Source organism: Vogesella oryzagri (genome assembly GCF_040148885.1).
GTDB lineage: Bacteria > Pseudomonadota > Gammaproteobacteria > Burkholderiales > Chromobacteriaceae > Vogesella > Vogesella oryzagri.
On record NZ_JBEFLD010000009.1, the window covers coordinates 112,713 to 168,601 of the forward strand.

Below are 55,889 nucleotides of genomic sequence, written 5' to 3' on the forward strand. Positions count from 1 at the left end.
ACTGGATAAATAGCTTGGAAATGTATGTGTTTCCCATTGTCGGTGACGTCTTTGTTAACGACTTGAAGCCCAGTCATTTTGCTGACGTTCTGCGCCCAATTTGGTTGGAGAAAAAGGAAACCGCCTCGCGTGTTAAACAGCGCTGCCACGCTGTGATGGGATGGACGTGGGCACATGACTTTGTTTCTGGCAATCCATTGGACGTCGTTACCAAGTTACTTCCAATTCAAAAACAAGCTGTGCAACACCATCCTGCCATGTCCTGGAAGATGGCACCTGGCTTCTGGGGGGCGAGCCTTGCGACTTACCCACGAGGAGAAACTACAAGACCTCTCCTGATGTTCTTGATCCTGACGGCAACACGATCTGGTGAAGCCCGTGCGGCCACATGGCGAGAGATAGACCTCTCTCTTAAGGTTTGGACCATCCCGGCAGAAAGGATGAAGGCCGGTGTCCAGCACCGGGTTCCATTAAGCGCACAAGCTATTGCTATTTTGGAGGGGCAGGTTGGGTTACATGATGAAATCGTGTTCCCCAGTCCGACGGGAAAGATCCCATCTGACATGATCCTGACTGCTTTCTTGCGCCGTGAAAATGCCCCAAGTGATGTAGAGGGGCGCCCGGCCACTGCACATGGTTTTCGTTCTAGCTTCCGTGACTGGGCCAGCGAGAATGGCTACCGCAAGGACCTAGCGGAAAGGGCGCTTGCCCATACCATTGAGAATCAGGTCGAAGCTGCCTATCACCGGACCGATTTGCTGGATGAACGTCGATCAATGATGCAGGCTTGGGCTGACTTTCTTTGCCCTCCTGCCAATGAATGTGAGTAGCAAAAACAGCTACCGAATCGAGGGAATCTCATCCAAATTGGTTGTCCAGCGCGGTGACCGTTGCTCCTGTCTCATCGCCCAGCGCCGGGAAATGAGCCGGCACAAAGAGTTGACGGCGCGCACCAGTATCTGCGTCTACTTTGCTGACCTGCATAGCTCGTGGCTGCGGGATAGCAACGAGAACGCCAACGGTCTGATCCGGGAGTATTTGCCTAAAGGGACAGACCTGTCCGTGCACAGTCAGGAGGAGCTGGATGCTATCGCGCATCGGCTGAATACACTTTCATGTGCAGTGTTGAAATTCAAGATGCTGATTGAGGTGTTTGCTGAACATCTGGATACCATGATTGACTCGCGGCAAGCCGGGAGGCATTAACCCGTTTGCACTTGGGTATTGTGGCCATCGTTAAAGATCCCCCAAATCTACAGATGGATTGTTTATCCAATAATATTCTATTATTTCGCAAAACGCTTCAGGCTGATTTTTGTTAAGTTTTTTCTTTATTAGTTCGAATTTTTCATGTTGCTCTGTTGGAATCTTTATGTTCACTCCTATCAATTTTACTCCCTGATCTAGCAAGGCTTGCTGATTTTTCAGTTTTGAACGCTGTATTGAGTATGCTTTTTTTATATTATTGATTAGCGTTATTCTGTCTCTGTAGTCTTTGGCGATTAAATCAAATTCGTTGCGAATGGCGATAAAATTATTGCATTCCGGTAAGTTGTTTTCAGTTTTTATATCACGCTTTATTTTGTTGATTGTGAATTTCTTTTTTAATGGAAAATCTTCTTTGTACCAATTGAAGAGCTCGTCCGGGGTGGTGTTTTTGTTCCAGTCTGTTTCTATGGATTCTAGTAAAGCTAGTTTGTTTTCGTGATGTATTGGGAGTGAATCAAAAATGGCAAATAAAATATCTTGTTGCCGTGCATCTGGTGGTGTCTGTGTTTCTTTGTTGTCATGGTGTTTAGTTAATTTCTTTCGAATAAATTGATATTTCCTGTTGTCTGGCCGATGAAAAATGTGCATTGCATTGGAATCTATCATGTTATTGATTAAATTCTCTAGCATGACATCGCTTAGCATAATTGCTTTAGTTCTTATGGATTGTTTGTCAAAGAAACGATAATCGATTTCTTCTAATAAATTCTTTTTATTCAATATCATCCATAATAAATACAAAAATCTTATATCTGTGAGGTGATGATTAAGTTTTGCATTAAAGCTATTTAAATTTCGCATGTTGTGCTCGATATATTTATGACAATGGGAAAATATATAGCATATAAAATGATGTGTGGATTTCCTTAGGAAATGTTTCCTTAGGAAATTTCTAAGCTTTGACTTAGTTGATAAGTTACCAGTTTACGTGTACAGCGGGTAGTGGCCACTTAAGTAAAATGCTATCGCCTTCTCATTCTTTGATGTGGTGGCTGCTGCCTGGCTAAGCAGCAATGAAATTCATGGTAAGTGTTCACGGATGCAGGAACGCTGACTACGAGTAGTAATTTCGGAAATTTTTACTGTGTAGCCCCATGCTTTGGACTAACTGCAGCATGGTGCAATCATGAAAATCATTCGACTCAAGAACGTAATGGAAACCACAGGCTTGGCACGCTCAACGATCTACAAATACATTTCGCTGGATTTGTTTCCAAAGCCTGTTTCTCTAGGCGGTCGTAGCGTGGGTTGGCTGGATGCAGAAGTGCAGGCTTGGATAGTCAGTAAAGTGTGTGAACGTGATGGTGTGAGTGAATAATTCAGAGAAGCCATGGCCAGTGATGGTCATGGCTTTTTATCAGAGTACTGAGTAGTCGTGTTTATTGGGGGTGTGTGCTATTTTTTGCCGTGTGTAGGGCGAAAATTTACTGACTACTGTTTCGGTATATAGTAATATTAATGTTTTATTGGTTATGGTAATTTATTAGCTAACAGATATGAATTAATTATCAAGAAAAATACTAGGAGATGCAGATAGAGAGAAGAGAGATAAGCACAGCACCGTAAGAGTGCTGGGCATATTGTCACTAGTAGATAAGAGAGGGCCGCTGAGCCCTCTCAGTATTTTACGGTAGGGTAAACATGGCAGGGGTTTATCCCCATGCCAATGTTCAAGAAACGACAGTAAAAAATTACATCACTGGTTGACTTTATGTGTCTCACTAAGGGGTCAATCATGAAACGCCATCCGCTTAACTCAAGCCTGCATCTCCACGAGGGGCAAACCTACAATGGTAGGCCTATCATGAAAGATAAAGGCCCGTTTGTTAAAGAATATCTGAATTCTCTCCATGGGGTAACCGACGCCACTGTTAGTGAGAATCCACGTGCCTTTGGTTTGCGCTTTGATCTTCATTTTCCAGATGTGTCTGACCTAGATAGCAAAATCTATACGAGTAAAGCTATTACGCGGTTTATCGAGTCGCTGAAAGCTAAGATTGCGCACAATCGGCAGCAAGCGAAAAGTCAGCGTGCTACCGCTCATGACACTGTGGTGCGCTACGTCTGGGCCTCTGAGCAGAACGACTCAGTAAATCCACACTGGCATGTAGCGATCCTGCTCAATAGGGATGCCTATAGGTCATTGGGGCGCTTTGAGCTTGGGCGCGACAACATGTACAACCGCCTGGTGTCTGCATGGGCAAGTGCATTGAAGATGACGGAGCGTGAGGCGGCAGGGTTGGTACACATACCGGACAACCCTGTATACGAGCTGCATCGTGATGATCAGGCTTCTATCGATGCCTTCTTCCTGCGCGCTAGCTACCTATGCAAGGCGGATACGAAGCAGTACGGCAATGGTCGACATGGCTTTGGGTGTAGCCGTCGCTAGTAAGGGAAGCGGTGGGTGGCCACGGGTACGCCCGTGGCTTTTTTTACGTCGTTGCACCATCCCATGAGACATGACCACACATTAGGGAAGACATCATGGACGTAGGCGCAACCGCCTTTACTGGGCAGGCATTCTGGAGTTCATCGGAAGAAGCGGCAATCCGCTATATCCAGGTGCTAAATCATCATACCCCCCGACTGACGCTGATCGACATGGATCTGATATTGCCGGCGGGGGTGACAGCCGAGGCTGCTCATGGCTACCTCACGTGTTTGCGCTCGCATATTCGGCAGGGTGATGGCGTCTTTGCTTGCTGCTTGGGGGCGATCTGGACGAATGCATGGGATGAGGATGGAGCCCAGTACCTGAAGGTGCTGTTCGTGTTTGATGGCACGGCATTGCGATACGGAGGTGGGCGAGGCGAGTGGATCAGCATGTACTGGCGCGTGGTGATCACTGAGGGGAAGGGCACTTGCCACGATTTTGACTGTTGGTATCAGCTGGCCGAGGGGGTAGATGAGGAGGTGGCACGGGGTTTGGCGAACCGATCGGGTAGCGAGGTGTATTACCGATTGATCAAGCGGATGGGGGAGGTTGGCGAGGTGCTGCAAGTCATTGGGGTGCCGAAAGCAGGGGCTTAGTCGGTTTCCTGAGCGCCATGGGTGGGCTGACTCCGGTGGGGGCGGCTCACCAGCCGTTTGTATGGGTGCACTCTCTGGATGATGACTGCTGCCGTCGTGCGTCGGCGATTATGGCAGTAACCTGATCTGGCGTGACGCACGGCACCATGTTGATGCCGCTGCATCGCTACCGCCGTCTTGTCGGCCGTTGGTCGAGCAGATGAGGCTACATGGTTTGACTATTGGGCAGGAAGGCATCGAGGTCTGAGGGCTCAATTTGTGCTGTTCAACTAGTTCGCCTTGGCTAAAGGATATCTGAGGGGAAGTACTGGTCGTCGGCCAAAGCAGACCTCCACATTATCCGACCCGAGCATCCGCTCAGAGTCACATACCTGCCATCTAGCTGCCTCCGGGATCGAATTTCAATAGACGAAAACTGGGCTGCACGGAGATCCAGACCCGCTCACCCGTCGCGTGAGTGATGCAGGCTGTCAGGCGGGCAGGGGCGGAAGGCGTAACAGCGCAGGTTAGTTGCATTGCGACTGTTGAAGCGCCGTAGCCAGTAGCTGACCCGGCGCCAACAGCGGCACTCGTGTCGCCAGTAGCGCCGCAAGCATTGCAGCCAGTGGCCCGGTTGCAAAGGGTGATGATGGCGGAAATTCGCCGAGCCGAGGGTGTCCATGTCGTGCTCCTTGTCTATTCCTGCTTGCAGTCTAGGGAGCCGGGCATCAACGCCGACTAAAAAAACGGCAGCACGGTATTAACAAGACATCAAAATTGGCCAAGATCGCGGCCGCTCTCATTTTTATATTTTCTTAACATCCCTCCCGGAACAATTAGCAACTTTTTATCGCCCTGTCTCATAAAGTCCAAGTGCCAATTTCGTATCGGAGGATTGTCATGCAAGACCTTATCTGGCTGGCGGGGGCGGGGCTGCTGTATCTGGCAGCACACGGCCTGACCGTCGCCTACGACGCTTTGTTGCACAGGGGGGCGCCATGAGCCTGATGATGTGGTTGTCCGGCGCCATGGCGCTGGGCCTGGGCGCGTGGCTGGTGTACGCGCTCTTGAATGCGGAGGACATCTGAGATGACTTCTTTTTCCTTGTTGCTGGCGCTGTTCATGCTGCTGCTTACCCTGAGCGCGCGGCCGATGGGCGCCTGGATGGCACCGCTGGCCGCCGGCAGTATGCCATCGCGCTGGCAGGCGCTGGATGCACGCCTGCTCAAGCTGTTCGGCATTGATGGGCGTGGCATGAGCTGGCGCGAGTATGCGCTGGCAGTACTGGTGTTCAGCCTGCTGGGCGTGGTGACGCTGTATGCGCTGCAGCGCTTGCAGGGCGTGCTGCCGTTCAACCCGCAGCAGATGGGGGCGGTGGAGGCCGGTTCGGCATTCAATACCGCGGTGAGTTTCATCACCAACACCAACTGGCAGGGCTATGCCGGCGAAAGCACCATGAGCTTCCTCACCCAGATGCTGGGTCTGGCGGTGCACAACTTCCTGTCCGCTGCTACCGGCATCGCGGTGGCATTCGTGCTGATGCGCGGCTTTGCGCGCCGTGAAAGCAGTGAGCTGGGCAATTTCTGGGCCGATGTGCTGCGCGTGTCGGTCTACCTGCTGCTGCCGCTGTCCTTCGTGCTGGCGCTGCTGCTGATCAGCCAGGGTGTGCTGCAGAACCTGTCCGGTTATCTCAGCTTCACCGGCCTGTCCGGCCAGGCGCAGACACTGGCCATGGGACCGGTGGCGTCGCAGGAAGCCATCAAGATGCTGGGCACCAATGGTGGCGGCTTCTTCAATGCCAACTCGGCGCATCCGTTCGAGAACCCGAGCGATCTGTCCAACCTGCTGCAGATGCTGGCCATCTTCCTGATCCCGGCCGGTCTGACCCATGTGTTCGGCCGCCTGGTGGGCGACCGCCGCCAGGGCTGGGCCATCTACCTGGCGATGAGCGTGCTGTTTGTGGCTGCGGCTTATGCCGTGGCGCACTTCGAACTGCAGGGCAACCCGCTGCTGTCCTCGCTGGGGGTGGATAACGCCGCCGGCAGCCTGGAAGGCAAGGAAGTGCGCTTTGGTGTCTCCGGCAGCGCGCTGTTCGCCGCCATCACCACCGCAGCCAGCTGTGGCGCGGTGAATGCCATGCACGATTCCTTTACCGCACTGGGCGGCATGGTGCCGATGTGGCTGATGCAGCTGGGCGAGGTGGTGTTTGGCGGCGTGGGCTCCGGCCTGTACGGCATGCTGATCTTCGCCGTGCTGGCAGTGTTCATTGCCGGCCTGATGGTTGGCCGCACGCCGGAATACCTGGGCAAGAAGATCGAAGCCTTCGACATGAAGATGGTGGCGCTGGCGATACTGGTCACACCGCTGCTGGTGCTGCTGGGCACCGCGGTGGCGGTGGTGGTGGCGCCGGGTGTGGCCGGCATGGCCAACCCAGGCGCGCACGGCTTCTCCGAAGTGCTGTACGCGTTCTCGTCTGCGGCCAACAACAACGGCAGCGCCTTTGCCGGCCTGTCCGCCAACACACCGTTCTACAACGCCATGCTGGCGGTGGCGATGTGGTTCGGACGCTTCGCCATCATCGTGCCGGTGCTGGCGCTGGCAGGTTCGCTGGCTGCCAAGAAAACCCTGCCGCAAACCGCCGGCAGCATGCCCACCCACGGTGCGCTGTTCGTTGGCCTGCTGGTGGGCAGCGTGTTGCTGGTGGGCGCGCTGACCTATCTGCCATCGCTGGCGCTGGGGCCGGTGGTCGAGCATCTGACCATCTGGTCCCATTAGGAGAGTCAACATGCGTCACAAGAAAATGGCCCTGCCGCTGCTCGACCCGCAACTGCTGCGGCCGGCGCTGTGGGACAGCGTGCGCAAACTGGGCGTGCGCGAGCAACTGAAAAACCCGGTGATGTTCGTGGTGTACCTGGGCAGCCTGCTGTGCAGCGTGCTGTGGGTGATCGCCCTGCTGGGCAAGGGCGATGCCCCGGCCTGGCTTACCGGCAGCATCGCGGTGTGGCTGTGGTTCACCGTGCTGTTCGCCAACTTTGCCGAGGCACTGGCCGAAGGCCGCAGCAAGGCGCAGGCAGCCAGCCTGAAAGGGCTGCGCCAGTCCACCTGGGCCAAGAAGCTGGCCGCACCGCAGCGCCATGGCGCCAAGTTCGCGCTGGTGGAATCCACCGACCTGCGCAAGGACGATGTGGTGCTGGTGCAGCAGGGCGACGTGGTGCCCTGCGATGGCGAGGTGATCGAAGGCATCGCCTCGGTGGATGAGTCGGCCATTACCGGCGAATCCGCTCCGGTGATCCGCGAATCCGGCGGCGACTTCAGCTCGGTAACCGGCGGCACCCGCGTGCTGTCGGACTGGATCGTGGTGCGCGCCACCGTCAACCCCGGCGAAACCTTCATCGACCGCATGATCGCCATGGTGGAAGGCGCCAGGCGCCGCAAGACACCCAACGAGATCGCGCTCACCATCCTGCTGCTGGCGCTGACGCTGATCTTCCTGCTGGTAACCGTCACCCTGCTGCCGTTTTCGGCATACAGCGTGAACAGCGCCGGCAGCGGCCAGATCACCTCGTTGCCGGTGCTGCTGGCGCTGCTGGTGTGCCTGATCCCCACCACCATCGGCGGCCTGCTGTCCGCCATCGGCGTAGCCGGCATGAGCCGGCTGATGGCGGCCAACGTCATTGCCACCTCCGGCCGTGCCGTGGAAGCCGCCGGCGACGTGGATGTGCTGCTGCTGGACAAGACCGGCACCATCACCTTCGGTAACCGTCAGGCATCGACCCTACTGCCGGCGCCCGGCATTAGCCAGACCCAACTGGCGGAAGCCGCGTGGCTGTCCTCGCTGGCCGACGAGACGCCGGAAGGCAAGAGCATTGTGCTGCTGGCAAAGCAGCAAACCGCAGACAAGAGCGGACACACCCAGGGCGACCAGATGTTGGCCTGGCTGCATCAGGGGCTACCCCCGGTGGATGCCAGCTTCGTGCCGTTCACCGCGCAGTCGCGCATGTCCGGTGTCAACATGGCGGGGCGACAGATCCGCAAGGGCGCGGTGGATGCCATCCGCCGCCACGTGGAAGCGTTGGGCGGCAAGGTGGAGGACGCGGTGATTGCCGCATCTGACAAGGTGGCCAGCCGTGGCAGCACGCCGCTGGTGGTGGCCGAGGGCGCGCGGGTGCTGGGCGTGGTGGAACTGAAGGACGTGGTGAAGCCGGGCATCCGCGAGCGCTTCGCCCAGCTGCGGCAGATGGGCATCAAGACGGTGATGATCACCGGTGACAACCGCCTCACCGCCGCCGCCATCGCCGCCGAAGCCGGGGTGGACGACTTCCTGGCCGAGGCCACGCCGGAGAACAAGCTGGCGATGATCCGCGACTACCAGGCGCGCGGCCAGCTGGTGGCCATGACCGGCGACGGCACCAATGATGCCCCGGCGCTGGCGCAGGCCGACGTGGCGGTGGCGATGAACAGCGGCACCCAGGCGGCACGCGAGGCGGCCAATATGGTGGACCTGGATTCCAGCCCCACCAAGCTGATCGAGGTGGTGGAAATCGGCAAGCAGATGCTGATGACACGCGGCGCGCTGACCACCTTCAGCCTGGCTAACGACGTGGCCAAGTACTTCGCCATCATCCCGGCCGCGTTTGCCGCCACCTATCCGCAACTGGGGCTGCTCAACGTGATGCAGCTGGCCAGCCCGGCCTCGGCACTGCTGTCGGCGGTGATCTTCAATGCGCTGATCATTGTGGCGCTGATCCCGCTGGCGCTGAAGGGCGTGCGCTACCGCGCGCTGGGCGCCGACGTGCTGCTCAAGCGCAACCTGCTGATCTACGGCCTGGGCGGCCTGCTGCTGCCGTTTGCCGGTATCAAGCTGATCGACCTGCTGCTGGTGGCGCTGGGCCTGGTGTAAACCATACGGTGGGCCGCCGATGGCGGCCCGCCACTTGAAGGAGCAAGATCATGCATATCGCAATCGAACAAGCCAAAGGCCGCGACAAGGCCGGGCTGTGGGGGCCGGCGGCACGGTTGCTGCTGGGGCTGAGCCTGCTGCTGGGCATCGCCTACCCGCTGGCGGTGACCGGCGTGGCGCAGGTGTTGATGCCGCATGCGGCCAACGGTTCGCTGATCGTCAGGGATGGCAAAGTGCTGGGCTCGGCGCTGATCGGCCAGGATTTCCACAAGGCCGGTGAATTCTGGGGCCGACCGTCCGCCACCGGCGGCAGCGCCTACAACGGCGCCGGCTCCGGCGGCAGCAACCTGGGGCCATCCAACCCGGCGCTGCGCAAAGTGGTGGCAGAGCGCATCGCTGTGCTGAAAGCCGCCGGCCCGGTTCCGGCAGGTGCTATCCCGCAGGATCTGGTCACCGCTTCCGGCAGCGGGCTGGATCCACATATCAGTCTGGCGGCGGCGCTGTACCAGCTGCCGCGCGTGGCACAGCAGCGCAAACTGAGTGAGGCCAAGCTGCGGGCACTGATCGATGCCCATACCGAGCACGGCTGGTTTGGCGATAATGCCCGTGTCAATGTGCTGCGACTGAACATGGATCTGCCGCGCTGAATTAGTTCGACACAATGACCGGCCCGCGGCCCGCCTTTGACGCGGCTCGCGGGCTGTTGCCGCAGCTGCGGCCAACCCGTAAACGACAAGCACACCATGACCGACGACGATCTCCGCCCCGACCCCGACGCGCTGCTGGCCTCGCTGCCACCGGCGCGTGGCCGGCTCAAGCTGTTCTTCGGCGCCGCCCCCGGCGTGGGCAAGACCTACGCCATGCTGGCCGAGGCGCAGGAGAAACGTGCCGCCGGGCTGGACGTGGTGGTGGGCTGGGTGGATACCCACGGCCGCGCCGAGACCATGGCGATGCTGGCCGGTTTAGAGCAGCTGCCACGACTGAAGCGTGAGCATCGTGACCGCGAGCTGGATGCCTTCGATCTGGACGCGGCCCTGGCACGGCGGCCGGCGGTGCTGGTGGTGGACGAGCTACCGCACAGCAATGCCCCTGGCTGCCGCCACCCCAAGCGCTGGCAGGACGTGGAAGAGCTGCTGTCCGCCGGCATCGACGTGTACAGCGCGATGAACGTGCAGCACCTGGACAGCCTCAACGACGTGGTCAGCCGTGTCGCCGGCGTGGCGGTGAGCGAGACGGTGCCGGATCACGTGTTCGACCATGCCGACGAGGTGCGACTGGTGGATCTGCCGCCGGACGACCTGCTGCAAAGGTTGGCCGCAGGCAAGGTCTACCTGCCGGAGGTGGCGCAGCGCGCCGCGGCCAACTTCTTCCGCAAGGGCAATCTGATCGCGCTGCGCGAGCTGGCGCTGCGGCGCCTGGCGGACCGGGTGGACAGCCAGATGCGCGCGCAGCGGGCGATCCAGGGCCGCATGCCGGTGTCCGGCAGCAATTTCGGCCTGCTGCTGTTGCTGGACGATAGCGGCAGTGAAGATGCCATCCGCCAGTGCGCGCGGCTGGCGCGGGCGCTGGAAGCGCCGTGGCATGCGGTGTGGCTGGATGATGGCCGCCAGCATGACGCGGCACACGCCCGCGTGCAGGCCGCGCTGAAGCTGGCCGCCGAGCAGGGCGCCGTCACCCTGGTACAGTCAGGCCGCGACAATGCGCGCTTACTGGCCGACTACGCGCGGCGCCACAACCTGTCGCTGCTGGCGCTGCGCAGTCAAACCCATTCATCGCGGCGGCTGACTGCGCTGGCGCAGCAAGCGCCGGAGTTGCACGTGTTGTTGCTGGCCGCGACACCACAACAGGACCGGGGCGCGCGTGGCAGTGGCTTTGAGTTGGGCGCCAATGGCTGGTGGCAGACCGTGCTGCTGTGTGCTGGCGTTACCGCAGTAGCGCTGCCGTTGCGCGGCCTCTTGGAGCCCACCAACCAGGTGATGCTCTACCTGCTGGCGGTGCTGTGGAGCGCGGTGCGTTACGGCCGTGCACCGGCTGCGCTGGCGGCAGTGCTGGCGGTGGGGCTGTTCGATTTCTTCCTGGTGCCACCGTACCTTACCTTCGCGGTATCCGACGTGCAGTACCTGATCACCTTCGCGGTGATGCTGATCGTCGGCCTGGTGGCCGGCCAGCTGGTGGCGCGCCAGCGCCAGAGCGCCGACATGGCACAGCAGCGCGAAGCACACACCCGCACCCTGTTCGAGCTGGCGCGCGAACTGGGCCAGGTACTGATCGAGGAGCAGGTGGGCGAGGTGACCGCGCGCTATCTGCACAGTGGCTTGGGTGCGCGCATCAGTCTGTGGCGGCCGCTGGGCGAGGATGACAACCTGCAACCGCAGCAGCAGGGACTGCCGGAGGTGGACAGCGCCATCGTGCGCTGGTGCTTCGACCACGGCGAGGCCGCCGGGCAGGGTACCGCCACCCTGCCCACCTCGCCGCTGCTGTACCTGCCGCTGAAGGCGCCGATGCGTACCCGCGGCGTGCTGGTGCTGTCGCTACCGCAGCCGGAGCAGCTAGCCGACTTCGCCACCCGCCGGCTATGCGAGGCGGTGGCGGCGCTGGCGGCGCAGACGCTGGAGCGGCTGCACTACATCGACGTAGCACAGCAGACGCTGCTGAGCATGGAGGCCGAGCGTATGCGCCATTCACTGTTGGCCGCACTGTCGCACGACCTGCGCACGCCGCTCACCGGCCTCACCGGTAATGCCGAGACGCTGGCGCGCAAGCTGCAGCGTGCCGGTTCGCCGTTCACCGCCGACGTGTTGCTGCTGCAGCAGCAGGGACAGCGCATCGCGCGACTGGTGACCAATCTGCTGGAAATGGCGCAGCTGCAGGCCGGTAGCATTACGCTGAAGAAAGACTGGTTGCCGGTGGAGGAGCTGGTGGGAGGCGCTATCGCCGCGCTGAGCGGTGCACTGGACGAACATGTACTGCACACCGACATCGACCCGGCCTGCCCGCTGATCTATGGCGACCCGGTGCTGCTGGAGCGGTTGTTGGCCAACCTGCTGGAAAACGCCGCCAAGTACAGCCGCGGCGGCAGCGAGATACACATCAGCGGTGCAGAGGAGCACGGCAGCATCGTGCTACGAGTAGCCGACCAGGGCGTGGGGTTGCCACCGGGCGATACCGCTTGGCTGTTCCGCGCCTTCAGCCGTGGCGACAGCGAGTCCAATGTCAGTGGGGTGGGGCTTGGATTAGCGATATGCCGTACCATTGCCGACGCGCACGAGGCGCGACTGAGTGCCGAGAACCTGCCGCGCGGCGGTGCCTGCTTCACGCTGGCGCTGCCGGTGGTGGCGCAGCCGTCACTGGATTTGTCTGCGGAGAACTGAATTGGGCCACACCGCCACTGTATTGATCGTTGAGGACGATGCCGCCATTCGCCGCTTCGTGCGCGCCGCGCTGGAGGAGGAGGGCCTAGAGGTGGCAGAGGCGGAGACCATGGCGCGCGGGCTGATCAAAGCCGGTACCCGTCAGCCGGACTTGTTGATCCTCGATCTGGGCCTGCCGGACGGCAATGGCATCAACCTGCTGAAGGATCTGCGCGGCTGGGCCGGTGTGCCGGTGATCGTGCTGTCGGCGCGGGTAGGGGATGCCGACAAGATCCAGGCGCTGGATGCCGGCGCCGACGACTACCTGACCAAACCCTTCAGCATCGGCGAACTGCAGGCCAGGGTGCGCGCGCAGCTGCGTCGCCATGCCGGGCGCGAACATGCCGGTGACAGCAAGGTGCGCCTCGGCGTGGTGGAAGTGGATTTGGCCAACCGCAGTGTCAGCCGCAACGGCGAACCACTGCACCTGACCAAGCTGGAGTATCGGCTGCTGGCCACGCTGATCGCCCACCGCGGCAAGGTGCTTACCCATCGCCAGCTGTTGAACGAAGTGTGGGGGCCGGCTTATGTCGAGCACACCCATTACCTGCGCATCTACATGACCCACCTGCGGCAGAAGGTGGAAGACAATGCCTCGCAGCCGCGCTGGCTGTTGACTGAAACCGGGGTGGGCTACCGGTTGGCTGCCGAATAGTGCTCGGTACCCATGTTAGCTGAGAGCGAGTTAAGGCTGCTTACCGACACTTTGCTGTCGTGACTATCGTGAGTAACTTGCGGCCGCTTAGGCCGACGTCCTGCCGGAGCACTCAAGTGATTGGCAAGTGGTCGGCCAAAGCGGCCTGCCGCACCATCTGCCCCGAGCGACCCCTCAGAGCCACCTATCTGCCATTACCTTTGCTTCGAAGCCGAAGATCTGCTTTCCGTCCCTTAGACCGCGAACCATGTCGCCTGCATGATAAGTATCTGTATTGGCCAGCACAAAAACTCTCAAGGTCGCTATGTATTCGAGGCACAGCCCTCTGGCAAGTACAGCCAAATCAATACTTGTCCTTGATGCCGTGTGCGGCGTCGTGATGGTGTTGCACGGTGTGGATTCAGCGCCAAGCCTGCAGTGCCATTTCCCCGCTGAGGGCAAGCAGGGTTCCCCCCATCAGCAAACGCTGCACGAGTAGCCAACCTGGGCGACAAGACAGAAACTGCGCGATTCTGCCGGAAAATAACGCCACACTGCCATTGACCAAGGCAAACACCACAATCAGCAAGGAACCCAACAACAGGGATTGCTGCAGGACATGGCCACGCTGGTGGTCGATGAATTGCGGTAGTAGGGTCAGGAAAATCATCGCCAATTTGGGATTGAGCAGGCTGGTGCTGGCGCCCATTACAAACAGCTTGCTTGGACGCTCCTGCGGTAACTGTCCGCGAATCTGTAAGGGCGACTGACCACCCGGTCGGATGACATGCCAGCCAAGGTAGGCCAGATATGCCGCACCCCCTGCACTCAGGGCGCGGGCAGCATCGGGCAGCGTTTGGAAGAAAGCGGTGATACCAAATGCCGCGCCAAACATATAGAACAGATAGCCAACGAGCACGCCACTAAGCGAAATCAGCCCAGCCCTCCGTCCTTGCGCAATGGAGCGAGAAATCACATAGAGCATATTGGGGCCTGGTGTGATGGCCATCATGGTGCCAACCGTCAGAAATCCATAAAGCGCAGCAGCTTCTTGCATCTTGATCGCTCCCATCCGTTTTTCGCGAATATCCGTAAAAGTTCTGGCACCCATCCGTCGCAAGGCCAGCCGTAGCGCATCGAACTTGCTCAATGGCAATCAGTATTCGATGCTAACGCGATTCAGTAAAACAAATTAAACTTAACTGATTGCTCAGATTTACTGATTAAATGAAAAAACTCGATTTGGACGTACTCGCCATGCTGGTAGCCGTGGCAGATAGTGGCAGCTTCATTGCCGGTGCCGAGCAGGTACACCGCTCGCCATCCGCACTCAGTATGCAGATCAAGGCGCTGGAAGCCGCACTGGGGAAGCCCTTGTTCATTCGAAACACCCGCAATCTGGTGCTAACGCCAGATGGCCATACCCTGCTGGGATATGCCCGCCAGATGCTGGCATTGCGCGATGAAGCATGGGCCGAGATGGTCCGTCCGGAAATCAGGGGCCGCGTGCGCATAGGCATGCCGGACGACTATGCCTCCTCCCTGCTGCCACCGGTATTGAGGAAGTTCTCGGTCACTTACCCCAGAGTCGAGATTCAGGTAGTCGGCCGGCCCAGCCATGAGTTGGCGCTGCAAATCAAAGACAACACTCTCGACCTAGCGTGCATCACCAGAACCAAAGGCTGCCCAGGGGAGTTCATACGTTTGGAACCCATGGTATGGGCTGGGTCGGCAGCAAGCCGACTAATATGGAAGGAGCGCCCTCTGCCCATTGCTGTGTTTGCTGAAGGCAGCGTTGCCCGCGCCAACGCCATCAAGGCGCTGCAGAGGGCCAGCATCCCCTATCGCATGTCGTACGAAAGCCCCAGCATTCAAGGTCTGGTGAGTATGGTCGATGCCGGTCTGGCTATTGCTCCGCTGGCACGTTGCGGTGTTCCTGCCCATTTGATTCAGCTGGGCGTAGCTGAGGGCTTGCCCCGCCTGGCTGAGCTGGAAATGGTCCTGGCGCGCAGTGCACAGTCCACAAGACCACCTTGCGATTTTCTTGCCGAATTGATTTTCCAGGAATTGAGGTATTGAATGCCCGCGATCATGCCGATGCGCATAATCTTCATGGTGGACTCCTCGTTTCTGTTGACTGGTTTGTTGACACTTCCAGTCTGGCACGTTGATGCCGTATCAGGAGGGAGGAGTCCATACCATTGATTCAGTGCTATGCATTTAGCCTTTCACAAAGGCAGGTCTTGAAGAGTTAGTGCGATGCTCAGCGGCGTAACAACAGCCACAGTCCGCCTGAACAGAGCAACAGACCGCCAAGTCGCTCCACTGTAGGTTGCTCTCGGTACAGCAGATAGCCAAGTGGTAGGAGCATCAAGGTGGTCAGCACATTAGTGCTCAAGGCGGTGTAACCCATGCTCCAGCCAGCGCGGTAGGCGAGTAGGAAGCCCACCTCAATGCCAATGATGCCAAGGGACGCGCCGAGGACGCTCCAGTTGAGCTGACTCAGACTACGGCTACCGGTTGGATAGAGCACCATGCCCGCCAGGCTAATCAACAAAGCGAAGGCATAAATGACCACAAGTGAAAAGAACGGGTTGAGCGTGGCGGGCAGGTGCTTGAGTGACAGGTGATAAGTTACCGAGCCAGCCACCGCTACTAGAATTGTTATGAAATACATGATGACGTCCTAGAGTAAGGGGTGGTCGATTGTGGCTCAATGGACAGGTTATAGGTAGACTGTATTACATTAGACTAGTTATAAGATTTTATTATGGCCACTGATCTCGATACGGGGTTGCTACGTGCTTTTGTGACAGTGCTACGTGCTGGCAGCATTAACCGGGCCGCCAGTGGACTCGCACGTACACAGCCGGCGCTGAGCCAGCAGATCCGCAAATTGGAAGAGCATGTCGGTCAGACGCTGCTGCTGCGTTCGCCACGTGGCATAGTGCCAACCATGGCCGGGGCAGCGTTGTTGCCATACGCCGAACGTATCCTGGCACTGACCGACGAATTGGTCCCCGGTTGCGGGGCGGGTGAGCAGGATGAGGATAGGTGCTATCACATCGGCTTGATCGAAGATGTCGTTGGGGCGCGACTGGTGACAGTGCTGAGCGATTTCATTGCAGCTCATCCTCGTTGGCAGCTGAGCATCACGGTGGCGTCAACCACCCGGCTAGGTGAATTACTCGCTGTCGGCGAGCTCGATCTGATCATCGCGGACCCTGCCTGGCCGCTGGGATTGACGCCACGGTGGCAGGTCTCCTGCCCTTTGCTGTGGGCTGGCCTGACAACTCTCGATCTGACGACCTCTACGTTACCGCTGGTGCTATTTGCGGCACCGTGTCTGTGGCGTGATATTTCACTTGCCAGTTTGCAGCAGGCCGGGGTGGCATGGCGTTGCGTATTCGAGAGCGCTAATCTGCAGGCGGTGCAGGTGGCATTGCAGGCAGGGCTTGGCATCAGTGCCCTACTTGCGGGCACGTTACCAGCAGGGGTACAGGTTCTGCGCCATGAGCACTTGCCGGACTTGCCGCCGGTACAGTTGGCACTGTATACGCGTGATGGCGCCGAGTCTGGGGTGGAGCAATTAAGCCGGTTGTTCTACAGGGAGATTAGTGGGTTGTCGCTTCGGGTAGAGCCGGTTGGTGCAAGTTACCCCTAGCGTGCAGATATTACGCAAATGCTGCTGGACTATCTGGCAGGAATGTCTACAGAAGCCGGTACAGTCCACTTTGGACTGTCCATTCAGCTCGTGCAGTATCTACACGAGGGCGCCCAGAGGACTCCAGAAGCAAGGGCTGCAAAGCTTGCTGCCCACATCGAGTGAGCAGTAATTGCTTTTGAGGGCTAACTAGGTGAGAAGAACAACGAGACGACCTGGAACTCCCAAGCGGGGGAAGGGGTGCTCCCTCATCGCGAGCTTCGGGAGACCGTCACAGAAACTGTCTCATTCTTTGCCTTTGCTTCTCCGAGTGCTTCCAATCAAAGCGTTACGATCAGTCCACCTATTAGAGGCCGAGTGAATCGCTCCACTTTCCTAGATACTTCTTGGCTGCTTCAAAAGCAGAAGCGGACATAGTCACCCATGCTTGTGATCGTCCGCTTTGGCCGAAGATCTGCCTGGGCGCCGCCAGGAGGCCGCAGGCGGCTAGGAGTAACCACTCGACAGCTTCACCATAAAGCAGGCACTGAAGCATACTGCTATGTACCGGCACGGTTTGGGCCTTGTCGCGCTACAGTTCTGCTGCGAAGGTCTTGGCTTTCTTCGGCGTGACACCGTACCGTTGCTTGTAGACCTTGATGAAGTGGGAGGTATTTTCATATCCCACCTCCGCAGCCGCGTCGGTGACAGAATAATTTTTAGCCGTTAACAGCTGATGTGCGATGTCGACTTTTTTTTCGATGATCCAGCGGTTCGGGGTGGTGTTGTAGCTGCGCTTGAAGTCGCGGATAAAGGTCGACACACTGCGTCCCGTCAGCAGGGCATAATCTTCAATCTTCAGCTTGTGCGAATAGTACTGCTCCATGAAGTCGGTGATGGGCCGGCGTTTGCGGCTGCCGCCGCAGGACAGCTCGCGCAGGAAACCGAAGGACTTGTCCTGGATGGCGATCAGGTGCAGTAGTTCGAGCAGTTTCAATTCCAGCAGCGCGTCGGAGCCCTCCGCGCCCTTGTAGACATAACTCAGCGAATCAATATAGCGCTGAATCTGCTCATTGGCGTGCAGGGTATAAGTGCCGTGCACGTTTTTCTGCAGGCCGTCCGTATGCGAATTGCCTGTGCCGGCCGCGCGCGACAGGTATTTGGCGATCAGCTTGTCGTCGAAAAACAGCAGCACCGCCTCGAAGATATCGCTGCCAGTGACGTAGTCCGATACCGTGTAAACGCCTTTGGACAGGAAAATCAAATGATTCTCGTCGACGACATTGGCCATGGCGTCATAGTCGCGAATAATCTGCGTGCCCTGCTTGATGTAGACGATCAACGGCGTGGCGATATAGATCGCCTTGTTTTCCAGGCTCGTTTCAAGCGTTTTATGGAGGATGGACGAGCTGCCATCAGCGAGGATAGGCTTTACGTTGCGCATCGAATAAAGCGCCGCCGGTACTACTTCGAGTGTCATTGCTATGGTTTCTCAACAAATTGGCCGACCCATTTGGACAGGTCGGTATCCAGCAGCGCAACATGCTGCTGCCCAAGCGTGTAGGACTCTCGGGACGGAAGAGGATATCCAGAAAATAGCAGAAAATACATAGCAGCAAATAGCGCGTGTATGCGCCGAGATGGCACCGGAGGCGCGGCTGGACCCACCGCACGCGCCCTGCCGCGACGTTAGTTACGGCATCAAACTTCGCTGAAGTAGCCGCTGACCGGCGCACTGCTCAGATGCTCGACGATGACGCCCCACTGTCCGCTCGAGATCATCTTGTCGACGTGGATGCCGTGCATTTCACGAGAATCCCAGGTTTCCACTAGCGTGAACGCGAGTGGATTCTCCAAGTGGTTGAGGATCCTGATCGCTTGGCAACCGTCCAACTTCGGCAGATTGATCTTCACGTCGTTCATGATGTCCTTGAACGATTGCAGCTTTTCTTCTTTTACATTAAAGCTGATGACGAGATTGACGGACATATTACTTCTCCAGTTGGATTTGACTACAAAACACATCGCTGATTGCAGGAGCCGTAGATTGACGAGACGGCGAAAACAAAATGCGCAGAATACGATAAGAATTTGCAGGCTTTCATTTGCTGTTCCGTTTCCGTATCTAACATGGTCAAGCCGACCAGCGAAACCACTAAGTCCTTGATCCATTGTTTGACCTGGAATGCGTCAATAAAATATTTTCCTTTCACATGACGCGCAGCGCTAAGCCAAACCCCTCTTTCGTTAGAGGTCATTATGCAAATTCCTTTTTGGTGTAGATTCGATATGGCGCAAAGAATTCGCTATGGAAGTAACTACTATATATGTAGTTAAAAGATGAAAATGATTAAAAATAATTAAAAATGTACGATTCCAGTCACTCTTGCATTTTTCTTGTGCGACGGCTGATGGCATGCGCCGCCTGCGGGAACGGAGTGTTAGGCGTGGTTCAAAAACGGCCTATCTTGGGTGGCCGCCTGATGTTTTGCTTGGAACATCTCTAATTCGAAGATGTTGCTTTGACATTGATCGTGGAGCAGTACTGAATCGCCCCTCGTTTACTAGATACTTTTATGGATGCATCCTAAATGAAAACAGCCATCTTTTATCTGGCATGCGAAGGATCGCTAGGGACGAACTTGGGTACCCGGCTGCGTCGCGAGGCAATGGCCGCCCCACGCACCGCTTGGAAACGTTGAACTAACCATTGCAGAGGGGCGCCGTTGGCTGATGGATTCTGGGAGTGGTTAATACACTGAGCAATCGTAGTCAGGATTTTGTGAGTCGTATCACGCATAGTGCCTCCCATGGACAGAGGAAGACAGATGAACGAACTTCGGACAACGGCGTACGCGGCACGATTAGGCAAGGTACTCGACTACATTGAGGCACACCTGAGTGAAACGCTGACCGTGGAACGACTTAGCCAAGTCGCCAACTTCTCCAAGTTCCATTTCCACCGGCAATTCGCCAACTATATTGGCACCAGCGTAGCTCGATACGTCTTGCTTCTGCGACTGCGACGAGCTTCACAGCAGCTCGTCTTCGACCGCGGCGCCAAGATCATCGACATCGCTCTGGAGGCCGGCTTCGAGAACCCGGAATCGTTTACCCGTGCCTTCAGGAATACTTTCGGTCAGTCACCCTCCCAATTCAGGAAGCAACCGAACTGGGAGTCCTGGCACGAGCGCTACCGGTTCCGATTACCAGAAAGGAATCAATCCATGCAGATTGAGATCGTCAATTTTGAAACTACCTTTATCGCCGTGCTAGAACATCGCGGACCTACCCAGAGAGTCAACGACTCGGTTGCTCAATTCATTGCCTGGCGTAAGGAAAGCAGCCTTTCTCCCAGACAGAGCAGCCGCACCTTCGGTATCGCCTACGACAACCCGGACACCACCGAGCCCGCACAATTCCGTTTTGACATCTGCGGCGAAGTGACAGCTGAGATTCCGTCCAACCCTCAGGGCGTGATATTGAAGACTATTCCCGGGGGCCGTTGCGCCCGGGTACAGCATCACGGTTCCCACACCCGGATTGCTGAGAGTATCTACCCTTTGTATCGGAACTGGCTGCCCGAAAGTGGCGAAGAATTACGCGACTTTCCTCTCTATTTCCATTACTTGAACTTGATGCCGGAAACACCGGAGAATGAGCTGGTGACGGATATCTACTTGCCATTGAAATAAGGGATAACGCATTTCCCAAAGGCGTGGTAGATCTGGGCAACAGGTCTGCCTTAGCTAGCTAAGATGCTCTGTCGAAAGGCCCGGAGCGACCTGTATGAATACTTTCAGCAAGGTCGCTCGGTCCGACTTACAGGCCACGGGCCGCTGAGCGACACATTACTGACTGAAATGCCCCACTGACCGAATGTCGGTAAAGGCCGAAGCCCAGCCTGATCAGGCTGGAATGCCGTTATTACGCCCGGAAATGAATGCCTAGTGCCTTAGCAGATATGGCAACATGATGCATTCTGATCACCTAGCAGAAGTGTTCATGTCTCGTACGGAAAGATTGTTTACCCTACTTCAAGCCTTGCGGCACCACCGCTTCCCTGTCCCCGGGGCCAGCCTAGCCGATGAGTTCGGGGTCAGTCTGCGAACACTTTACCGGGATATCGCCACTTTGCAGGCACAAGGTGCCAATATTGAGGGCGAGCCTGGGTTGGGATATGTCTTGCGCCCTGGATTCATGTTGCCACCCTTGATGTTCACAGCAGAGGAAATTGAAGCACTGGTGCTTGGATCGAGATGGGTAGCTAAGCGAACTGACACCCACCTGGGCAGTGCGGCAAAAAATGCGCTAGCCAAAATTTCCTCAGTCCTTCCGCAAGAGCTGCGCCACTCCCTGGACAGCAGTTCACTGATAGTGGGAACTCCCTCATTGGCGGAAGCTGATGTGGTTGACTTATCGATAATCCGTCAGGCCATTCGGGGTGAGAGCAAGTTGCGTATCGACTACTGTGATTTGCACGGCAATGCCACGCAGCGAACGATCTGGCCACTGGCGTTGGGCTATTTCGATCATGTGCGCATGCTGGCAGGTTGGTGTGAAGCGCGCCAGGATTTCCGACACTTCAGGACAGACCGTATTTCAGCACTTTCCCTGACAAAAGATCGCTATCCACGCAGAAAGCAAGAATTACTAAAAGAGTGGCGGACATGTGATGCCTACCAGCAGGCCAGCAACAACAAAACTGGCAAAAAATCACTAGTCTCTGATTAACAGAATCATGACTACTGACAGAAACTGTCAGCACCTGCGAATACGATGGCATCACTTAAGGTCAAACACTGGAGTGTGAGCCATGCGTCTTTACTACCATCCTCTTTCTTCTTGTAGCCGCCGGGTGCTTCTGGTAGCACGACATCTTGGCATACGGCTTGAGCTGATATCAGTTGATTTGTTTCGTGGCGAGCAAAACACGCCACCATTCTTGAAGCTGAACCCGAATCATCAGGTTCCCGTTCTTGAAGATGAAGGCTATGTGCTATGGGAGTCTTACGCCATCATGCAGTACTTGTCCGAGTTGGCGCAGGATAAGTCACTGCATCCTGAAACAGCACGAGCACGTGCAGATGCGAGTCGCTGGATGTACTGGTGCGGCCAGCACTTGATGCCAGCGATCAGCACCCTTAACTGGGAAAATTCAATCAAGGAAATGGCAGGGTTAGGGCCTGCCATCCAAACTGAAGTCGACCGGGCTGAAGCTCTGTTTGTCGAGGCTTGTCAGGTTCTCGATACACACCTTGCCGAGCGGAAGTGGATTTGTGGCAACCGGCTATCACTTGCTGATCTTGCCATTGCTGCACCGCTTGGCGATTGGCATCGTGCCAAGCTCCCGCTCAGTCAATTTGGTCAAGTTAGACGATGGTTCCAGCAGATTCAGGCACTAGATTGCTGGAAGGCAACGGAGCAAGGCCCGAACTGACAGGCCGACTGATTCAGACAAAGTGCTGTCGGATTCACAATGTCAACCTGGCTCCGTAAAGCAGCTACTAGCATAGCGGTGCGAGTGTCTGCTCAGGCTGGCCCACTAAGGATGCGTCAGCCTGGTCAGCGGCAGATCGGCCTAAGTGGTCGTCTATCCCATCTAGAGTGATCGACGGCTCGCATTTATTAACCGGAGTGTACTTTGCTAGGCTTGTGCATATCCTCTCGAGTGGCTCTTTGTTGGATCCACATGACCTCGTCTGCCAACGTTTCTGCCATGGGTCTAAAGCCTAGGCCGAACCGCCTCCGGACTTTGTCCGCCGAGAATTTTCTTCCGTAGTCGTTTGCCATATTGTTTACCGTAGCCAAGCTGAGTAATACCGGCCTTCCAGTCAGCCGCGCATAAACCTCCTGCAAAAAAGCGATGGCATACAACATTGTGCGCGGCAGTTTACGACGCGGGGCGGGTACGCCGCTGACAAACTCCATCGCCTGCAAAAGACTGGCCATGCTGACTGGGTGGCCGGCGGCCAAATAGCGCTCACCCCGTTCCCCCGTTTTACTGGCAGCCAAAGCGACTTGCGCCACATCGCGGGCATCCACCACGGAGAAAGCCGCATCGACCACTCCCGGAATTTTTTGTTGCAGGTAATCCGCTACGAACTGCCCAGCCGAAGTGGGGCCAAGATCGCCCGGGCCATGCATCCAGCCGGGCAAGACAAGGGAAATGTGCATGTCCGGGTGACGGTCGAGAAAAGTGAATATCACCTCGTCGGTTTCAATCTTGCTGCGGTAATAATCATCCGGTGCCTCCGCTATTGGCAGCACCATGCTCTCGTCGGTCAATCCTGAGCCATTGCGACCCAATACTGCGATGGAGCTGATATGGACCATGTGTCGAATGCCAGCAGCGTATGCCCCGTTAAGCAGGTTTTGCGTGCCCTCGACGTTGGTCTTGTGCAGGGCGGCCAGATGGCGGCCACCTTTGTAGCTTTCACGGAAGTAAGCTGCGGTATGAAACATAACATCGCAGCCCTGCAATGCTGCTGCAAACCCCTCGACACGCGTGAGATCGCCCGGCACCACCTCCAGGCGGTTGCCTATCAGCTCCCCGAACTGCTCCCTGGCTTTCTGTTCGGACCTGGCTAAAGCCTTGACCCGATAGCCTTGCGCCAGCAGCAAACGAACAAGATTGTTACCCAGCAATCCGGTAGCACCGGTGACAAATGCGATTTTTCCTTGCGTCATGTTTTTACCTGATTGTCAGCCCATTAGGGGCACTTCGGAAGCCAGCCAATGCTGTTGGAATGGGTACTGTAAACATTGGTGTATAGTCCAGGGTCAAGACTAAATTTAGCGGGAGAGTTCGATCGTGCGGATCGGAGAGTTGGCCGAACAGACAGGGATGACACGTGATGCCATTCGTTTCTACGAACGAATAGGCCTTATCAGGCCCGAACGCGGACCAGAAGGTCGCCACGGCTACCGCCGTTACGATGCGTCGACTATTCGACGCCTGGGCCTGATCCGGCAGGCCAAGGCTTTGGGGTTTTCTCTGGGCGAAATTCAGGAGCTGCTGGACGCATGGGCCAATCACAGCTTCAGCCCGGAACAGAAGCGTGCCATTCTTGCTGACAAGATTGGTGTGGTCGATCGAAAAATCTTGGAACTGCAGGAGCTTTCAAGCGAACTCAAATTGGCTCTGGCTGGTATTCGTGACGAGTGTCAACAAACAGGCTGAGTGGTCGTTAAAGATATGACAGCCACCGCTCCCGTAGCAGGACAGTTGCGCACTTGGTTTCGTAGCCCGACAAGGAGCGTGTCCGAAATTCTGCGTAAACCGGCCGTTGCCTAGCAAGCAGCGGAAGGACCGCTTTAGCCGAACTTCTGCCGGTTTGTTGGAGGGATTCTATAAATTTTCAGCCACATATCACTACCTTGAAGCGCGCCGAAGTCTGTCATGACGCTCGGCAATCTCGATCTGCCCCGGCACTGTCTGGGGCATTTTTCATGGAGAAGGTGAGATGGCACATCTGGTAGAAACCATGGCCTTTGTCGGGGCCACGCCCTGGCATGGGTTGGGCAATCAACTGACGGAACAACAACCGCTGGACGTGTGGCAACACGAGGCGGGAATGAACTGGACCATTGAGCAAAGTGATGTGCTGTTCAATGTATCCCTGGATGGCATGCACATCCGGCTACACAGTGATGCCAAGGTGCTGTACCGCTCGGACACGTTGGCACCGCTGTCGGTGGTGTCACCACGGTACAAGGTGGTGCAGCCACACGAGGTACTGCACTTCTATAACGACCTGGTGCATGCCGGCGGCTTCGAGCTGGAAACGGCTGGGGTATTGAAGGGCGGGCGCAAACTGTGGGCACTGGCACGGACTGGCCAGGAAACGCTGCTCAAGGGTGGAGACCGGGTCAAAGCCTATCTGCTGTTGGCCACCAGCTGCGACGGCACGCTGTGTACCACCGCGCAGTTCACCTCCATCCGTGTGGTGTGCAACAACACGCTGCAGCTGGCGGTAGGCGAAAGCCGTGGTGCAGTGAAGGTACCGCATTCGACGGTATTCGATCCGCAGGCGGTGAAGGAGTCGCTGGGCATTGGCCTGTCGGCCTGGGATCGTTTCATCGGCGACATCAAGGGGCTCAGCCGCCGGTCGGTGTCACCAGAAGAGGCCCGCCGCTACTTTGCCGAGGTGCTGGAGGAACCGGAGCAAGAAGAGGGCGACGATACGGTCACCTCCCGCGCCATGCAGCAGTTGTCGGTGCTGTATGCCGGTGGCGGCATGGGGGCGCTGTTGTCCAGCAGCCGTAACACCGCCTGGGGGCTGGTCAATGCCGTTACCGAATACGTCGATCATCGCCGCCGCGCGCGCAGCCAGGACTACCGGCTGGATTCCGCCTGGTTCGGTCAGGGGGCACAGCTGAAAGACAAGGCGCTGCAGCGTGCGCTGGTTTTGCTGGGCTGAACCATGGCCAGCGAATCCGCCGTTTGCCTGGCCGCTGCCGGGCTGGTGATGGGGCTGCGCGACTTCTGTTCGTGGAGCGAGGCCCGTCTGCCCTATGACGGGCAGGACGAAGTGGTGACGTTGCTGTCGGTATGGGGCCAAGGCGCGCGCGAACTGCATGCCGAGTTGGCACAGTACGCGCCGCTGGTGGTGCAACTGGAAGCCGAACTGTGGGCGGTACTCGACGACGGCTTTCCTGGTGTCTGGCACTACGAGGTGGTGGAGGCGCTGGGCTGGGCCATCACCGACTGGATCGTCACGCATGACGGCACACCCCCTGACCGGGCATGGGTAACCACCTCCCTGGTGACGTTGGCAGGCCGGTTCTTCCGCCGTGCGCCGCAGCCGACTTGGCCCGCGTTACGCGCGGTGCTGCTGCGCTACTCCCCAAATCTACCTGCCGACCTGCTGGTTGCCTGATCCCTGTTGGCCGCACACGTGGTCGGCGGCAGATCATTGCTCTCTATCTCTCAGTTGTTCCCTGTGTTGGCTCGTTGCCATCTTTCCCGGCTGACCGCATGGCAGTCACCGGGCTGTCCGCTTTCCCTTTTCGTTACTGATCCGCCCGGCCGGGGTTTCCCGCTGGGCGTTATGCCGTCTGGAGGTATGTGATGCGAGAACGTTACGGCCAGGCCCTGCGCCTGGCATCTACTTTGGAATTGTCCCGTCAGCAATGGCTGGCGATTCGCGGCCTGGGCATTGGTTCGTCCGATGCCGCATCGGCGGTGGGGCTCTCCCCGTACAAGAGCGCGCTGACGCTATGGCTGGAGAAAACCGGCCGCCGCGAACCGGAAGACCTGTCCGGCAAACAGGCAGTGCTGTGGGGCACAGTGCTGGAACCGATACTGGCCAATGTCTACGCCGAACAAACCGGGCGGCGGGTGCGACGCGTCAACGCGGTACTGCAGCATGCTGAACAGCGTCACATGCTGGCCAACCTGGATCGCGAGGTGCGTTGTCCCGAACTGGGGCAGGGCATTCTGGAGATCAAGACCGCCAGTTACCACAGTGCGCCGCAGTGGGAAGACGGCATTCCTGTCGCTTACCAGTGCCAGGTGTTGCACCAGCTGGCGGTCACCGGCCTGGCCTGGGCTGACGTGGCGGTGCTGATCGGTGGCCAGGATTTCCGTATCTACCGGGTGGAGCGCGACGACGACAAGATCGCCGACCTGATCGCCCGCGAACGCGACTTCTGGGCCTTGGTGCGTTTCGACCAACCGCCGCCGCCGGACGGTTCCGAGGATGCCGGCCAGGCACTGAACTGGCTGTTCCCGCGCGACAACGGCACCACCCTTGACCTGTCCGATTCCACCGAAGCCAATGGCCTGTTCCACACCTTGTTGGCACTACGGCAACAACGCGAAGCGTTGGAGCAACAGGAAGCATGCACCCGGCAACAGCTGCAGACGGTGTTGGGCGATGCCACCGGGGCGGTGTTTGCCGACGGCCGCATCAGCTGGAAGAAACCCAAGGACCGCGAGCAGCCGGACCTGGAGCGGCTCACGGCCGACTATCCCGGCTTGCTGCAGCAATACCGCAAACCCGTCAGCAGCAGTCGTCGCTTTGTCATTCACACTGAAAGGAATTCCGCATGATCAAGGGACTCGCCATCACCCCGCCCGTGATCGGGCGTATCAGCATTGGCAAGCTGATCCAGAAGGACAACAAGTGGCTGCCGGAGAAGGACGACAGCTTCACCCTCACCACCCAGGTACAGAACCGCGACGGCTGGTTGCTGCACCCCTTGCATCAGCCGCTGGCAGAGCAGGCCGCTAACGGCAAGGTCCGTGCCATTCCGGTACGGCTGCTGTTCAATAGCAGCGAACTCAACCTGCGCGCCGAATACAGCGCCTTTGACCGCCAGAGTGGTCGGCCGCTATGCGTCGGCAATGGCGACACCGCCCGACGAGCTGGCAAGGAAGGATTGGAAGAGGTGGTATGCCCCGGTCCCGACCGTTGTCCCTTTGGCCAGAGTACTGGCTGCAAGCTGTATGGTCGCCTCAATGTGCAGGTGGATGGCCAGCAGGATGCATTGGGCACCTTCATCTTCCGCACCACCGGCTACAACTCGGTGCGCACGCTGGCCGCCCGCTTGAAATATTTCGAAGCCGTCAGCGGCGGCCTGACACACTACCTGCCGTTGCTGCTGCGACTGCGCGCCAAGACCACCACCCAGTCTTACCGGACCCCGGTGTACTTCGTCGATCTGACGCTGCGTGACGGTGACGACCTGAGCAAGGTGGTGGCACAGGCAAGGGCAGAAGCGGAACAGGCGCTGGAAGCGGGGATTGATACCGCACAACTGGAGGCAGCAGCCAAAGCGCTACTCGGCAACGGCCAGTTTGAGGATACGGTAGAGGAGGTGCCGCAGCTGCTGGAAGAGTTCTATCCAGAGGGGGAAGCCGAAGGCGACGTCACGAAACCATCAACGCCGACTAGAACGACCCGGCTGACACGGCAACTGGGCAAGGCCAGTCAGATACCGGGGGAGGGGTGAACGGTGTGTTCAGTACAAAGGGCTGGCCGTCGCCCATACCTGTTCACTACGCTGAAGACATGTACGGTTTCTCCTCGATCTCCGGACGGTACATGCTCTATTTGGCCCTCGCGGTTTCCCGACCGTGGGGGCATTTTCTTGCTGGCGTTAGTCTGGCTTGCCCAGGCGCTGTACCAGTCTTTCCACCACGTCGATCACCAGCACCCGATCGGCATCACCCAGTGTGGCCAGCAAGCGACTCAGGTGCTGTGCCTGATCCTGTAGCCGCGGGCTGACTTCATTCAGCAGTTCCGTCACTTCGCAGTCGAAGATGGCCGCCAGTTGCACCAGCCGGGCCACCGTTGGCATCACCGTGCCGCGCTCCATGCGCGATACCGCCTCGTTGCCGATGCCCAGTTGCTCGGCCACCTGTTCCTGTGTCAGTTCCCGCGCCAGGCGCAGGCGAGCAATCGCCTTGCCGATCACCTTGGCCAGGGCTTTCTCATCGATCTGTGGCATCACATCCTCCATGTCAACTTAAATGGTGGATGCTCAACCGATTGACATGAAGTGCTTTAAAAGTTGAAACTCATCGAAATTAGTTGTTATTGATTGGATGAGGACCACGATGGCCACCGGGTTTGGTCGTCAATTTTGTGATGAGGGTTTTGCGGCACGCTGCCGTACGACCCGTTGAGATAAGGGAGAGCAGTATGAAAAAAGTCGTGATCAAGACCGTCTTGGGCCTGGTGCTGGCAGCGACGGCGCAGGCCGCCCCCGGGGTCGGCGCGTGTCTGGCACCGAAGAGCAAGGTGGGCAGCGATGGCCGCTTGCAGTTTCCGAAACCGGTCTACCTGTATGCCACACCGGATCGGCAGGCGAACAAGCAACTGCTGAAGGTGTTCTCGCCGGTCACCGTTACCGCGGTGGCCAAGGGGGGCTGGGTGCAGCTGGCGACGGTACCCGATTACAGCCAGGCTGACCCGAATGCCGGCGCCGGCAAGGTCATTGGCTGGGCGCTGACGAGCGACTTCTCCGCCCAGTCGCCACGCAACTGCGCCTGATGCGCCCGCCGCGTGCGATGACGGTCTCTCCGCCGATTCATATCCTGCTGCCAGGCATGCGTCGCGAGCCCGTAGTCCTTTCGCGCGACCAGTAACAACCGGCGGGGCCTGATCGCTCCGCCTTTCATTGTCAGAGGTCTTCACATGCAAGCACGCACTCTTAAGCAGCTGCTGATTTGCTTCACCATCTTCCTGCTGCTCACCGTGATGGCGGTGTTCTCGTCATCGATCTATCTCGGCTTCTTTGGCTATGTCGCCATGCTGATCGTCGGTACCACGACCACCACCATCGGCGTAGTGGTTGGCGATGCCATTCGCCGGCTTGCTATGCCGGACCTGGTGTTTGCTGCCGGTGGGGTGGATCTGCTGCGCAAGAAAGTGTTCTGGCTGGTCGGCCCACAGGCCATCGGCTGGTTCGTTGGCTATATCGCCTTCAAAGGTGTGATGGGCAAGCTGGGCTTTTATCTCTAATCCGCTGGCTGACGTACATCCAGCAGGGAGCAATACCATGAACAAGACCCTACTGTGCGGGCTGCTGGCGGTGCTGCTGGCCGCCTGCTCGGGTGGCAACGAGTACGGTAATGACACCAAGAACGGCTTTCTGCGCAGTTGCTCTGCCCGGAACTCCCCCGTGTTCTGTCAGTGCGGTCTGGCGCAGCTGCAGAAGGAATATACCGAGCAGGAATTCCTGGCACTGGATGTCGAAATGTCGACCACGCAACGACTCCCCGAGCGCTTGCAGCAGAGCTTCACGCGCATCCGGCAGCAGTGCCCGCAAACCTGAACTGACTACTCACCAACACCACGCCACCTGAATCCAGGTGGCGTTTTTTATGCCGGATCGCCGGCGAAAGGAACCCTATGCCATCCACTCGACAACCAGACGTACCGGCAGGGTTGCCGGAAGAAATCATCTCCCTGCTGGCCAGTGCTGGCATCCGCCTGACCCTAGACGAGCTGCAACAGCTGCGTGACCGGCTGCATGCGGTGGTCAACTACCATGCCACCATCGGCGTGATGGGCAAGACCGGCGCCGGCAAGTCCAGCCTGTGTAATGCACTGTTTGGCCGCGAGGTAGCCGAAGTCAGCGCAGTGGAAGCCTGCACCCGCAGTCCGCAGGAAATCGACTGGTCCATTCAGCACGGCAAAGGCCTGTCACTGATCGACATGCCCGGCGTCGGCGAAAGCGGCAGCCGCCACGAGGAATACACCGCGCTGTATCGCCGGCTGTTGCCGGAGCTGGATCTGGTGCTGTGGGTGATCAAGGGCGATGACCGCGCATTGAGCATCGACGAACAGTTCTACCAACAGGTGCTGTTGCCAGAACTGTGGGACCGCGCCATCCCGGTGGTACTGGTGGTCAGCCAGGTCGACAAGATCGAACCGTGCCGCGAATGGGACTGGGTGAAGAACCATCCCGGTCCCTGGCAACGGCAGAACATCGAGGCCAAGGTGGCGCAGGTATGCCGGGTATTCAAGCTACCGCCCAGCCAGGTTTGTGCCATTGCGGCTGAGGAGGGCTATGGCCTGGTGACGCTGGTCGAGAAGATCGTCACCATCCTGCCGGCTGAAAAAAAGTGGAGCTTTACCCGTGAAGCCCGCCAGGACACGGTGTCGGAATGTGCCTGGCGTTCGGCCAGCCAGGGGCTGTGGGACACGCTGACGTTGGCGGTGATGGCCATCGCCCGTGACAGCTGGGACTTCGTCAGCAGCAAACTGTCCGCCCTGGCGGGCAGGCTGCTTAGCTGGTGGTAGGGCATAAAACATCCCGGGGGTGGTCGGGATGTTTTTTTTGTGGAATTGGGTTGGGGTTTAGAGGGTGGTTAATACGTTTGGGGCCACAATTCGACGGCGGCCAGTGCATCAGATGCCATCGCTTGCCATTCAATATTGGCAGGGCAACATGGATAAACTCCAGGCGACAGTTTCGCAGGGTGTGCCTGCTGAAATGTCTGCCGCACTGGTATGGTGGGAACGAATCCCGTAATATCGGCTCATTAAACTGCCGCCTAACTCAATTACTGACTAAGCTGAGAGAAAGGTTGGCGATGATGTTGACCATACCAATGAATAAAGGGGGTTATATGGATCTGCAATCACTGTCCATGTCGGAACTGTACGCACTGCGTGACCAAGTGGAAGCCGAGGTAGTACGTAAACAATCTGCCGAAAAAACCGAAGCCCTGAAAAAAGTGCAGGCGCTGATGTCGCAATATGGCCTGAGTGCTGACGACCTGGCTAAAAAGGCCACTACCGCACGTAAACCGGTAGAAGCCAAATACCAGAACCCGGCGGATCCGTCGCAGACCTGGACCGGTCGTGGCCGCAAGCCGCTGTGGGTACAGGCCTACCTGGATAACGGTGGTGCGCTGGAACAACTGGCAGTGGCCTAATCACCCCGGTACAACATAAAAGCCCTGCGTAATGGCAGGGCTTTTTGTTTGGCAGTCGATTAATACCCGACTGACGGAGGATGCTTAGGATAAGTTCGGGAAATAGTGAATACCCGTGCGCTGTACCAGCTCCCCATAGCTGAGACGTTCAGGCTTTCGCACATTGGTATTTGCCGTCCAGTACACCCACGACTTACCCGAACCAGGATCGAATACCAGCTTGTACAGAGCATCGGGAACACGCACTTGCCCGGCATAATGAGGGGCGACTTGCGAATCGTAATATGGCCCGGTAATCACGAATACCTCACCCCCCGCGCGCTGGACATATTTGCGCGTGGCAGCTTCCACCGCGCGCGCCCAAACGCCACGATTATTCTCCGGCGCCTGCGGCACCATATTGGCCAGACTGAAGCTCTGCGCCATGGCCTCTGGTGTAGTGCGCTGGGCCGCAGCCGCCATATGACCCCGGTCATAACCACTGCCGCGATAGTCTTCCAGGCGCCCCCTTTCGGCACTGGGCAGCCGGGCTTCCTCATAAAAACGGTCGGTCCGCTTCTCATCTGAGGCATCGCTCAAGCTATGGGCTGACAGCTTCTCGGCTGCAAAAACCGGACTATGGGTGCTGCTGCTGTGTAGGACGGCGAAGTCATCAAAGCACAACTCTCGCACACCGTCTGCCTGCAGCGGCGCAGGGATTTGTGGTGATTGTTGCTGATAGAACAAGCTGGCGCAGTCACGGAAACGGGTGGCAACCGTACCGGATGCCGATGCGGTGGGGGCGGCACTGGCAACGGGGCTGTAATGCTCAATGACGGCGTAGCCAAGGGCAATGACCAAGGGGAGGGCGGAGAGAAGCTTCTTCATGCTGGGTGGGAAAAGGGCAGAGGGGGCGAATTGTACCGTGTGAATCGGAACCGTCTGCCCTTTCTGGTCAAGTTGCTGGGCGGAGGGCATGCCTTTGTATTAGGCTGCAAGCGTCGCCTCACTCACTGTTGCAGAGTCCCGATGAAAATCACCGTATCCACCGTCGTTGCCGCTCCCATCGCCGAGGTCTGGCGCGCTTATACCTCCCCGGATGACATCAAAGTCTGGAATACGGCCTCTCCGGATTGGCATAGCACTGCCGCGAGTGTTGATCTGCGGGTAGGGGGGAAGTTCACATCACGCATGGAAGCGAAGGATGGTTCTTTCGGGTTTGACTTCGCGGGGGAATACACCCAGGTCGTGCCGGAGACATTGCTTGCCTATCGCTTTGGCGACCGCGAAGCCGTGGTTGAATTTGTGCCAGGGCTGGACAATGTCACGGTCACGGTCACATTTGACAGTGAAGAAACCCATTCTGAAGCGCAACAGCGCACGGGCTGGCAAGCGATCCTGGACAACTTTGCCCGCTACGTTGCTGGGGGGTAAGCGCATTGCCCTTAATGTTGCATTGCAATTGTCATCCACAGAAAAAGTGGATAACCCTGTGGATGCTGTGACACATGCATGGATTGGCGGGGTGTGGCGGAAGGCGCTCAATTTTTAAGCGGTTCTGGTGTCAGACAGAAACTCGGCCAAAGCAGCCATCTGGGCTGGATGCATTAACCGGCAGCTTTATGATGTTCACCAGTCATCCGAAAGTGGCCACAAAAGCCGGGACAATTCACAGCTCCTGTCAGACAACAGTCATGCTAGCGCTTAGGCATGACGGCCTGTTCTGACCGTGGGAGTGAATTATTGGCTTGCCATTGGCTGTTACCTGTAATTTCTAGGTGGAGGGTTACTCGCGCGTAGGTTGCCAGCCCTGTCCTGGCGGATTGAATTTCCGGGCCAGCTGGTTCAGCTGCGGTACCAGCATGTTGGCCGCCAGCACGGCAAAGCACAGGCCGTCGGCGTACAGGCCGAACTCGCGCACCAGCTCGGTAATCACACCAATGGTCAGCCCGAACAGGATGCGGCCAACCTTGCAGTCCGGGCTGGTCACTGGGTCGGTGGCGATAAAGAACGCTGCGAACATATAGCCACCCAGCGTCAGGCTGTGCAGGCTTTCCTGTAGGTTGTGACCGGCGGCCATGCACAGCAGCACCGAGCTGCACATCATTGCCAGCGGGATTTCCAGCCGGCTGACCCGCAGCAACGCCAGCAGCAGACCGCCGGCAAGATAGCCGCTCCAGGACAGCAGCGGTGCCGGGGCATCCAGCCGCTCGTGGGCAAGTGGTGTGGCGCTGCTCAGCGCATCCAGTTGCAGGCGGGGCACCAGTTGTAGCTGTTGCTGCAGGATGGTGGGGATATCGAGCTGCAGCGTCCAAGGTGCTTGGAAACCGGGCGCCGGGTACTGCAGCTGATAAAAGCAGACCGCCACCACGCCCAGACCGGCCATCACCGGGTTGAGACGATTCTTGCCCAGGCCGCCGCTGCCATGCTTCACCAGCCCCAGAGCCACCAGCGTGGCGAGCGCTATCAGCCAGAGCGGCGATAGCAGTGGCAGCGCGCGCGCCATCAGGCAGCCGCATACCAGCCAACTCATATCGCCCAGGCCGTGCCTGATGTCTTCGCGCCGTAGGTGCAGGCACAAGGTTTCCATCAGCAGTGCCAGCAGGATGCACCAACCGGCCTGCAGCCAGACCACGGGACCAAACTGCCAGGCATGCAGCACAGTGCCCGGCAGCAGGGCCAGGACGACGGTTAGCATAATGCCGCTGACGCTGTTGGGGCGCAGGGTCATGACCGGACTCCCAGCCAGATGGTGCGCTTGGCCTGACGAAAGCTGTCGCGCAGCGGCAGCTTGCTCGGGCAGACATGGCTGCAGGCGCCGCACTCGATGCAGGCGCCCAGCTGCTCCTGCTGCAGGGCGGGGCGATCCTGCTGCTGGCAGGCGGCCAACAGGTGCAGCGGGCGCAGCGACATCGGGCAGGCGTCGACGCAACGGTTACAGCGGATGCAGGGCCGGCTGGCTTGCGCGGCAGGCAGGAAGGCCTCGGCCTGCACCAGCAGCCCGCTGGTGGTTTTGCTGATCACGGCTCTGGCATCGGCCAGCTTGCGGCCCATCATCGGACCGCCAATGTGTACGCTGCCATCGCCTTGCGCTTGCGCTGCCGCCAGCACGCTGGCCACCGGCAGGCCGATCGGTGCCTCGACATTGCCTGGCTGTGCTACTGCACCGCTGATGGTGACAATGCGGCTGACCAGTGGTCGGCCGTGCAGCACGGCGCGGCCGAGCGCATAGACGGTGGCGACATTGAGCACCATCACCCCCACCTCGGCCGGCAGCTTGCCAGGCGCCAGCGTACGCCCGGTTAGGCTCTTGATCAGCAAGGGTTGGCCGCCGGCGGGGTAGCGCAGCGGCAGTGTCAGCACTTCGATGTGGCAGTCGCTGCCGACCGCGGCCTGCCACAGTGCGGCGATGGCCTGCGGCTTGTTGGGTTCGATACCGATACGCACCCGGCCGATGGCGAATACGCTGGCCAGCAGCGCCGCCGCGGCAACGATCTCGCCGGCGCGCTCGCGCATCAGACGATCATCGCAGGTAAGAAACGGCTCGCACTCGGCGCCGTTGATTAGCAAGGTGTCCGGACTGGCACCCTGCAGCTTCAGACCGGTCGGAAAGCCGGCGCCACCCAGTCCCACCAGCCCCATCTGCATGGCGAATGCCGCTAGGCTGGCGGGGGTCAGTACCGTCGTCGGGCGGCAGGCCGGCGCCCATTCGTCCAGCCCGTCGGCGGCGATGTACACCGCCGCTTGGCGCTGGTCGCCATCCGCCGGGCAGCACTCCTTGATGGCAGTGACCACGCCGGAGGTAGAGGCGTGCGCCCAGACAGTACCCGCCGGGCCATCACCGATCACCTCGCCCTTGCATACCCGTTGACCAACCTGGACACAGGGCTGCGCACTGCTGCGACCATGGCTCAGCGGGATCGCCAGTTCCTGTCCTGCCAACGGCAGCGAGCGGATGGGAGTATGGTTGGAAAGCTGTTTGTGTCCTCGCAGGCGCACCCCGCCGCGCCAATGCCCACGTTGCTGGACCGAGTTGAACAGCTGGCGTAGCAGGGGCAGCTGGCTGATGGCAAACGGCAGCTGCTGGGTGATGCGGGCAGGAATTGTCGATGTCATGGGAACTTTTCGGCGCGGTAGTCATCTGCTCGAGCCGCAGTTTAGCCATGTATCAAGATAAATACAAATCGTTATCATTTGATAAAAAATACGAAGCCACCCCAATTACTAGTAGGTAACTCAACAGGTGTAGGGCCTTCATTGCGCGGTGCAGGCTGGTCTGTCCCGCCCCCCCTGAGTCCGCAATTTAGGCCGGTGTCAGCTTCTGGTATGCAAACCTTCGGCATGCATCCTTGCCAGCACGCCTGCGACGATACGGTCACAGCGGGCGCCATCGAAGGAGAAAGCGTCACTCAGGGCAACATCGATCTGGCTGGCCAGCCCCTCACGCAGCAGGCTACGCGCACGGAAAAACCGGGTCCGCACGGTAGCTTCAGGAATATCCAGTGCCTGCGACACTTCTTCCACGCTCATTTCTTCGACTGCCCGCAACATGAATACCGTGCGAAACACTTCGGGCAGCAGATCGATGCGAGCTTCCAGCAGCTTGCGCAGCTGGGCTCGCATGGCAAGACTTTCTGGTCGCTCGTCAGGATCGTTGGTCAGCGATGCCTGGACTTCTGGTTCGATGGAGTTCATGGCAGTAAATAGTGGAATGACTTGCGCAGTCTTTTTTCTCAGCCGCCCTAACGCCTCATTGGCGACGATCCGCACCAGCCAAGTGGAAAGTTTGGCGTCTGAACGGAAGCCATCCAGTGCCCGCCAGGCGCGTAAATAGGCTTCCTGCAGGGCATCTTCGGCCTCCGAATCACTGTTCAGAATGCTGCGCGCCGTTCGAAACAACAACCGGTTGTGGCGCCGCATGATGACCTCGAAAGCCGCCTCATCCCCGTTGGCCGCACGCAATACCAACTCCGCTTCCGTGGTTTGCTGTGAAATGGGGGACGGCACCTGGAGTTGTGGGTTTACCATGCGTTCTCCCCCAGGGTGCACCGCAGACTCTCTGTTGCGAACCGGGTCAGCGTTGGCAAACAAGCGGCCAGATCAATAACCATAAAATTCCTCGCTTCGTACCTCGTCCTCGTCGATATCCGCATCCGTCAGTACCTGGCGTATCGCGGCAACCATCGCGGGCGGGCCAGATACATAGAAAATCGGCGCCACCAACCCCGCGATAGCCTGCTTGATCCAGGCACCGTCGATCTTGCTGGTTGCACCATGCCAGTCTTGTGTCGAGTGCGCGATGTCCGTCATGGTTGCCATCAGGCGAAACCGCGGGTTTTCGCGTTCCAGCTGCTGTAACTCGCCGAGAAATGCCGTGTCTTCGGGGCGACGATTGGAGTACAGCAACAGCAGGTCTTGCTGTTGCTGATGCATTGCCGCGTGCCGCAGCATGCTCATGAACGGTGTCACCCCGATTCCGCCAGCAATGAGCACAGCAGGCCGCGCCATGTTCTTGTGCAGCGTGAGTGCGCCGAAGGGGCCGTCAATCATGACCTCCGTCCCACCGGGCAATTTGCCTAGCGTGCGCTTGAAGACACTGTCACGCATACGGGTCGCCACCGCCAGTTCACCTTCATGCGGCGCACTGATGATGGAGAAGGTATGGCGGACATCCGACGAATTGGGGTCTGCATGCGCCCCAGGCAAAATCAGGTCTATGGCCTGCCCCGGCTTGAAGACAAAACCAGACGGTTTTTCGAAGCAGAAAGCCATGGTGCCTTCGGCAACCATGTTCCGGGAAGTCAATCGGACAGCGTACTCAGACATGGCAAACCTCCAGATTCCGGACAGTTGTCGGCTCCCGCAAGTCGGGGCCGGCCAGCATCCTGCTGCGGCACACTCAGCGGCGGTTCCCGAGCAGGCTCAGAAACTCGCCCCGTAGCGTCGCATCCTTCAAAAACACCCCGCGCATGACAGAGTTCTGCATCAGCGCACCATCATCCTTGACGCCACGCCAGCTCATGCAGAAGTGGTTGGCCTCCATGACGATGGCCAGGCCGTCTGGCCGGATGCGCTGCTCCAGCTCGTCCGCCAGCATGACCACGGCTTCTTCCTGGATCTGCGGGCGGTTCATGACCCATTCTGCCAGGCGGGCGTGCTTGGACAGGCCGATCAAGTCCGATGACGCATTGGGCAGTATGCCAATCCACACCTTCCCCAGAATCGGGCACAAGTGATGCGAACAGGCACTGCGTACCATCACCGGGCCGACAATCATCAGCTCGTTGAGCTGCGACACGTTCGGAAAGGCAGTCGCCACCGGTGCGGCTTCATAGCGGCCACGAAATACTTCATGCACAAACATCTTGGCGACCCGCTTGGCGGTATTGGCGGTGTTGTGGTCGTTCTGGGTATCAATCACCAAGGCACGCAGCACGCCTTGCAGTTGATGCTCGACCTCGGCACGCAGTTCGTCCAGTTCACCATCCTGGAGGAAGGCAGAAATATTGTTGTTTGCATGGAAGCGTTGCCCCGCTTCAATCAATCGACGGCGGATACGATCGGAGGCTCGTTCTTTGTGCACAACGGGTTTCTCCTGAAATACCGGTTCGAGCAGCACGGATGGTTTCCTCGGACAATGATTGATGGACTCGACAAGTACCCGGCCTAGTTATTTAGTGCGGCCAACCTTGAAGAGATGGCTGCTTGCTGTCGAGTCACACGCAGGCAAGCCAACTTACCGCGCTGTTTGAAAAATGTTTTCGGCCCAGCACGGGAAAGCTTTTCCATCTCTACACGAAGTGAAAGAGAAACTGCATGCAGGCAACAAGCATCACACCTGACCATTAGATGGAGCGACTTTCAGACGCGTTCCCGAATGGAAACCGTTGGGTAGGTGCTGTGGCTTCCTGAGATTTAGTATTGGTTGTCTGGTCTGTCCCAGCGCTGCAGGACAGACCCGTTCGGGATATGCAAGGAGCAGGATAGGCGCGCTCGGCCAAGACAGACTCGGCTGATTGCGCGGTGGGTGACACGATGCTGGTATTAGCTAGACAACGTTAACAACACTTGATCACAGGGTGTCGTGATGTCTGGCTACTACTTCATCGGCTGCGGCGACAATGACCTATGCCTTGGCTCCGGTTAGCAAGCCTAACTCCAGGTTGGCCATCTCTACGCTGCGCGCTTCTCCACCGTTAATGCCAAGATCAGCGCTGGATGCATCTGCTCGCAGGAGATTGCGAAGTGCTCCAGAGCGCATTCTCAGCGAATTCTATCGGGCCGAAACTGCCGGTTTTCAAGCGCATCGCTTCGCTCATTTGGCTTGCCCCATCGGGTCGAACTCCACTCTGCAGCCATAGTCCAATTTCATTCTGCCCGTATCGTTGTCGTCGCTACTTTTAAGGGAGTCAGTCATGCCCCTGCGAATCCAAGACAGTCAGCGCGCGTTTCCTTTGGCCTCTGGCCAACAAGTTTATTTCTACTCTTTGCCGGCCTTGGCCGAGCTTGGCGTTGGCGATGTCAGCCGTTTGCCGGTGTCCCTGCGTATCGTATTGGAATCGCTGCTGCGCAATATGGATGGGCACCGCATCACCGAGACGCACGTCCGGCAACTGGCCAACTGGCGGCCACAAGCTGCGCGCAGCGAGGAAATCCCCTTTGTAGTGGCTCGCATCGTGTTGCAGGATTTCACCGGTGTGCCGCTATTGTGCGATCTGGCGGGGATGCGCAATGTGGCGCAGCGCTTCGGCAAATCGCCCAGGCTGATTGAGCCATTGGTGCCGGTAGATCTGGTGGTGGACCACTCGGTGCAGGTGGATCACTTCCGCGAAGGCAACGCGCTGGATCTGAACATGCAGCTGGAGTTCCGCCGTAACGCCGAGCGCTACCGTTTCATCAAGTGGGGAATGCAAGCCTTCGATACCTTCAAGGTGGTGCCACCGGGCATCGGCATCGTCCACCAGGTAAACCTGGAATACTTGGCACGCGGCGTGCTGCACAAGGACGATGTCTATTATCCAGACACGCTGGTGGGCACTGATTCGCACACCACCATGATCAACGCGCTGGGTGTGGTGGGCTGGGGTGTGGGTGGCATCGAGGCCGAGGCCGGCATGCTGGGCCAGCCGGTGTATATGCTGACACCGGACATCGTCGGGGTGAATCTCAGTGGTCGGCTGCAGGCCGGCGTCACCGCGACCGACCTGGTGCTGGTAGTGACCGAGATGTTACGTAAAGCCAATGTGGTGGGGCAGTTCGTCGAGTTCTTTGGCACTGGCGCCGCCACGCTGACGCTACCGGACCGCGCCACGCTGGCCAATATGGCGCCGGAGTACGGCGCCACCATGGGCTTCTTCCCGCCGGACGAGCAGACCGCAGCCTATCTTGCCGCCACCGGCCGAAGCGAGGCCGAGGTGGAGGCTTTTCGAGGCTACTTCCAGGCACAGGGTATGTTCGGCATGCCTACAGCGGGCGATATCGACTACAGCCGCGTGTTGGAGCTAGATCTGGACAGCGTGGTACCGAGCGTGGCTGGCCCGAAACGGCCGCAGGACCGCATCGCGCTGCCGGCACTGAAGACCCGTTTCAATGAATTGCTAATGCAGCCAACGTCCAGCGGCGGCTACGGCAAGGCCGGCACGGTGCCAGCGTCCAGTGGCGCACTCGATCATGGCGCGGTGCTGATCGCCGCCATCACCTCCTGCACCAATACTTCCAACCCCGGCGTGATGCTGGCGGCCGGCCTGCTGGCGCAGAAAGCGGCGGCGCGCGGGCTGAAAGTGGCACCTCACATCAAGACCTCTCTGGCACCTGGCTCGCGGGTCGTGACTGACTATCTCGCCAAGGCCGGCCTGCTGTTACCGCTGGAACAGCTGGGCTTCCGGGTGGTGGCCTATGGTTGCACCACCTGTATCGGCAATTCGGGGCCGTTGGAGGCAGCGCTGGAGGCGGAAATCACCAGCAAGGACCTGATATGCGCTGCGGTGCTGTCCGGCAACCGCAATTTCGAGGCGCGCATCCACCCGGCGATCAAGGCCAACTTTCTGATGAGCCCGCCACTGGTAGTGGCTTTCGCCATCGCCGGCCGGGTTGACATCGACCTGGATAGCCAGCCCCTGGGCGTGGACAGTGCCGGCCAGCCGGTGTATCTGCGCGAGGTCTGGCCCAGCAGCCAGGAAGTGGCTGACGCGTTACGCCAAACCGCCTCCCCGGCCACTTACCACCGACTGTACCAAGGCTTTGCCAGCAGTAATCCGCTATGGAACGGAATCGTCGCGCCGACGGAGCAGGTATATGGCTGGGACGCCTCCAACTATATTGCCGAACCGCCGTTCTTCCAGGACTTTGCCATGCAACCTGCCGCGGTGCCGACGGTGACCGGCGCGCGGGCACTGGCTATCTTCGGTGATTCAATCACCACCGACCACATTAGCCCGGCCGGCTCGATCAAGGCAGATTCACCGGCTGGGCAGTATCTGCTACAGCAAGGCATCAAACCGCTGGATTTCAATAGCTACGGCTCGCGCCGTGGCCACCATGAGGTGATGATGCGCGGCACCTTCGCCAATGTGCGCATCCGCAACCTGATGCTGCCGCCGGACAATGACGGCAAGCCGGTGGAAGGCGGCCTGACACTGAGCCAGCCAGACGGCACGCTACAGTTCATTTACGACGCAGCGATGGCTTATCAACAGGCTGGCACGCCGGCACTGATCTTTGCTGGAGAGGAATACGGTACCGGCTCCAGCCGCGACTGGGCGGCCAAGGGCACCCGGCTCTTGGGCGTGAAGGCAGTGATCGCCCGCAGCTTCGAACGTATCCACCGTTCCAATCTGGTAGGTATGGGCGTGTTGCCCTTACAGTTCACCGGCACAGACAGCGCCGCGGGCTTGAAAGGCGACGAAGTGTTCGACCTGAGCGGACTGGAGGACAACATCCAACCGCAGCAGCCAGTGATGCTGACGGTGCGACGTCCGGATGGACAAACCCGGCAATTACAGCTGCTGTTACGGATAGATACACCGGTAGAGGTGGAGTATTACCGCCATGGCGGCATTCTGCCATATGTATTGCGGCAGCTTCTGACTGGGTAGCGGACAGAATAATGGTTGATGTCAGGATAGTTGCGACGGCTTTTTTGCGGGTTGGTCTTGTCGGTAAAGTTCTGAGTCTATCTAGCTTATTTCAATATCCGTAATCGGTAACTTGTTCGTCACCTTCATCTCTCGCAATGAAATATTCGAGCGGATGCTCAATACGCCCGGCAATTTTCTCAGCACTTTCTCGACAAAACGGCTGTAGTCATCGAGATCCCTGGCAACTACCTGCAACAGAAAGTCGGCCTCGCCGGTTGTGTTGTGACAAGCGAGCACATTGGGGCTGGCCTGGATGATCCGCTCGAACGCGGCAGTGACCTCCTCGCTGTGCTGCGTACAGACGATCTGCACAAAGGCCATCACACCGATCCCGAGCTTGCGTCGGTTCAGGATCGCTTTATAGCCTTCGATCACCCCCATCTCTTCCAGCCGCTTTTGGCGCCGCCAGCAGGAGGCTTCGCTTAGGGCGAGCTGTTCGGCAAGCCGGGCATTGGACAGCCGGCCATCCTGTTGCAGCCGGTCGGCAATGGCAATGTCCACTTTGTCGAGCGCGGTCATGGCGAAACAACCTTTCAATCCGTTTTCACTGGTGAAATGCTATTTCATATTCCCTGTTATTCCAATAGCAAGTAGAAAGGTAAATTCACCGCAATGCTTCACAATGAAGGAACAGTTCAACACAGGAGCCCCCCATGAAAGCTGTTGTTTATGAGTCCTTTGCCGACCCACCGCAACTAACGACTGTGCCCGATCCGACGCCGGAATCCGGCGGGGTGGTCATCAAGGTCATGGCGACCGGTGTTTGCCGCAGCGACTGGCATGGCTGGGTCGGTCATGACCCGGACATTCGCCTGCCCCATGTACCGGGGCATGAGTTCTCGGGCGTCGTGGAGGCGGTGGGCAAGCAGGTGACGAAATGGCGGTTGGGCGACCGGGTCACCGTTCCGTTTGTGGCCGGGTGCGGTCATTGCCCCGAATGCCACTCCGGCAACCATCAGGTCTGCGACCATCAGTTTCAGCCCGGCTTCACCCACTGGGGATCATTTGCCGAGTTCGTGTCGATTCATCAGGCGGACATCAATCTGGTGTCCTTGCCGGAAACGCTGGACTTCACCACCGCGGCCAGCCTGGGGTGCCGGTTCGTCACCTCGTTCCGCGCGGTAGTGGATCAGGGTAAGACCTCGGCCGGCCAGTGGGTGGCGGTTCATGGCTGCGGTGGCGTCGGCCTGTCCGCCATCATGATTGCCAATGCCATTGGCGCGAATGTCATCGCCATTGATATTTCGGATGACAAGCTCGATCTCGCCCGCGCCCTCGGTGCGGTTGCCACGGTAAACGCCGCCAAAGTAGCCAACGTGGTCGAAGCCGTGCTGGAAATCACCCGGGGCGGCGCGCACGTGTCCCTGGATGCACTCGGGCACCCCACCACCTGCGTCAACTCGGTCAGCAACCTGCGCAAACGCGGCAAGCATGTCCAGGTCGGCCTTATGTTGGGTGAGCACAGCACCCCGGCCATTCCGATGAGCAAGGTCATCGCGCACGAGCTTGAAATCCTGGGCAGCCACGGCATGCAGGCGCACCGCTATGACGCCATGTTCGCGATGATGAAGTCGGGCAAGCTGGCGCCGGAAAAGCTCATCGGCCGGACGATCAACCTTGAGCAGTCGATCGATGTGCTGATGAATATGGACAAATTCGAAGTTGCAGGCGTGACAGTCGTCACGGAGTTCTGAGAGGCGTGTGATGCATCAACGCGGAGGGTGCTCGTAACTGCGTTTTGAATCGCCCTTGTTTGCCTGTGACACCAATGGCTGCTTTCAAGTATGAAAGTAGCCATTGCTCATGATGGGCTTCCGCGACAGCTCAGGCGACACTACTACCGGTCTGGTGGGTATTCCGGCAGATCCTCGGCCTAAGCAGTCTTTCAGCAGAGATGAAAGGAACGACCGGGTTACTCAGAATCTCGGACATGCGCCCCTACAGGAGCCGGGGTAGTCCAGGTTCTGGATAGCAGTATTAACCAGCTTTTTCCCAGTTTGGTTATGCCGATAACGTGAATCTGTTTGGCGTATGCACCTGATTCTGTCTCATGGCGATTAAGTCGGGCAGTGGCAGAGGTTGAGCAAATAGATAGCCTTGATAATTACGACAGCCTTGTTGCTGTAAAAACGCCAGCTGCTCCGCCGTTTCCACCCCTTCAGCCAGTAAATTCAGGTTTAGTGCCCTGGCCAGCACAATGACGGTACGCACAATGGCGGCATCGTGCTGGTCGTGCATAACGTTGCGCACAAAGGACTGATCAACTTTCAGCTGGTCCAGCGGCAGTTTTTTCAGATAGGCAAGTGACGAATAGCCGGTACCGAAATCATCCAGCGCAAACCGCACACCGCTTTGCCGTAGTGGCGCCATCTTGCTGCGGCTGGCTTCGATGTCGTCTACCAGTCCGCTTTCCGTCAGTTCCATTATCAGCCGTTGCGGCGGGGCACTGGTGGCGGCGAGAATGGTTTGTACTTGGCTGGTGAAGTCTGGGTGCCGCAGCTGCTTAATACTGATGTTCACCGACAGGCTAAGGTCGGCCATGGCTGGCTGTTGACTGAACAGCTGTAGCTGGAAGCAGGCCTGTTCCAACACCCATTGACCGATGGGTATGATCAGCCCGGTTTCTTCTGCCAGCGCAATAAAGCGGTCCGGGCTCAATAGGCCAAGGCTAGGGTGCAGCCAGCGCAGCAGCACTTCCGCGCCATGGATGTTGCCGGCCTGGTCAACTTGTGGCTGGTACATCAGGCGTAGCTGGCCGCCAGCCACGGCCTGGCGCAGCGCTGCTTCCAGACTGGCGCGCTCGCTCAACGTCTTTTGCATCTGCGGTTCAAAGAAATGCACCGCATTGCGGCCAGCGGCCTTGGCACTGTACAGGGCCAGATCGGCCCGTTTCATCAGTTCGTCGCCGTTATGCTGGCCATCGGCAAACATGGCAATGCCAATGCTGGGGGTGGAGTGGTAGTCATGTCCGGCTAGGTCGTAGGGCGCATTCAGTGCCAGCCGGATGCGTTCACCCAGGCGGAGAGCAAGTTTCGCCGCTTCGTCGCAGTTCTTGCTCAGATTGGGCAATAGCACCACGAATTCATCGCCGCCCAGACGGGCCACGGTGTCGTCTTCGCGTACGCAGTGGTTCAGACGCTGGGCGACATCTTGCAGCAGCAAGTCGCCCATGTCATGGCCGAGGGTATCGTTCAGAGTCTTGAAGTTGTCCAAATCGATGAACAGCAGCGCGCCTTCATTTCCGCGTCGCCCGGCACTGCCGACTGCCTGCTGCAGGCGCTCCAGCAACAGGCGGCGGTTTGGCAGCCGGGTCAGCGGGTCGTAATACGCCAGATTACGGATTTCCTCCTCGGCACGTTTGCGCTGGGTGATATCCGTCAGGGTGGCAACGTAGTGGCTGATGTGGTCCTGAGCATCGCTCACCGCGGTGATAGTGAGCCACTCCGGGTAAATGTCGCCGCTCTTGCGACGGTTCCAGATTTCACCGCTCCAGAAGCGACAACTTTGTAACTGTCGCCACATCTCGTTGTAAAACGCTTGTGGATGTTTACCTGAACTCAGCAGGTGCGGTGTTTGGCCGACGGCTTCTGCCTCGCTGTAACCTGTTATGGTGGTAAAGGCGCGGTTGACCCGCAGGATGTTGTTGTTGGCATCGGTAACGAAAATGCCCTCCTGCGATTCGAACGCAGCGGCGGCAATGCGCAGCTGTTCTTCGTCTCGCTGGCGGCGGGCTTCCAGCTTCTCGAAACGTAGGTAGTACACGCTGGCCATGCCGATCAACAGCAGCAGGATGCTGCTGACCAGCGCAACGGCGAAGCGCGCTTCGTGGCGCCAGTTGGCCAATACCTGCTGGCGGTCCAGTCGTACCACGATAATGAACGGATACACACGCGATGCCCGGTAGGCACTGATTAGCTGCCTGCCGTCCGCCAGCCGTTCAGTAAAGCTGCCGGCTTCGCTCTGCGCCAGCTGGATGCGCAGGGCCGGGCTATATACCGTGGCCGCAGGCTGACGGTTGCTGCGGATCAGCAGGCTGCCATCGTAACGCAGCAGGGCGACTTGACCTTGTTCGGCGGCGAGGTGCGAGTTGTAGAAGTTCAGAAAATAGTCGGTATTGAGTGCCGCGACGGCAGTGCGCCAACTGCCATCCGGCTGCGCGGCATCCAGCAATAGCGGAATGAAACTGAGGGTGTCATCCGGCTGTCGGGCGGTCGCCCGCAGATCGGCGAAATCGCGACCGGCAAACAGCGGTCCGCTGCGCAGCACCGCCACCGGCGCCGTACTTTGCGGCATGAACATGCGACGATCCAGCGCGATGCCAAGGTTGGCCGCATTGGAGCTGTGGCGGATGTGGTCAGTGGCATCGGCAAGGGCAATCGAGCGCAGATACGGCGCTTGCTGCAGGTAGAACGACAGGCGCTGGTGGGCCTGCGGATCACTGCCTGCCAGGGTAAGCGTGCGCTCTACCACGGTGAGGCTCTGTGTCAGCTGGTCTTCCATGGCACGCGCGGTCAGGCCGGCCAGCGCAAACTGCCGCTCCAGGGTGTCGTTGTGCAGCCGCCATAATACCGAGCCGGTGGCAATGGCCGCGGCAAGCAGCACAAGCGCGATCGCCGTCAGAAAGACGTTGCGGCGCCGGCGGCGTGCCGCCGCAGGAGTCTGGAATGCAAAACTGTCCAAAATGTTAACCCGCCTCAATGCTCAGCGATCGGGTCCAGTTTGTTGCGCTTGATGGCTGCCTGCAGGCGACCATCGGCCCGTACCTTATCCAGGAAGGAAGATACCCGCTGATACCAAGCATCATCGCCCTTTTGCATGGCATAGGCGTAGTGTGTCAGGTGATAGGTACTCGGTGGTGACACCAGACGGGCCCAATCTGTAGTTTCCAGCATGCGGCGGCTGAACGGGTAGTCGGTCATGAATGCATCGGCGCGGCCGGCTTCCACTTCCTGCTCTCGTCCCTGCGGGGTCGCGGTTACCAGCAAAGTGGCTTGCTTTAATTTTTCGCGCATCACCGATTCGTGCAGCGTGCCCTTGGCCACCGCAACCACGGTGCCCGGCTTGTCGATATCGGCCCAGCTTTGGATGCGGCGGTTGCTGCGAGAGGTGATGGCGTATATGTCGCTCATTAGGTGCGGACGGGTGAAGCGCAAGTGTTCGCTACGCTGTGGCGTGATGCCGATGGCAAACATGGCGATGTCGCACTTGTCCTGCTCGATGTCATTGATCAGGTTGGCAAACGAGCTATCGATGAAGTGCACCGGTACCCGCAGCTCCTGCCCAAGCACATGGGCCATGTCGATATCGATGCCTGAGAGCTGCAGTGTTTTAGGATTGCGGTAGGAAATGCCGTAATAATCCGGCCAGATACAGACTTTCAGTTCATTGGCTGTCTGAATCTTTTCTAGGCGGCCAGCGTAGACGGCGGGCAGTTGCAGCAGACAGGTGGCAGCCAGTAGGCTCCGGAGCGTCCGTTTCATGGTGGGGATGCTTTCGTGATGACTTATTTTTGTACCTACACAACGCGCCATGACGGCATGATTTGCACGGTGGGCTTTATATTCGAATTTTATTGAGTGCCGCAACCGTATGAACTGAGAAAAATCAAAGGAGCTGTTTCCAGCTTCATGTCGCAACCCACTGAATTACCCCTCTTTGACTAGATGCATTTTCAGCCGCTTCCAATAGGAACGCGGCTATTTTCATCGGTCACGCGGTCGTCTGCTTTGGCCGAACAGTCGCCGACCAGGTTGACGAATCGTCAGTTGGCCGGCCAAACAGCCATTTCTCTTGGCCGAACATCGGCTGCTTTCACTCAGAAAGCAGCCTTCTCTTACCATCTACTGAAACAGGGACACTCCAGTTTGGCTCTGCTCCGCGTGCTGCGCCAGAAACGCAAAGCTAGTATCGTCCATATAGGCCGCATTGCAGCGCAACCACGAGCTGGGTTCGCGATGTACGCTGAACAGCACGCCGGGCGCCAGCAGGATGTCGTGCGCCAGGGCGGCTTCGGTCAGGGTGACGGCATCCAGCGTGTCGGGCAGGCGAACCCACACAAACAGGCTAGCCGCAGCCTCGGCAAAGACAGGCCAACCCAGACGGGCAAAGCCGTCGCGTGCCGCCAGGTTGGCCGCCAGCAGGCGCTGTTGCAGTTTTTGCAGCCGGCGGCGGTGCTGGCTGTCGGTCAGCATGCCCAGCGCCAGTTGTTCGGTCAGTAGTGATGAACTGAGGCCACTCACCATTTTGTGGTTCACCAGGGCATCGATCACGGTGTCGGCCGCCACCACATAACCCACCCGCAGTGAAGGTGCCAGCGTTTTGGAGACACTGCCGATATAGACCACGCGTTCGGTACCGCCCAGTGCTTGTAGCGGACCGGGCCCGCCGCTGGCCAGGGCCGCCGAGACGTCGTCTTCCACAATCCAGCAGCCGTGTTGTTCGGTCAGTTGCAGTACGCGATGAGCGGTGGCGTGCTGGTAACTGGCGCCAGTGGGGTTGTGCAGCCGAGGATTGGTAAAAAAGGCGCGGGGCTGGTGCTCGGCCAGCAGGGCCGCCAGACGGGAAGTGTCCGGGCCGTGCGGGGTCCAAGGCACACCAATCACCCGGGCGCCGGCCATGTGCAACTGGGCGATCAGGTTGCAGTAGCCCGGCTCGTCAACCAGCACGGCATCTCCTGGGCGCACCAGTACGCGGATGGCCAGTTGCAGTGCCTGGCTGGCACCCTCGGTCAGCAGCAGGTTGTCGGGGCGGGCGGGCAGGCCGCTTTCCTGCAGGTACGCGGCCAACCATTGGCGCAATGGCAGATAGCCCATCGACTCGCCATAGCCGGTCGGCGGGGTGATGCGGCCCATGCTGCGCAGGCTGCGTGCCAGTCCATCGCCGTCATACCATTCATCCGGCAGCCAGCCGCTGCCGGGCTGACGGTCGCTGTCGGCCGGGTTAAAGCGGTTGTCGATCAGCCAGAAGGCATCGGCACTGCGTTCAGGTTGCTGGGGCGGCAGCAGCGGTCGGCTGCCGGCGCGTGGCGTGACAAAAAAACCGTCTCCGCGACGGGCAATCAGTACACCTTCGGCCACCAGCCGGTCATATGCTTCGACCACGGTAAAAGTACTGACCCCGTGCTGGCCGGCAAACTGCCGGATCGAGGGCAGCTTTTCACCGGCGCGCAAGGTGTTGTCGGCTACGGTCCGGCGGACGGCAGCAACGATCCGCTCTATCAGCGAGCCTTGTTCTTGTTCCAGTTGCAAGCGCATGCAGACTCCAGTGTGCAGGTCATATGGCCTGTACAGTGCAGCGGAATGCCGCACGGGTCGTACATGGTAGCGCGAGCAGGCGGGAAATACAGTGCGTTATCCGCTGAGGAGACAAAGGAGAAACGCATGAAGACAAAACTGTTCTGCCTGATGGCCATGCAGGTGCTGGCCGGGGTGGCGCAAGCCGAAGAACCGTTGCGCGTAGTGACCGAAGGGACTTTCCCGCCGTACAGCATGACCAAATCCGACGGAAGCCTGACCGGCTTTGATGTGGACATCGCCAATGCCCTGTGCGCCGAGATGAAGGTGAAGTGCCAGATGGTGGCCAACGAATTCGACGGCATTATTCCGGGGCTGATTGCTCGCAAATTCGACATCGCCGTGGCATCGATGGCCATTACACCGGAACGCCAGAAAGCGGTAGCGTTCAGTGATAAATACCAGGGCGGGTATTCGACCTTTGTCGGCCGCATCGGCCAGAAGCTGGATGGTTCACCCGCCAGCATGAAGGGCAAGAACATTGCTGTGCAAACCGGCACCATCCAGGCCAATTACGCCAAGGCGGTGTACGCGCCGGCCGGTGCCTCGCTGCGCATGTACAGCACCGTAGAAAACGCACTGCTGGATGTGACCAGCGGCCGCGTGGATGCGTTGATGGTGGAAATCGGCAGCGCCTACGAGCTGAAAAAGACCCCCAAGGGCAAACTGGTTGAAATGTTCGGTCCCAAAATGAATGACCCGAAATACTTCGGTACCGGTTCAGGCATTGCCGTGCGCAAGGATGAAAAAGTGCTGCTGGGCAAGCTGAATGCGGCCCTGAAGACCATCATTGCCAACGGCACCTACAAGAAGATCAACAACAAGTATTTCGACTACAACCAGTACGACTGATTCGATTGCCGGCCCTGTGACCGGCAGCGGGTACGCTGTTGCTTCTACTCTCGGTTCCGCCCGGCCAGTAGCCGGGCGATTTTTTGGATGGATGGCATGCGCTGCATCGAACACACCTTGCCGGGGGGCATCCCGGGTACCCAATACCACTTTCAGAGCTATCACTTTGGCGAGACAGGGCATGACGCGCCTCACGTCTATCTGCAGGCCGGCTTGCATGCCGACGAACTGCCCGGCGTGCTGTTGCTGCACCGTCTGCGTAAACGGTTGATGGTGCTGGAGGCCGAAGGCAAGCTGGCCGGCCAGGTTGCCCTGGTGCCGATGTGTAATCCGGTCGGCATGGCCCAGCACTGGGCGGGCCAGCATCACGGCCGTTTTGAAACCGGCAGCGGCGAGAACTTCAACCGCCATTACCCCGATATCAGCCGGCAAGCGGCCGACCACATGGCACAGCAGGCATTGTCGCCGCGCGAGGCACTGCGGGCGGCGCTGGCCGCGCTGCCGCGCAACCAGGCGCTGGACTATCTGCGCTACACGCTGATGGATATGGCGCTGGCGGCCGACATGGTGCTAGATGTGCATTGCGACAGCGAGGCGGCGTTGCATTTGTATGGCAACCATCGTCATAGCGAGGCGGCCACCGAACTGGCCGGTTTCCTGCAGGCCGGCGCTACCTTGCTGTGCGACGAGGCCGGCGGCATGTCGTTTGACGATGCCGTGGTGCAAAACTGGCGCCGGCTGGAGCAGTATGTAGGCCGCACGCTGGCCATTCCGTTTGCCGTGACGGTGGAGCTGCGTGGCGTCGCCGATGTGGACGACCGATTTGCCGCCCGGGACGAAGGCGCGCTGCTGGCATGGCTGGTGGTGCAGGGCGTGTTGCGGGGCGAGCCGGTGGCCGCGCCGCAACCGCCGTACGCGCCAACCCCGCTGGAGGGAGTGGAGTGTGTGGTGGCGCCGCATGGCGGCATCGTGGTGTACCAGCTACCCTACGGGCAATGGTTGCCGGCCGGCAGCCGCCTGGGCTATGTGCTTGATCCGCTGAGTGGCGAGACGACGCCGCTGGATACCCGTCACGACGGTTTCTACTATGCGCGGGTCGCCGGCCGGCTGATCACGGCCGGCACCGAAGTGGCCTTCATTGCCACGGCCACCCCGCTGCGCGACGGCGCGCTGCTGTCGGCCTGAAGGTTGGCCGCGGTGCGGCGCTAATGCCGCCTCGTTTTGATTGGTGAATCGCCACAGTGAATCGCCACACGTTTGCTAGATACTTTTGAGGCAGCTATCTATTTGATAGCTGCCATTTTTATCTTACAGCCGAAAGACCACAATGGCCGACGATCCGCCGCTACACAAGGTGGACTGCCGGCACGTCGGCCAAAGCGGTCAGTGAGTCCTTCAAAGAAATATGGCCGGTTCTGTTTACAGACCGGCCATTGCCATTTTTTCTAGGCCAGGGCTGCCTACAAGAGTCGTGGCGATTCAGGGGCTTCAGCACCATGTTGTCAGCAGCCAGAGTTGACTGCTGCTGCATCCCGTAGACGTGTCGCCAACCACTTTCCACGTGAAATTAATATTCAATGTGTATTTATATGCGCTAGGACTTGTTGGTGGCATGTATTTTTTAAGAGGCAACATAGACACATGATCGTACATGTGTAAAATCCAGCTTGATAGCTTATTGTCATTGGTGATGTTGATGAAGCGGTTTTCGGCTGGTTTTACCCTGATCGAGCTGGTGGTTGTCTGTGTCGTGGTCGCGATACTGGCGGCCATCGCTATCCCTGCTTATTCACAATACATGCTGAAGAGCCGCCGTATTGATGCCAAGAACGCGTTGGCCAGCCTGCAGTTAGCGCAGGAGAAATACCGTGGCAACAACACGGCCTACAGCAGTGCGCTGGCGTCGCTAGGGCTGACGGCCGTTTCACCACAGGCCTATTACACCGTCGCCATTACTTCTGCTACCAGTTCGACCTATGTCGCGACCGCCACCATCAGCGCGTCCGGTGCGCAGGCAAAAGACTCCTGCAACAATCTGACAGTCAATCAGGATGGCTTCCCTAGCAGTAATGCCAGTTGCTGGGGAATGCAGTGATCCGCCAGCACGGCTTCACTGTATTTGAAGCGATGGTTGTGATGACGATCATCGGGGTGTTTGCTGCGATCGCGATTCCCAACTTCAATACCAGCATCAAGAAAACCAAGATCCGTAAAACGGCAGACCTGGTTGCGCAGGCGATGGGGTATGCCAAGTCCTATGCACTGGACAAAAACGCCACCATTTATTTTTCGGTACAGGCAAGCAAGCTCTGCCTGAGCCGGGTGTCGGCTAGCGGATGTGAGTTGCGTAGCGACAGCATGGACAGCGATGTGGCGGCCAGCATGAAAGATACTTCTGGCAGCACGCCTGCCAATATTTCCTCATTCAGTCTTAGCGGCGTCTATGGCACCCCGACGCCCAAAGATGTGACAGCCACGGTGTCCGCCAACGGATTCAGCCAAAGCGTCAATATGAACATTATTGGGCTTGTCACCGTAGGCGGCTTGCAATGAAGCGGCAGCACGGCTTTAACCTCATCGAGCTAATGATTGCCCTGACCTTGGGCATGGTAGTCATTCTAGGCGCAGAGCAAGTCTATTTCACCACGCTTGCAGCCAACGTTTCGGCCGTCAAAATGCAGCGCTTCGAACAGACATTGCAAGTCCTGGGTAATGAAATGGTGTCGGAAATCCGACGAGCCGGTTATGCCAATCCGGGTATTACGCTCACCAAGCAGTCGAACAATAAATATTACCGGGCGCAGAGTAGCTGCATCACCTTCTCACATTCCACGCCGGCAGTTGACTCAGCCGCTGCTGTGAATGAGGTTTTTTACGGCTACCGCTTAGCCAACAACAAGATTTACTACTGGAGCAGCACCAGTAGCAACGGGGACTGTAGTAGCACAACGAATTGGAAAGCGCTAACGGACTCCGGCCAGATCAAAGTGACTGCTCTGAGTTTTACTGAGTCGGGTACCGCCTTGGTGACAATCAATCTGCAGGCCGATGCCGTGAACATGGCAACGCCGAGCGGCGGAACGGTAAGCCGCAATCAGACCATCTACGTTAAGGTGCGCAATTGACGAGAATAAACATGCAAAATCAGCGTGGTTTCACCACACTGCTGGTCTCGTTGATACTGGTGATGCTGGTTTCGCTGAATGTGATTATCGGCTCACGCAGCTCGGCGCTGGAGGTCAAGTCGGCCAACAACCTGTATCGGACCGAGGCGGCGTTTCAGAATGCTGAGCAGGGTATCCGTGCCATGCTGACGCAGTTGAACGCTACCATTGCAGCAACGCCGGATGTCGCACTGAGTAATACAAAACGAGCAGATAGTCTGTATACCGTGAATTTCTGTACTGCCGCCAGTGCGGATTGTGTGGCCAGCAGTTCTCTGCCGTTTCCCTTTATTAAAAGCACCGGGGTTGATCCATCTGGGGCGACGCGGACGATCAGTCAGCGAGTGAACTACAGTTTCACCGCCGGCACTCCGCCGATCATTCCCACGCCGGTGACCGATGCCTTGACTGCTTTGGGCAATATCAGCATTGGCGGTAATGCCGATGTTTCCTCGGTGAAGTCGGGCGGTACGGTCAATAGCACAGGCAGCGGTTCGGTCGGCTCGGTAACCACATCGGACTTTTACCAGAAGACGCTGGTCAACGGTGTGGAGACCTATCTGCTAGCTGCCAATGGCTCCAAAATTAAGTGGACAACCGACGAATTTTTTATGCATTACTTTGGCGGACTGTGTCCCAATACACAGGCCGCCTACGATTTGCTGCGTGCAACAGGGACGGCAACTTCCGTGCAGCTTGCCCAGCAGGCCGGTTATTGCAAGGCTGAGGTCAAAGCGACCGTCGCAGCACGCAGTGACGGCTATATCTGCGCCTCGAGCTGCAACAATGCCGACCTGAGTGCCGCGTACGCGAGTGGTGCCCGGCTGATGTGGCTGACAGCAGGCGGTATGAAAATCAACGCCAATGTTGTACTGGGTAGCACCACGGATCCGGTAATTATCTTTGTGATGGAAAGTGGCACCGTCCAGATTAACGGCACCTCAAAGATTTACGGGGTGGTCTATGTGGACGTACCAGAAATTTCATCGACAGTGACCAATGTCACGAGTACGACTACCTGTAACTGTACGGCAAAAACAACGCGGATTTCTAAAAAGGGCAACGAAATTCAGTGGAGTAGTCCTTCCTACGAGCCAACCACCGCAACGCAATGGTGCACGATTGAAGCTTGCAAGAACGCAAGTGTCGCTCTGAAATGCACCCCATCAACTCCCTCCAGTACCGCTGTCGGCGATAGCTCGACCTGTACCTACAATATCACCGTGGATGTTGGCGATTTGAGTACGCCAGGCCAGACGCAAGTGGTGATCGAGGTACTGGGCACCTGGGACAATAGTGGAGGCGGTAACGCTCTGATTGAAGGGGCTGCGTTGACGTCCGGTAACTACTCCACCACAGGTGGTATCGAAATCGTCAAGAACACTGGGATTGTCACCAAGTTCCAGGCAGGTACCCCGGGCGTCAACAGTATTGCCACTTCCAGCAGCGGCTGGTCGGACATGAACTAGGGGGCCGGATGCAAAGCAGACATTTTCAATCCGGTTTAAGCCTGATCGAGGCGCTGATCGCCATTGTGATTCTCAGCGTAGGCCTGATTGGTGCAACCAAGCTACAGCTCAGCATCAATATGGCCACTCAGGTTTCGCGTCAGCGGGTTGAGGCGATGGCCTATGCCAGAAACAAGGTAGAGCTGCTGCGCGATGCGGGTGCCTGTATTGCGGCTACGGAAGGTCCTACCACTCCTTACCAGGGTTCGACTGCCTATAACCTTGCGGTCACCTGCACAACGACGACTCAGCCTGTAGTGACGGTGACCTGGATCGACTCCAAGGGCGATAGTAACAACCTTGTGATTCAAACGACTATTTGAGAGCCCCTGTTTTTCTAGGCTCTTTGACGAGTCAGTGATCTGTCCAGCTCACGAGGGCAGTGAGGTAAGGCGGCTTACTCACCAGCAACCTCATAATGGATTGAAGCAGCCATTTTCGTCCTCGAGTCATATGGTTGCTTTGGCAGAAAATCTGCCGTGGATTTCTCCTCGGTGGTTGGGCGTCGGCCAAAGCGGCCCTGTCATGTGGAAAAAGAAGAATGTTGCTTTCTTATTAGAAGCAGTCGCAACCGAATCTAGAGAACTAGAGCCGATTGATGTATAGGCAATAATTGTTTAGCTTGTTACTTTCATTCCTCAAGGGGCTATGATGAAAATTTTTGCTTGTAGCATAGTCGCACTCGCATGCGGTGTGAGCGGGAGCGCAGCAGCACAGTCAGCATCCAATGTAGATTGGTCTGGCTTCTATGCCGGGGGATTGCTTGGTGCGGTAAATAGCACTTCGGATGTAGGCACGCGTGTCGGCGTGTCCAAATACATGGATGCGACGGATGCAAGGCAAATTGCCCGAGTTGGTGATGGCCAGGTAAGCCAGTGGCGCGCGGTGGGTGGACTAGTTGGTGGCTATGGCAAACAGTTTGGAAATGTAGTGCTTGGCGTTGAGGCTGGAGCCAATAGCCTTTCTCTCAATAAAGAGCGTCAAACTTCACAGGAAATGGATGCCAACCCTGGGCAGCAAAGCACCATCAAGCAATCTGTTTCGGCCGACTGGATGGCAGGTGTTCGTCTTAGGCTAGGTTGGGCTGAAAACAATTGGCTGGCCTATGTCACGGGTGGCATTGCTTCTACACGCCTGAAACTGGAGGCCTCTTACATTGACAATGCATTCAATGGATTATCCAAAGGTTCGAAGTCAGTAACCAAAACGGGTTGGAGTCTTGGTTTTGGCGGGGAGTATGCGCTGAGTAAGCACTGGTCGCTCAGAGGGGACTATCTTTACACTAGGTTCGGCGGCATAAGCATGGAGAATGAAGTGACTTCAACCAATAATTCGGGAGGAACCCTGGTTCACAATGCTAATCTCGACACCCATGGTCTCTTTGTTGGTATCAATTACCGCTTTCAGTAATTGAATTACTTTTCACATAAGTTACTCGATAGTGGCCACTTCCATTAGAAAAACGGCAATTTTCACCCGTTGCTTGGACGTCAGCTGTGGCCGACCTGCAGTCCTCTAGACGATGGCTTGCTAGACCATCAGCCTTAGTGGTCAATTGTTCCATCAGAAAAATGACTGCTGAGCCTACAAGAAGCAGCCCTCTATTACGGTCCATCTAGGCAGGGACAGATCCATCATGGCTTGACTATGGTAGCGACCGGTTCACACAGTAAACCGGACACGCTACTACAAAGA

At 58.1% G+C, this 55,889-nt stretch carries 55 protein-coding genes (1 of these 55 only partly in view); 37 read left to right on the forward strand and 18 right to left on the reverse strand.

Going from position 1 to position 55,889, the window contains the following annotated elements; genetic code table 11:
* Together ABNW52_RS16500 and ABNW52_RS16505 are read left to right on the forward strand one after the other, a co-directional pair.
* Positions 1-830 carry the 3' portion of a tyrosine-type recombinase/integrase gene (locus ABNW52_RS16500; RefSeq protein WP_349590182.1) on the forward strand. The gene continues 373 nt to the left of window position 1, outside the view, so only the last 830 of its 1,203 coding nucleotides appear in the window; its start codon lies off the left edge, out of view; it ends in the stop codon at positions 828-830.
* Entirely contained in the window at positions 823-1,206 is a 384-nt protein-coding gene (locus ABNW52_RS16505; protein WP_465270730.1) for an IS30 family transposase, read from the forward strand. The genes ABNW52_RS16500 and ABNW52_RS16505 overlap by 8 nt, the downstream gene beginning before the upstream one ends.
* Positions 1,207-1,236: 30 nt before the next feature.
* Here ABNW52_RS16505 and ABNW52_RS16510 read toward each other — a convergent pair whose 3' ends face one another.
* Positions 1,237-2,070, reverse strand: coding sequence for a hypothetical protein (locus ABNW52_RS16510; RefSeq protein WP_349590185.1), 834 nt, complete (start codon positions 2,068-2,070; stop codon positions 1,237-1,239).
* A gap of 325 nt (positions 2,071-2,395) precedes the next feature.
* Between ABNW52_RS16510 and ABNW52_RS16515 the strand changes: the two genes are divergently transcribed.
* The 9 genes from ABNW52_RS16515 (at position 2,396) to kdpE (ending at position 13,246) form a co-directional block, all read left to right on the forward strand.
* A complete protein-coding gene (locus ABNW52_RS16515) occupies positions 2,396-2,587 on the forward strand; it encodes an AlpA family transcriptional regulator (RefSeq protein WP_349590187.1) in 192 nt (63 codons plus the stop codon).
* 417 nt (positions 2,588-3,004) lie between these two features.
* Positions 3,005-3,661 carry an inovirus Gp2 family protein gene (locus tag ABNW52_RS16520; RefSeq protein ID WP_349590189.1) on the forward strand — a complete coding sequence of 219 codons (657 nt, stop codon included), beginning with the start codon at positions 3,005-3,007 and terminating at the stop codon, positions 3,659-3,661.
* A gap of 95 nt (positions 3,662-3,756) precedes the next feature.
* Positions 3,757-4,302 carry a hypothetical protein gene (locus tag ABNW52_RS16525; protein WP_349590191.1) on the forward strand — a complete coding sequence of 182 codons (546 nt, stop codon included), beginning with the start codon at positions 3,757-3,759 and terminating at the stop codon, positions 4,300-4,302.
* 977 nt (positions 4,303-5,279) lie between these two features.
* Entirely contained in the window at positions 5,280-5,369 is a 90-nt protein-coding gene (gene kdpF / locus ABNW52_RS16530; RefSeq protein WP_349590193.1) for a K(+)-transporting ATPase subunit F, read from the forward strand.
* Between the two features lies 1 nt (position 5,370).
* Positions 5,371-7,056, forward strand: a complete 1,686-nt coding sequence (kdpA, locus tag ABNW52_RS16535; protein WP_349590196.1) for a potassium-transporting ATPase subunit KdpA — start codon at positions 5,371-5,373, stop codon at positions 7,054-7,056.
* A gap of 10 nt (positions 7,057-7,066) precedes the next feature.
* Positions 7,067-9,181 carry a potassium-transporting ATPase subunit KdpB gene (kdpB, locus tag ABNW52_RS16540; RefSeq protein ID WP_349590198.1) on the forward strand — a complete coding sequence of 705 codons (2,115 nt, stop codon included), beginning with the start codon at positions 7,067-7,069 and terminating at the stop codon, positions 9,179-9,181.
* Between the two features lie 50 nt (positions 9,182-9,231).
* Entirely contained in the window at positions 9,232-9,828 is a 597-nt protein-coding gene (kdpC, locus tag ABNW52_RS16545; RefSeq protein WP_349590200.1) for a potassium-transporting ATPase subunit KdpC, read from the forward strand.
* 96 nt (positions 9,829-9,924) lie between these two features.
* Complete coding sequence (locus ABNW52_RS16550; RefSeq protein ID WP_349590202.1) at positions 9,925-12,552, forward strand: DUF4118 domain-containing protein; 2,628 nt, start codon at positions 9,925-9,927, stop codon at positions 12,550-12,552.
* Position 12,553: 1 nt separating this feature from the next.
* Entirely contained in the window at positions 12,554-13,246 is a 693-nt protein-coding gene (gene kdpE / locus ABNW52_RS16555) for a two-component system response regulator KdpE (protein WP_349590204.1), read from the forward strand.
* A gap of 400 nt (positions 13,247-13,646) precedes the next feature.
* On the opposite strand, the gene ABNW52_RS16560 is transcribed toward kdpE, so the two are convergent.
* The gene (locus tag ABNW52_RS16560) at positions 13,647-14,375 is read right to left on the reverse strand and encodes a LysE family translocator (RefSeq protein ID WP_349590207.1); all 729 of its coding nucleotides are present in this window, start codon (positions 14,373-14,375) and stop codon (positions 13,647-13,649) included.
* Positions 14,376-14,452: 77 nt separating this feature from the next.
* On the opposite strand from ABNW52_RS16560, the gene ABNW52_RS16565 reads away from it, so the two are divergent.
* The gene (locus ABNW52_RS16565) at positions 14,453-15,304 is read left to right on the forward strand and encodes a LysR substrate-binding domain-containing protein (protein WP_349590208.1); all 852 of its coding nucleotides are present in this window, start codon (positions 14,453-14,455) and stop codon (positions 15,302-15,304) included.
* 184 nt (positions 15,305-15,488) lie between these two features.
* On the opposite strand, the gene ABNW52_RS16570 is transcribed toward ABNW52_RS16565, so the two are convergent.
* Positions 15,489-15,902: a hypothetical protein gene (locus ABNW52_RS16570; RefSeq protein ID WP_349590211.1), complete on the reverse strand. Its 414-nt coding sequence runs from the start codon at positions 15,900-15,902 to the stop codon at positions 15,489-15,491.
* Positions 15,903-15,995: 93 nt separating this feature from the next.
* On the opposite strand from ABNW52_RS16570, the gene ABNW52_RS16575 reads away from it, so the two are divergent.
* The gene (locus tag ABNW52_RS16575; protein WP_349590214.1) at positions 15,996-16,889 is read left to right on the forward strand and encodes a LysR family transcriptional regulator; all 894 of its coding nucleotides are present in this window, start codon (positions 15,996-15,998) and stop codon (positions 16,887-16,889) included.
* Positions 16,890-17,460: 571 nt separating this feature from the next.
* Here ABNW52_RS16575 and ABNW52_RS16580 read toward each other — a convergent pair.
* The 3 genes from ABNW52_RS16580 to ABNW52_RS16590 form a co-directional block, all read right to left on the reverse strand.
* Entirely contained in the window at positions 17,461-18,348 is an 888-nt protein-coding gene (locus tag ABNW52_RS16580; RefSeq protein ID WP_349590217.1) for a helix-turn-helix domain-containing protein, read from the reverse strand.
* 221 nt (positions 18,349-18,569) lie between these two features.
* The gene (locus tag ABNW52_RS16585; protein WP_349590220.1) at positions 18,570-18,857 is read right to left on the reverse strand and encodes a putative quinol monooxygenase; all 288 of its coding nucleotides are present in this window, start codon (positions 18,855-18,857) and stop codon (positions 18,570-18,572) included.
* Positions 18,858-18,880: 23 nt separating this feature from the next.
* Complete coding sequence (locus ABNW52_RS16590; RefSeq protein ID WP_349590222.1) at positions 18,881-19,126, reverse strand: hypothetical protein; 246 nt, start codon at positions 19,124-19,126, stop codon at positions 18,881-18,883.
* Positions 19,127-19,696: 570 nt separating this feature from the next.
* Here ABNW52_RS16590 and ABNW52_RS16595 point away from each other — a divergent pair.
* From ABNW52_RS16595 to ABNW52_RS16605, 3 genes are all read left to right on the forward strand, one after another.
* Positions 19,697-20,563 carry an AraC family transcriptional regulator gene (locus ABNW52_RS16595; RefSeq protein WP_349590225.1) on the forward strand — a complete coding sequence of 289 codons (867 nt, stop codon included), beginning with the start codon at positions 19,697-19,699 and terminating at the stop codon, positions 20,561-20,563.
* A 277-nt stretch (positions 20,564-20,840) separates the two neighbouring features.
* Complete coding sequence (locus ABNW52_RS16600; protein ID WP_349590227.1) at positions 20,841-21,602, forward strand: helix-turn-helix transcriptional regulator; 762 nt, start codon at positions 20,841-20,843, stop codon at positions 21,600-21,602.
* 82 nt (positions 21,603-21,684) lie between these two features.
* The gene (locus ABNW52_RS16605) at positions 21,685-22,308 is read left to right on the forward strand and encodes a glutathione S-transferase family protein (protein ID WP_349590230.1); all 624 of its coding nucleotides are present in this window, start codon (positions 21,685-21,687) and stop codon (positions 22,306-22,308) included.
* Positions 22,309-22,496: 188 nt separating this feature from the next.
* Here ABNW52_RS16605 and ABNW52_RS16610 read toward each other — a convergent pair whose 3' ends face one another.
* Positions 22,497-23,558: an SDR family oxidoreductase gene (locus ABNW52_RS16610; RefSeq protein WP_349590232.1), complete on the reverse strand. Its 1,062-nt coding sequence runs from the start codon at positions 23,556-23,558 to the stop codon at positions 22,497-22,499.
* A gap of 124 nt (positions 23,559-23,682) precedes the next feature.
* Here ABNW52_RS16610 and ABNW52_RS16615 point away from each other — a divergent pair, with 124 nt between their 5' ends.
* The 5 genes from ABNW52_RS16615 to ABNW52_RS16635 all read left to right on the forward strand — a co-directional run bounded on the left by ABNW52_RS16615 (position 23,683) and on the right by ABNW52_RS16635 (position 27,827).
* A complete protein-coding gene (locus tag ABNW52_RS16615; RefSeq protein ID WP_349590235.1) occupies positions 23,683-24,051 on the forward strand; it encodes a MerR family transcriptional regulator in 369 nt (122 codons plus the stop codon).
* Positions 24,052-24,334: 283 nt separating this feature from the next.
* Positions 24,335-25,291 (forward strand): DUF932 domain-containing protein, encoded by a 957-nt coding sequence (locus tag ABNW52_RS16620; protein WP_349590238.1) that lies wholly within the window; start codon positions 24,335-24,337, stop codon positions 25,289-25,291.
* A 3-nt stretch (positions 25,292-25,294) separates the two neighbouring features.
* A complete protein-coding gene (locus ABNW52_RS16625; protein ID WP_349590240.1) occupies positions 25,295-25,750 on the forward strand; it encodes a hypothetical protein in 456 nt (151 codons plus the stop codon).
* Between the two features lie 191 nt (positions 25,751-25,941).
* The gene (locus ABNW52_RS16630) at positions 25,942-26,925 is read left to right on the forward strand and encodes a YqaJ viral recombinase family nuclease (RefSeq protein WP_349590242.1); all 984 of its coding nucleotides are present in this window, start codon (positions 25,942-25,944) and stop codon (positions 26,923-26,925) included.
* Positions 26,922-27,827 carry a recombination directionality factor gene (locus ABNW52_RS16635; protein WP_349590245.1) on the forward strand — a complete coding sequence of 302 codons (906 nt, stop codon included), beginning with the start codon at positions 26,922-26,924 and terminating at the stop codon, positions 27,825-27,827. Before ABNW52_RS16630 ends, ABNW52_RS16635 begins: the two co-directional genes overlap by 4 nt.
* 147 nt (positions 27,828-27,974) lie before the next feature.
* Here ABNW52_RS16635 and ABNW52_RS16640 read toward each other — a convergent pair whose 3' ends face one another.
* Entirely contained in the window at positions 27,975-28,325 is a 351-nt protein-coding gene (locus ABNW52_RS16640) for a helix-turn-helix domain-containing protein (protein WP_349590247.1), read from the reverse strand.
* A 194-nt stretch (positions 28,326-28,519) separates the two neighbouring features.
* Here ABNW52_RS16640 and ABNW52_RS16645 point away from each other — a divergent pair, with 194 nt between their 5' ends.
* From ABNW52_RS16645 to ABNW52_RS16665, 5 genes are all read left to right on the forward strand, one after another.
* Positions 28,520-28,870 (forward strand): hypothetical protein, encoded by a 351-nt coding sequence (locus ABNW52_RS16645; RefSeq protein ID WP_349590250.1) that lies wholly within the window; start codon positions 28,520-28,522, stop codon positions 28,868-28,870.
* A 144-nt stretch (positions 28,871-29,014) separates the two neighbouring features.
* On the forward strand, positions 29,015-29,341 hold the full coding sequence (locus tag ABNW52_RS16650; protein WP_349590253.1) for a hypothetical protein: 327 nt from the start codon (positions 29,015-29,017) through the stop codon (positions 29,339-29,341).
* 37 nt (positions 29,342-29,378) lie between these two features.
* A complete protein-coding gene (locus ABNW52_RS16655) occupies positions 29,379-29,654 on the forward strand; it encodes a hypothetical protein (protein ID WP_349590255.1) in 276 nt (91 codons plus the stop codon).
* A gap of 77 nt (positions 29,655-29,731) precedes the next feature.
* Positions 29,732-30,625, forward strand: coding sequence for a GTPase family protein (locus tag ABNW52_RS16660; protein WP_349590257.1), 894 nt, complete (start codon positions 29,732-29,734; stop codon positions 30,623-30,625).
* A 329-nt stretch (positions 30,626-30,954) separates the two neighbouring features.
* Positions 30,955-31,263: an H-NS histone family protein gene (locus ABNW52_RS16665; protein ID WP_349590259.1), complete on the forward strand. Its 309-nt coding sequence runs from the start codon at positions 30,955-30,957 to the stop codon at positions 31,261-31,263.
* An 84-nt stretch (positions 31,264-31,347) separates the two neighbouring features.
* On the opposite strand, the gene ABNW52_RS16670 is transcribed toward ABNW52_RS16665, so the two are convergent.
* Positions 31,348-32,130, reverse strand: a complete 783-nt coding sequence (locus ABNW52_RS16670) for a DNA/RNA non-specific endonuclease (RefSeq protein WP_349590262.1) — start codon at positions 32,128-32,130, stop codon at positions 31,348-31,350.
* A gap of 141 nt (positions 32,131-32,271) precedes the next feature.
* On the opposite strand from ABNW52_RS16670, the gene ABNW52_RS16675 reads away from it, so the two are divergent.
* Entirely contained in the window at positions 32,272-32,676 is a 405-nt protein-coding gene (locus ABNW52_RS16675; protein WP_349590265.1) for an SRPBCC domain-containing protein, read from the forward strand.
* 352 nt (positions 32,677-33,028) lie between these two features.
* On the opposite strand, the gene ABNW52_RS16680 is transcribed toward ABNW52_RS16675, so the two are convergent.
* The 5 genes from ABNW52_RS16680 to folE all read right to left on the reverse strand — a co-directional run bounded on the left by ABNW52_RS16680 (position 33,029) and on the right by folE (position 37,861).
* Positions 33,029-33,973, reverse strand: a complete 945-nt coding sequence (locus ABNW52_RS16680; RefSeq protein ID WP_349590268.1) for an RnfABCDGE type electron transport complex subunit D — start codon at positions 33,971-33,973, stop codon at positions 33,029-33,031.
* Positions 33,970-35,358: an electron transport complex subunit RsxC gene (gene rsxC / locus ABNW52_RS16685; protein WP_349590270.1), complete on the reverse strand. Its 1,389-nt coding sequence runs from the start codon at positions 35,356-35,358 to the stop codon at positions 33,970-33,972. The genes ABNW52_RS16680 and rsxC overlap by 4 nt, the downstream gene beginning before the upstream one ends.
* Before the next feature lie 198 nt (positions 35,359-35,556).
* Complete coding sequence (locus ABNW52_RS16690) at positions 35,557-36,270, reverse strand: RNA polymerase sigma factor (RefSeq protein WP_349590273.1); 714 nt, start codon at positions 36,268-36,270, stop codon at positions 35,557-35,559.
* Positions 36,271-36,342: 72 nt separating this feature from the next.
* Entirely contained in the window at positions 36,343-37,068 is a 726-nt protein-coding gene (locus ABNW52_RS16695) for a ferredoxin--NADP reductase (RefSeq protein ID WP_349590276.1), read from the reverse strand.
* Between the two features lie 73 nt (positions 37,069-37,141).
* A complete protein-coding gene (gene folE, locus ABNW52_RS16700) occupies positions 37,142-37,861 on the reverse strand; it encodes a GTP cyclohydrolase I (protein ID WP_349590278.1) in 720 nt (239 codons plus the stop codon).
* A 796-nt stretch (positions 37,862-38,657) separates the two neighbouring features.
* Here folE and acnA point away from each other — a divergent pair.
* Positions 38,658-41,336 carry an aconitate hydratase AcnA gene (acnA, locus tag ABNW52_RS16705; RefSeq protein ID WP_349590280.1) on the forward strand — a complete coding sequence of 893 codons (2,679 nt, stop codon included), beginning with the start codon at positions 38,658-38,660 and terminating at the stop codon, positions 41,334-41,336.
* An 81-nt stretch (positions 41,337-41,417) separates the two neighbouring features.
* Here the strand turns inward: acnA and ABNW52_RS16710 are convergent, their stop codons facing one another.
* Positions 41,418-41,897, reverse strand: coding sequence for an Lrp/AsnC family transcriptional regulator (locus ABNW52_RS16710; RefSeq protein WP_349590283.1), 480 nt, complete (start codon positions 41,895-41,897; stop codon positions 41,418-41,420).
* A gap of 134 nt (positions 41,898-42,031) precedes the next feature.
* On the opposite strand from ABNW52_RS16710, the gene ABNW52_RS16715 reads away from it, so the two are divergent.
* Complete coding sequence (locus tag ABNW52_RS16715; RefSeq protein WP_349590286.1) at positions 42,032-43,072, forward strand: zinc-dependent alcohol dehydrogenase family protein; 1,041 nt, start codon at positions 42,032-42,034, stop codon at positions 43,070-43,072.
* A gap of 307 nt (positions 43,073-43,379) precedes the next feature.
* On the opposite strand, the gene ABNW52_RS16720 is transcribed toward ABNW52_RS16715, so the two are convergent.
* From ABNW52_RS16720 to ABNW52_RS16730, 3 genes are all read right to left on the reverse strand, one after another.
* Positions 43,380-45,980, reverse strand: coding sequence for a bifunctional diguanylate cyclase/phosphodiesterase (locus ABNW52_RS16720; protein WP_349590288.1), 2,601 nt, complete (start codon positions 45,978-45,980; stop codon positions 43,380-43,382).
* A 92-nt stretch (positions 45,981-46,072) separates the two neighbouring features.
* Positions 46,073-46,858: a substrate-binding periplasmic protein gene (locus tag ABNW52_RS16725; protein ID WP_349590291.1), complete on the reverse strand. Its 786-nt coding sequence runs from the start codon at positions 46,856-46,858 to the stop codon at positions 46,073-46,075.
* A gap of 360 nt (positions 46,859-47,218) precedes the next feature.
* The gene (locus tag ABNW52_RS16730) at positions 47,219-48,631 is read right to left on the reverse strand and encodes an aminotransferase-like domain-containing protein (protein WP_349590294.1); all 1,413 of its coding nucleotides are present in this window, start codon (positions 48,629-48,631) and stop codon (positions 47,219-47,221) included.
* Positions 48,632-48,757: 126 nt separating this feature from the next.
* On the opposite strand from ABNW52_RS16730, the gene ABNW52_RS16735 reads away from it, so the two are divergent.
* From ABNW52_RS16735 to ABNW52_RS16770, 8 genes are all read left to right on the forward strand, one after another.
* On the forward strand, positions 48,758-49,522 hold the full coding sequence (locus tag ABNW52_RS16735) for a transporter substrate-binding domain-containing protein (RefSeq protein WP_349590297.1): 765 nt from the start codon (positions 48,758-48,760) through the stop codon (positions 49,520-49,522).
* A gap of 96 nt (positions 49,523-49,618) precedes the next feature.
* On the forward strand, positions 49,619-50,707 hold the full coding sequence (locus ABNW52_RS16740; RefSeq protein ID WP_349590300.1) for a M14 family metallopeptidase: 1,089 nt from the start codon (positions 49,619-49,621) through the stop codon (positions 50,705-50,707).
* A 466-nt stretch (positions 50,708-51,173) separates the two neighbouring features.
* Positions 51,174-51,617: a type IV pilin protein gene (locus ABNW52_RS16745; RefSeq protein WP_349590302.1), complete on the forward strand. Its 444-nt coding sequence runs from the start codon at positions 51,174-51,176 to the stop codon at positions 51,615-51,617.
* Positions 51,614-52,075: a pilus assembly FimT family protein gene (locus ABNW52_RS16750; protein WP_349590304.1), complete on the forward strand. Its 462-nt coding sequence runs from the start codon at positions 51,614-51,616 to the stop codon at positions 52,073-52,075. Before ABNW52_RS16745 ends, ABNW52_RS16750 begins: the two co-directional genes overlap by 4 nt.
* Entirely contained in the window at positions 52,072-52,647 is a 576-nt protein-coding gene (locus tag ABNW52_RS16755; RefSeq protein WP_349590305.1) for a PilW family protein, read from the forward strand. The genes ABNW52_RS16750 and ABNW52_RS16755 overlap by 4 nt, the downstream gene beginning before the upstream one ends.
* 11 nt (positions 52,648-52,658) lie before the next feature.
* On the forward strand, positions 52,659-54,155 hold the full coding sequence (locus ABNW52_RS16760) for a pilus assembly PilX family protein (protein WP_349590307.1): 1,497 nt from the start codon (positions 52,659-52,661) through the stop codon (positions 54,153-54,155).
* An 8-nt stretch (positions 54,156-54,163) separates the two neighbouring features.
* The gene (locus ABNW52_RS16765; protein WP_349590310.1) at positions 54,164-54,517 is read left to right on the forward strand and encodes a type IV pilus modification PilV family protein; all 354 of its coding nucleotides are present in this window, start codon (positions 54,164-54,166) and stop codon (positions 54,515-54,517) included.
* Positions 54,518-54,845: 328 nt separating this feature from the next.
* Positions 54,846-55,604: an outer membrane protein gene (locus tag ABNW52_RS16770; protein WP_349590312.1), complete on the forward strand. Its 759-nt coding sequence runs from the start codon at positions 54,846-54,848 to the stop codon at positions 55,602-55,604.
* Positions 55,605-55,889: the final 285 nt, after the last annotated feature.

What these genes read in the sequence shown, in the direction of transcription:
- ABNW52_RS16510 (WP_349590185.1), bottom strand. Translation starts at nt 2,070, where the DNA reads ATGCGAAATTTAAATAGCTTTAATGCAAAACTTAATCATCACCTCACA.
- ABNW52_RS16515 (WP_349590187.1), top strand. Translation starts at nt 2,396, where the DNA reads ATGAAAATCATTCGACTCAAGAACGTAATGGAAACCACAGGCTTGGCA.
- ABNW52_RS16520 (WP_349590189.1), top strand. Translation starts at nt 3,005, where the DNA reads ATGAAACGCCATCCGCTTAACTCAAGCCTGCATCTCCACGAGGGGCAA.
- ABNW52_RS16525 (WP_349590191.1), top strand. Translation starts at nt 3,757, where the DNA reads ATGGACGTAGGCGCAACCGCCTTTACTGGGCAGGCATTCTGGAGTTCA.
- kdpF (WP_349590193.1), top strand. Translation starts at nt 5,280, where the DNA reads ATGAGCCTGATGATGTGGTTGTCCGGCGCCATGGCGCTGGGCCTGGGC.
- kdpA (WP_349590196.1), top strand. Translation starts at nt 5,371, where the DNA reads ATGACTTCTTTTTCCTTGTTGCTGGCGCTGTTCATGCTGCTGCTTACC.
- kdpB (WP_349590198.1), top strand. Translation starts at nt 7,067, where the DNA reads ATGCGTCACAAGAAAATGGCCCTGCCGCTGCTCGACCCGCAACTGCTG.
- kdpC (WP_349590200.1), top strand. Translation starts at nt 9,232, where the DNA reads ATGCATATCGCAATCGAACAAGCCAAAGGCCGCGACAAGGCCGGGCTG.
- ABNW52_RS16550 (WP_349590202.1), top strand. Translation starts at nt 9,925, where the DNA reads ATGACCGACGACGATCTCCGCCCCGACCCCGACGCGCTGCTGGCCTCG.
- ABNW52_RS16565 (WP_349590208.1), top strand. Translation starts at nt 14,453, where the DNA reads ATGAAAAAACTCGATTTGGACGTACTCGCCATGCTGGTAGCCGTGGCA.
- ABNW52_RS16570 (WP_349590211.1), bottom strand. Translation starts at nt 15,902, where the DNA reads ATGTATTTCATAACAATTCTAGTAGCGGTGGCTGGCTCGGTAACTTAT.
- ABNW52_RS16575 (WP_349590214.1), top strand. Translation starts at nt 15,996, where the DNA reads ATGGCCACTGATCTCGATACGGGGTTGCTACGTGCTTTTGTGACAGTG.
- ABNW52_RS16580 (WP_349590217.1), bottom strand. Translation starts at nt 18,348, where the DNA reads ATGACACTCGAAGTAGTACCGGCGGCGCTTTATTCGATGCGCAACGTA.
- ABNW52_RS16585 (WP_349590220.1), bottom strand. Translation starts at nt 18,857, where the DNA reads ATGTCCGTCAATCTCGTCATCAGCTTTAATGTAAAAGAAGAAAAGCTG.
- ABNW52_RS16590 (WP_349590222.1), bottom strand. Translation starts at nt 19,126, where the DNA reads ATGACCTCTAACGAAAGAGGGGTTTGGCTTAGCGCTGCGCGTCATGTG.
- ABNW52_RS16595 (WP_349590225.1), top strand. Translation starts at nt 19,697, where the DNA reads ATGAACGAACTTCGGACAACGGCGTACGCGGCACGATTAGGCAAGGTA.
- ABNW52_RS16600 (WP_349590227.1), top strand. Translation starts at nt 20,841, where the DNA reads ATGATGCATTCTGATCACCTAGCAGAAGTGTTCATGTCTCGTACGGAA.
- ABNW52_RS16605 (WP_349590230.1), top strand. Translation starts at nt 21,685, where the DNA reads ATGCGTCTTTACTACCATCCTCTTTCTTCTTGTAGCCGCCGGGTGCTT.
- ABNW52_RS16610 (WP_349590232.1), bottom strand. Translation starts at nt 23,558, where the DNA reads ATGACGCAAGGAAAAATCGCATTTGTCACCGGTGCTACCGGATTGCTG.
- ABNW52_RS16620 (WP_349590238.1), top strand. Translation starts at nt 24,335, where the DNA reads ATGGCACATCTGGTAGAAACCATGGCCTTTGTCGGGGCCACGCCCTGG.
- ABNW52_RS16625 (WP_349590240.1), top strand. Translation starts at nt 25,295, where the DNA reads ATGGCCAGCGAATCCGCCGTTTGCCTGGCCGCTGCCGGGCTGGTGATG.
- ABNW52_RS16630 (WP_349590242.1), top strand. Translation starts at nt 25,942, where the DNA reads ATGCGAGAACGTTACGGCCAGGCCCTGCGCCTGGCATCTACTTTGGAA.
- ABNW52_RS16635 (WP_349590245.1), top strand. Translation starts at nt 26,922, where the DNA reads ATGATCAAGGGACTCGCCATCACCCCGCCCGTGATCGGGCGTATCAGC.
- ABNW52_RS16640 (WP_349590247.1), bottom strand. Translation starts at nt 28,325, where the DNA reads ATGCCACAGATCGATGAGAAAGCCCTGGCCAAGGTGATCGGCAAGGCG.
- ABNW52_RS16645 (WP_349590250.1), top strand. Translation starts at nt 28,520, where the DNA reads ATGAAAAAAGTCGTGATCAAGACCGTCTTGGGCCTGGTGCTGGCAGCG.
- ABNW52_RS16650 (WP_349590253.1), top strand. Translation starts at nt 29,015, where the DNA reads ATGCAAGCACGCACTCTTAAGCAGCTGCTGATTTGCTTCACCATCTTC.
- ABNW52_RS16655 (WP_349590255.1), top strand. Translation starts at nt 29,379, where the DNA reads ATGAACAAGACCCTACTGTGCGGGCTGCTGGCGGTGCTGCTGGCCGCC.
- ABNW52_RS16660 (WP_349590257.1), top strand. Translation starts at nt 29,732, where the DNA reads ATGCCATCCACTCGACAACCAGACGTACCGGCAGGGTTGCCGGAAGAA.
- ABNW52_RS16665 (WP_349590259.1), top strand. Translation starts at nt 30,955, where the DNA reads ATGGATCTGCAATCACTGTCCATGTCGGAACTGTACGCACTGCGTGAC.
- ABNW52_RS16670 (WP_349590262.1), bottom strand. Translation starts at nt 32,130, where the DNA reads ATGAAGAAGCTTCTCTCCGCCCTCCCCTTGGTCATTGCCCTTGGCTAC.
- ABNW52_RS16675 (WP_349590265.1), top strand. Translation starts at nt 32,272, where the DNA reads ATGAAAATCACCGTATCCACCGTCGTTGCCGCTCCCATCGCCGAGGTC.
- ABNW52_RS16680 (WP_349590268.1), bottom strand. Translation starts at nt 33,973, where the DNA reads ATGACCCTGCGCCCCAACAGCGTCAGCGGCATTATGCTAACCGTCGTC.
- rsxC (WP_349590270.1), bottom strand. Translation starts at nt 35,358, where the DNA reads ATGACATCGACAATTCCTGCCCGCATCACCCAGCAGCTGCCGTTTGCC.
- ABNW52_RS16690 (WP_349590273.1), bottom strand. Translation starts at nt 36,270, where the DNA reads ATGGTAAACCCACAACTCCAGGTGCCGTCCCCCATTTCACAGCAAACC.
- ABNW52_RS16695 (WP_349590276.1), bottom strand. Translation starts at nt 37,068, where the DNA reads ATGTCTGAGTACGCTGTCCGATTGACTTCCCGGAACATGGTTGCCGAA.
- acnA (WP_349590280.1), top strand. Translation starts at nt 38,658, where the DNA reads ATGCCCCTGCGAATCCAAGACAGTCAGCGCGCGTTTCCTTTGGCCTCT.
- ABNW52_RS16710 (WP_349590283.1), bottom strand. Translation starts at nt 41,897, where the DNA reads ATGACCGCGCTCGACAAAGTGGACATTGCCATTGCCGACCGGCTGCAA.
- ABNW52_RS16715 (WP_349590286.1), top strand. Translation starts at nt 42,032, where the DNA reads ATGAAAGCTGTTGTTTATGAGTCCTTTGCCGACCCACCGCAACTAACG.
- ABNW52_RS16725 (WP_349590291.1), bottom strand. Translation starts at nt 46,858, where the DNA reads ATGAAACGGACGCTCCGGAGCCTACTGGCTGCCACCTGTCTGCTGCAA.
- ABNW52_RS16730 (WP_349590294.1), bottom strand. Translation starts at nt 48,631, where the DNA reads ATGCGCTTGCAACTGGAACAAGAACAAGGCTCGCTGATAGAGCGGATC.
- ABNW52_RS16735 (WP_349590297.1), top strand. Translation starts at nt 48,758, where the DNA reads ATGAAGACAAAACTGTTCTGCCTGATGGCCATGCAGGTGCTGGCCGGG.
- ABNW52_RS16740 (WP_349590300.1), top strand. Translation starts at nt 49,619, where the DNA reads ATGCGCTGCATCGAACACACCTTGCCGGGGGGCATCCCGGGTACCCAA.
- ABNW52_RS16745 (WP_349590302.1), top strand. Translation starts at nt 51,174, where the DNA reads ATGTGTAAAATCCAGCTTGATAGCTTATTGTCATTGGTGATGTTGATG.
- ABNW52_RS16755 (WP_349590305.1), top strand. Translation starts at nt 52,072, where the DNA reads ATGAAGCGGCAGCACGGCTTTAACCTCATCGAGCTAATGATTGCCCTG.
- ABNW52_RS16760 (WP_349590307.1), top strand. Translation starts at nt 52,659, where the DNA reads ATGCAAAATCAGCGTGGTTTCACCACACTGCTGGTCTCGTTGATACTG.
- ABNW52_RS16765 (WP_349590310.1), top strand. Translation starts at nt 54,164, where the DNA reads ATGCAAAGCAGACATTTTCAATCCGGTTTAAGCCTGATCGAGGCGCTG.
- ABNW52_RS16770 (WP_349590312.1), top strand. Translation starts at nt 54,846, where the DNA reads ATGAAAATTTTTGCTTGTAGCATAGTCGCACTCGCATGCGGTGTGAGC.